Genomic DNA, 55,435 nt, shown 5'->3' on the forward strand with positions numbered 1-55,435 from the left:
GGAGCTGCACGTGTCGATGGTCCGGGGAGCGCACGCCCTGGGCCACCGGGAGCTGGTCTTCAAACCGCACCCCGGCGCCCCGGCCGCGTACTGCCGCCGGGCCGAGGAGGAGGCCGAAAGGCTGGGCGCCCGGCTGACGGTGATCGCCGCCCCGGTCCTGGCGGAGACCCTCTACCAGCGGCTGCGCCCCGCGCTGGTGGTCGGCTGTTTCTCCACCGGGCTGCTGACCGCCGCCACGTTGTACGGGCTCCCGGTGGCCCGGACCGGCACCGACGCGGTGCTGGCCGCGCTGACCCCGTACCCGAACAGCAACCGGGTCCCGCTGGCGCTGGTGGACGCCCTGCTCCCGGACCTCGCCGACGCCGAGGCGGTCCGTACCTGGACGCCTCCGACCCCCGAGCAGGTCCGGGCGGAGCCGGCGGCACTGCTCACCGCCGTCGGGTTCACCATGCAGCCGCAGATCCTGGCCGCGCACCGGCCGGCGGCCGAGGCCTACCTGGCCAAGCGGCTGACCCCGCGCACCTGGCGGTACTTCACCCGCCGCCGGCTGACCACGCTCGGCCTGCCGGGCGGCATCCCGGCGCAGCTGTCGTTCCTGCCGCGCAGCCCGGCGGTGCGCCGGGCCGTGCGGCGGATGGGGTGGCTGCGCCGGGCGCTCAGCTGACGGCGAGCTTGGCCGCGAAGCCGAGGAAGAGCACGCCCGCCGCCGAGGTGGCTCCGGCCGACAGCCGCTTGCGGCGTCGGAAGGCCGCCGAGAGGCGGGTGCCGCCGAAGATCAGCATCGTCAGGTACAGGAAGCTGCCGGTCTGCAGCAGGCCGCCCAGGAGCAGGAAGGACAGCGCCGGGTAGGCGTAGGACGGGTCCACGAACTGCACGAAGAAGGACATCAGGAAGAGGATGGCCTTCGGGTTCAGGAGGCTGATCAGCAGCGCCCGCCGGTAGGGCCGCTCGTTCTCGGCCGGGTCGGCGGGGACGGCCGACTGCGCCTCGGCCCGCTCCGCGCGCGTACGCCACAGCGCCCAGGCGCCGCGCATCATCCCCACCGCGAGCCACGCCAGGTAGCCGGCCCCGAGGAACTTGACCACGGTGAACACCAGGGGGCTCGCCCGCAGCAGCGCCCCGGCTCCCACGGCGGTCAGCAGCATGAGCACGGCGTCGCCGGTGAACACCCCGGCGGCGGCCTTGTACCCGGTGCGCACCCCGCGGCGGGCGGCCACGGAGAGCACGTAGAGGGAGTTCGGACCCGGCAGCAGAATGATCAGCACCAGGCCGGCGAGATAGGTCGGAAGATCTGTCACACCCAGCATGGGCAGGAGTGTCCCACAAGGTTGCACCTGTCGCGCCAGTGTGTTTCACCAGGTGGAACCGGTGGGCTCGTAGGTCCCCCAGACCTCCCGCAGCGCCCCGCACACCTCCCCCACCGTGGCCCGGGCGCGCAGTGCCTCCTTCATCGGGTACAGCACGTTCGCCGTCCCCGCCGCCGCCTCCTTCAGGGCCGCGAGCGCCGCCGTCACCGCCGTCCCGCGCTCCGCCCGCAGCCGGGCCAGCGCCGCGCACTGGCGCGCCTCGATCGCCGGGTCCACGCGCAGCGGTTCGTACGGTTCCTCGCGCTCCAGCGTGAAGCGGTTGACGCCGACGACCACCCGCTCCCCGCTCTCGGTCTCCTGCGCGATGCGGTAGGCGTTGCGCTCGATCTCGGCCTTCTGGAAGCCGGCCTCGATCGCGGCCACCGCCCCGCCCTGGTCCTCGATCCGGCGCATCAGCGCGAGCGCCGCCGCCTCCAGGTCGTCCGTCATGCGCTCGACCGCGTACGACCCGGCGAAGGGGTCCACGGTGTACGGCACGTCCGTCTCGTACGCGAGGACCTGCTGGGTGCGCAGGGCGAGGCGGGCGGACTTCTCGGTCGGGAGGGCGATCGCCTCGTCGAAGGAGTTGGTGTGCAGCGACTGGGTGCCGCCGAGCACGGCGGCCAGGGCCTGGACGGCCACCCGTACGAGATTCAGTTCGGGCTGCTGGGCGGTGAGCTGGACCCCGGCGGTCTGGGTGTGGAAGCGGAGCATCAGCGACTTCGGGTCGCGGGCGCCGAACTCCTCCCGCATGACGCGGGCCCAGATGCGTCGGGCCGCGCGGAACTTCGCGACCTCCTCCAGCAGGGTGGTGCGGGCGACGAAGAAGAAGGAGAGCCGGGGCGCGAACTCGTCCACCGCCATCCCGGCCGCCAGCGCCGTCCGGACGTAGGCGATGCCGTCGGCGAGGGTGAAGGCCACCTCCTGCGCGGGCGAGGCGCCGGCTTCGGCCATGTGGTAGCCGGAGATGGAGATGGTGTTCCACCGGGGCATCTCGGCCCGGCAGTAGCGGAAGGTGTCGGCCGTCAGGCGCAGGGAGGGGCCGGGCGGGAAGATGTACGTCCCGCGCGCGATGTACTCCTTCAGGACGTCGTTCTGGACCGTCCCCGTCAGTTCCGTGCCCGAGATGCCCTGTTCCTCCGCCACCAGTTGGTAGAGCAGCAGGAGCAGCGCGGCGGGCGCGTTGATCGTCATCGAGGTGGAGACCCGGTCGAGGGGGATCCCGTCGAACAGCGTCCGCATGTCGTCGAGCGAGTCGACGGCGACGCCGACCTTGCCCACCTCGCCCTGCGCGAGGGGGGCGTCGGAGTCGTGTCCCATCTGGGTCGGCAGGTCGAAGGCGACGGACAGCCCGGTGCCGCCGCCCTCGATGAGCTGCCGGTAGCGGGCGTTGGACTCGGCGGCCGTGCCGAAGCCGGCGTACTGCCGCATCGTCCACGGCCGACCGGTGTACATGTTTGGATAAATCCCCCTTGTGTAGGGGAAGTCACCCGGTTGCCCGAGTTCCACCGCGGGGTCCCATCCCGTCAGGTCGGCGGGCCCGTAGACGGGTTCGACGGGAATTCCGCTCTCGGTCTGTGCCATGTGACGTAGTCCTCCGTGGAGCAAGCGGGCCCGGGACCGGTAGAACCTCCCCCGAGCCACCGCTGGGGTTCGCCGGCCGCGTATCGCTTCGTAAGGCTGCGGACGACTGCCGGTCACAATGGCGCAACATCCCGGAGCCGAGTGCAACTGTCCACGCACGCGGAGCATCACCTAGATACACGACGTAGAAACCGGGGGGACTGCAATGCAGCGCCAGAGAGTCATAATCCGCACGATCGGGGTGGCAACCGCCGTCGCACTCGCCGCGACCGCCTGCGGACCGCAGAAGACGGAGCCTGTCGCCTCCGCCTCCTCGGCTTCGTCCTCGCCCACGGCGGGCACCTCCCCCGAAGCCTCTCCCTCCACCGACAACAAGCCCGGCGAGGCCTCGACGTCGCCGTCCGCCTCGGCCTCCGCGCCGCCCTCCGCCTCGGCCTCCTCCTCCCCCGCCGTGAAGGCGATCATGGCCAACGGCGACGAGACCGAGCAGGTGCGCGAGCTCCAGGCCCGGCTGCGCCAGCTCAAGCTGATGTCGGTCGCCCCGACCGGCTTCTACGGCTCCAAGACCACCGCCGCGGTCAAGTCCTTCCAGTCGAAGCACGGCCTGAACGCCACCGGCTCGGTCGACGAGGCCACCTGGAAGAAGATCGAGGGCGCCAGCAAGAAGCCCACCGCCGACGAGCTGCGCCCCTCGACCGTCAACGAGGTCGACGCCCCGGACCCGCGCTGCATGCAGGGCCGCGTCATGTGCATCAGCAAGGAGAGCCGCACCCTCGCCTGGATGATCGACGGCAAGGTCGTCTCCACGATGGACGTGCGCTTCGGCTCCGAGAACACCCCGACCCGCGAGGGCGTGTTCGACGTGGGCTGGAAGGCCAAGGAGTGGACGTCGACGATCTACCACACGCCGATGCCGTACGCGATGTTCTTCAGCGGCGGCCAGGCGGTCCACTACTCGGCCGACTTCGCGGCCCGCGGCTACAACGGGGCCTCGCACGGCTGCGTGAACGTCCGGGACAAGGGCAAGCTGTCGGCGCTGTTCGACCAGGTGAAGGTCGGCGACAAGGTCGTCGTCTACTGGTGATGCCACCGGGGCCGCGGACAGGATCGTGATCCGGTCCCGCGAGCCCGTGAGGCCCGCGCCCGCGGCGGGCGCGAGCGAGCGAGAACCAAGAAGCCCGAGGCACTCGCCTCGGGCTTCTTCCGGTTCGAACGTCATGGGCGCGGGCAGGGCCGGGGGAACGTGCCCCGCCCGCGCCGGTTGCGCAGAGCCCAGGGGTACGGGGGGAACCCCGGCTCATGCGCGGCCGATGACCAGTCGGCTCGATATGTACTGCGCCGCCGGTTCGAAAAGTGTTACAGGCAGGTCAGCACATGTGTCAGCGGCCGGTGCGCAGGTCGACCGAACCCCGCGGGAGCGTCGGTGTCAGGGTCGGCGCGCGGAGCGTTCCGCCCCCCAGCTGGGTGTCGCTGCGCTTGCCGCCGGCGCCCCCGTCGTCGAGCACCGACTTGCAGTAGTCCGGGATCCGGGTGAGTCCGTTGGCCAGGCGCGAGAGCCGCTCGCGGCGCGCCTCGTCGAGCCGGCCGGCCTTGAACTCCGTGCAGAGGTCGGCGACCTTGAGGAGGGTATCGCCGTCGCGGTCGCGGTCCTTGCCGCCCGTGGTGCCGCCGCCGAAGGTGTCCCGGTCGATGTCCTTGCCGCCTATGCCGCCCGTGGCGCCGCTGCCGCCCTGGACGTCCTTGCCCGCGCCGGCCGTCGCCGAGGAACCCGAGGAGGTGCCGGCGCCCGCGCCGGTCCCCGGTGTCGCGGTACGCCCGTCCGGACCGGGCGGCTGCGTCGCGCCCGTGGCGGGCGTCGAATTCGAGCCATACGGCTGCGGGGTGGGGGTCGGCTTCGAACTGGCGCTCGGCGCTCCGCTGCCGATGCCCGGGGCCGGGTCCTCGCCGGCGCTCACGGACATCGCCGGCCCGGGTCCCGCGCTGTCGTGCCGGGACCCGTCCAGCAGCCCGGCGCCCGCCGCGGCGGCCAGTCCGCCCACGGCGACACTGGCCAGGGCCGCGGCCAGGCCGAAGCTCACGGCGCGGCGGCGGCGAGGGGCGGGCACGGCAACGACGCGGCCGAGGTCGATCAGGGGTTCCTCGGACAGGGCCGTCACATCGGGCGCCGCGACGGGGCGCGCGCCACCGCGGGCCGCGCGGAAGGCGGCCACCGCCGCGGCCTCGCCGGGCAGTTCCCCACCCGCGGGCAGCGGCGCGTTCACGCCACCCAAGGCGTCCAGGGCGGCACGCAGTCGGGCCGCCTCGTTCCGGGCACGCTGATCGGCGGCCGGCCCCACAGGTTCCACCGGTTCGCCGCGTAGCAGTTCTTCCGCCGCGGCTTCGTCCAGCCACCTGTTGCGCTCGTCGGCCATCACATGTCCTTCTGCGTCCGCCAACGTGAATCCGTCACACCGGTTTGTTCTACGAAGCCCCCGCCCCGGCCGCGCTGGGCGGGTACGGCGTCGAGATCCCTCCCGCCCCCGCCGCCCCACGCCTGGCCACGGGCATTATGGCCGACCGCCGGGCCCGGACCGGAGCCGGCGTCCGGGTCGGGCTCGGGGCCGCCCTCCGGGCCGAGCAGCTCGGCCAGCTTCTTCAGGCCCCGGTGGGCCGCGGTCCGTACGGCGCCGGGCCGCTTGCCGAGGGTCTCGGCCGCGCTCTTGGCGTCCAGGCCGACCACGACCCGTAGGACGACGGCCTCGGCCTGGTCCTGCGGAAGCTGCGCGATGAGGGCCATGGTCCGGCCGGTGGAGAGGGACTCCATGGCCGCGCCCGCGGTGTCGCACTCGGCGGCCCAGCTCGTCAGCTCGGTGTCGTCGCCCCCGATGGCGGGGCGGCGGCCGCGCATGCGGATGTGGTCCAGGGCGCGGTTGCGGGCGATGCGGGCCGCCCAGCCGCGGAAGCGGTCGGCGTCGCCGGTGAAGGAGTCGAGGTCGCGGGCGATCTGCAGCCAGGCCTCGGAGGTCACGTCCTCCGCGTCGCCGTCCCCGACGAGCGTGCGTACGTACCCGAGCAGCCGTGGGTGCACGGCGCGGTACACAGCACGGAACGCGTTCTCGTCGCCGTCCTGTGCCGCGAGCACCGCGGCGGTCAGCTCCGCGTCGTCCCCCAGCAAAGTCCCCAACCCGTTCACTGTCCTGTACGTGTGGCGCAAATCAGCACGTTACGGCTTTCAAGTACCTCTCGTCCACGAGTGATACAACGTGCAACCAATCCTGTGCGGAGCGAGGTGTGACACAAAACGCACCCGAGGCGCTGACAGGGGTACGGGCTTGTCGCACGAGCCCGTGACGGATGGCGACCGGGGCCTCTCCTGTGGGGGGTGGCGGCCTCGGTCGCCCTCCCCTTCGCGAGGCTCCCACCATGCCTGCCCGTGGCGCCCACGTCATCCTTTCGGCTCACTTCCGGGTGAAATCCCCGAATCGGTACGACACACCCTGCCCTGCGTCGATAGCGTGGCGGTACACCCCCGCCGCGCCCCGAGGAGCCCCCTGCTGTCCAGCCACCTTCCGGCACAGACCCCAGGGCGCACCTCCCGGACCGGATCCGGGGGAGGTTCCGATCCTTCTCACGGATTCGGGCTGGCTCGGTTCAACGCCCTGTCCCCCGAGGTCGCCCATGCCGTCCTGCTGCACTGCTGCGGAAGCCGGCGCTGGGCGCACCGGATGGCGACGCACCGCCCCTACCCGGATCCCGGGGCCCTGCTCGCCGCCGCCGACGAGGCCTCGTACGACCTCTCGCAGGGCGATCTGACCGAGGCCCTGGCCGCGGAGCGCTCGGCGGAACTGGCCCACGGGGCTCCGTACGCCGCCCTGCTGGCCCTCGACGCGGCCCACGCGGAGTACGAACGGAAGTTCGGCCACGCCTTCGTGATCTGCCTCGACGGGCACCCGCCGGAGGAGCGGGCCGACCAGCTGCTGGGGGCGATCCGGCGGCGGATGGGCCACGAGGTCGACGAGGAGCGCTCGATCTCCGCGGACGAGCTGCGCCGCCTCGCGCAGGCCCGGCTCCGGGATCTGACACGCCGGCTGACCTCGCGGGATGGGCCGACTGCCACGGAAATCGGGCTATTCGCCCCTGTGGGATAGCCCGTACGTGCCTGTTTGATCACACCGATGGCCCCCGCGCAAGGGAACCGACAAAGCGTCGCTACGATGTCCGGGGCCGGAGGACCGTACCCGGCCGGGCCCGACCGACAAAGAAGCCGGCTGGCCCCCGCCCCGCTTCCGGAGGGTTTTCCGTGCCGGCTGGAACGTTGTACCGCGGCCGGGAAGGAATGTGGTCCTGGGTGGCTCATCGAGTCACCGGCGTCCTCATCTTCTTCTTCCTGTTCGTACACGTCCTCGACACCGCTCTCGTCCGCGTCTCCCCCGAGGCGTACGACGATGTCGTGGCTACCTACAAGACACCGATCGTCGCGCTGCTGGAATACGGCCTCGTCGCCGCCATCCTCTTCCACGCGCTCAACGGTCTCCGTGTCATCGCCGTGGACTTCTGGTCCAAGGGTCCGCGCTACCAGAAGCAGATGCTCTGGACCGTCGTGATCACCTGGATCGTGCTGATGATCGGGGCCCTGTACCCCGTCCTGGGCCACGCCTACCTTGAACTGTTCGGGAAGTGACACGTATGTCTTCTGACACTTCTTTCGAAAAGGGAGTCGGCGACGTGGAGGGCGTGTCCCTCTACGACGTGGACAACCCGGCGCCCTACATCGAGGCCCCGCGCAAGCGGACCGGCAAGACCCCGCGCTCGACCCGCGGGAACTTCGAGATGGTCGCGTGGCTCTTCATGCGCCTCTCGGGCATCGTGCTCGTCGTCCTGGTCATCGGCCACCTGCTGATCCAGCTGGTGCTCGACGGCGGCGTGTCCAAGATCGGTTTCGCCTTCGTGGCCGGCCGCTGGGCTTCCCCGTTCTGGCAGGTCTGGGACCTGCTGATGCTGTGGCTGGCCATGCTGCACGGCGCCAACGGTCTGCGTACCGTCATCAACGACTACGCGGAGCGTGCCAACACGCGGCTGTGGCTGAAGGGCCTGCTCTACACCGCCACGGTGTTCACCATCCTTCTGGGCACGCTGGTGATCTTCACCTTCGACCCGAACATCCGCTAGGCAACGGGGCTGAGGCGAAACCAATGAAGATCCACAAGTACGACACCGTCATCGTCGGCGCGGGTGGCGCGGGTATGCGCGCCGCCATCGAGTCGACGAAGCGCAGCCGCACCGCAGTGCTGACGAAGCTCTACCCGACCCGCTCCCACACGGGCGCCGCGCAGGGCGGCATGGCCGCCGCGCTCGCCAACGTGGAAGAGGACAACTGGGAGTGGCACACCTTCGACACGGTCAAGGGTGGTGACTACCTGGTCGACCAGGACGCCGCCGAGATCCTGGCGAAGGAGGCCATCGACGCGGTCCTCGACCTGGAGAAGATGGGCCTGCCGTTCAACCGCACCCCGGACGGCACCATCGACCAGCGCCGCTTCGGCGGGCACTCCCGCAACCACGGCGAGGCGCCGGTCCGCCGGTCCTGCTACGCCGCGGACCGCACGGGCCACATGATCCTCCAGACGCTCTACCAGAACTGCGTCAAGGAGGGCGTGGAGTTCTTCAACGAGTTCTACGTCCTGGACCAGCTCCTGGTCGAGGAGGACGGCGTCAAGAAGTCGGCCGGTGTGGTCGCGTACGAGCTCGCCACCGGCGAGATCCACGTGTTCCAGGCCAAGGCCGTCATCTACGCCTCCGGCGGCACCGGCAAGTTCTTCAAGGTGACCTCCAACGCGCACACCCTCACGGGTGACGGCCAGGCGGCCTGCTACCGCCGCGGCCTGCCGCTGGAGGACATGGAGTTCTTCCAGTTCCACCCGACGGGCATCTGGCGCATGGGCATCCTGCTGACGGAGGGCGCCCGCGGTGAGGGCGGCATCCTCCGCAACAAGGACGGCGAGCGCTTCATGGAGAAGTACGCGCCGGTCATGAAGGACCTCGCGTCCCGTGACGTCGTCTCGCGCTCCATCTACACCGAGATCCGTGAGGGCCGCGGCTGCGGTCCGGCCGGTGACCACGTGTACCTGGACCTGACGCACCTCCCGCCGGAGCAGCTCGACGCGAAGCTCCCGGACATCACCGAGTTCGCGCGCACCTACCTGGGCATCGAGCCGTACACGGACCCGATCCCGATCCAGCCCACCGCGCACTACGCCATGGGCGGCATCCCGACCAACGTCGAGGGTGAGGTCCTCAGCGACAACACCACCGTCGTCCCGGGTCTGTACGCGGCCGGCGAGGTCGCGTGCGTGTCGGTGCACGGCGCGAACCGTCTGGGCACCAACTCGCTGCTGGACATCAACGTCTTCGGCAAGCGCTCCGGCATCGCCGCCGCCAAGTACTCGCAGGAGAACGACTTCGTCGAGCTCCCGGAGAACCCGGCGCAGCAGGTCGCCGACCTCGTCGAGCACCTGCGCAACTCCACGGGCAACGAGCGGGTCGCCGACCTGCGTCTGGAGCTCCAGGAGACGATGGACGCGTGCGTGATGGTGTTCCGTACGGAGCAGACCATCAAGACCGCGGTCGAGAAGATCGCGGAGCTGCGCGAGCGCTACAAGAACGTGTCCGTCCAGGACAAGGGCAAGCGCTTCAACACGGACCTGCTGGAGGCCATCGAGCTGGGCAACCTGCTCGACCTGGCCGAGGTCATGGCCGTGTCCGCGCTGGCGCGCAAGGAGTCCCGCGGCGGTCACTACCGCGAGGACTACCCGAACCGCGACGACGTCAACTTCATGCGCCACACCATGGCGTACCGCGAGGTCGGCGCCGACGGCAAGGATTCGGTCCGGCTGGACTACAAGCCCGTCGTCGTCACCCGCTACCAGCCGATGGAGCGTAAGTACTGATGGCCACCCCGACCCTGGACAAGATGGAGGCCGCGGCCGCGGCCTCGCCCTTCATCACGGTCACCTTCCGGATCCGCCGCTTCAACCCCGAGATCTCCGACGAGTCTCAGTGGCAGGACTTCCAGGTCGAGATCGACCCGAAGGAGCGCGTGCTCGACGGTCTCCACAAGATCAAGTGGGACCTCGACGGTACGCTGACGTTCCGCCGCTCGTGCGCGCACGGCATCTGCGGCTCCGACGCGATGCGGATCAACGGCAAGAACAGGCTCGCCTGCAAGACGCTGATCAAGGACATCAACCCGGAGAAGCCGATCACCGTCGAGGCCATCAAGGGCCTCACGGTGATGAAGGACCTTGTCGTCGACATGGAGCCCTTCTTCCAGGCGTACCGCGACGTCATGCCGTTCCTGGTCACCAAGGGCAACGAGCCGACGCGCGAGCGTCTGCAGTCCGCCGAGGACCGCGAGCGCTTCGACGACACCACCAAGTGCATCCTGTGCGCCGCGTGCACGTCCTCGTGCCCGGTGTTCTGGAACGACGGCCAGTACTTCGGCCCGGCGGCGATCGTCAACGCGCACCGCTTCATCTTCGACTCGCGTGACGAGGCCGGCGAGCAGCGGCTGGAGATCCTGAACGACAAGGACGGCGTGTGGCGCTGCCGCACGACCTTCAACTGCACCGACGCGTGCCCGCGTGGCATCGAGGTCACGAAGGCGATCCAGGAAGTCAAGCGCGCGCTGATCACGCGCCGCTTCTGACCTTCCGGTCCGCGTGTGCGAGGGCCCCGTCCCCGGTTCGTCCGGGGGCGGGGCCCTCGCCGTTCCCTCGGGCTCGTCAGCGGCGGATCTGGCCGGTGATCGTCGGGTCGGTGATCTCGGTGTCCTTCGCGAGCAGCAGGGCCTTGGAGAGGATGACCGCGAGGGTGCGGTCCCCTTCGAAGGGCAGATAGCCCGTCTCGAAGGTGCCCGAGCCCGCGGGGCCGCCCGGCACGATGCACAGGTACTGGTCGTTCGGCGTCATCAGGATGTTCCCCGAGCCGAGGTGGATCTTGTACGTGCGCAGATCGCCCCGCACGTGCAGGAACCGGCCCTCGACCCTGCAGCGGTCGGCGACGGCCAGCCGCGGTACCAGCCGCTCCAACAGCACCCGCCGGGTCTCGGCGCTCTGGTTCAGCTCGCCGAAGGCGTACGAGGTCCAGTACGCGCCGAAGCGTCCCTCGGGCCCGCCGTCGGCCCAGGTCGGGTCGTTGGCGATGCCGGCCACACCGACGAAGAGGTCGACGTCCCGCAGCACCTCGCTCAGCACCAGCGCCGGTATCTCCGTGAGCGGCAGCGGGTCCACGGGGTCGTGCTCGTGGTCGTCCCACCGCCGCATCGTGTACTCGCCGCCGTACGTGCTCGCCTCGTTCTGCGGGGCGTCGATCGGGTAGAAGCGCACCTGGTCGGTCCGCAGCCGCAGATAGCTGCCGGACCCGGTGGTGTCGACCCCGTACTCCTCCCCGTCGCCCTCGATCCAGTACTCGGCGCGCAGCCCCCATCGCGGCAGCTCGCGGGTGGCGGGCGGGGCGCTGTCGTCCACGCACAGCCGTAGCCTGTTGCGCCAGCCGCGGGCCGCGGCCAGCGAGTGGAACTGGTGCTGGCGCAGGACGTGTGCGGCGAAGCGGTTGGAGTAGGTGCCCGTGTTCCGCTCGGCGTCGGTCAGCAGGTACACCTCGCGGTGGGCCTGTTTGAAGGGCTGGGTCACGGCGTACCGCTCCAGCAGGTCGCGCCAGGCGACCACCTCGGCGGGCTCCCTGCCCACGGGGTGCCAGAGCTCCACGGTGGCCTGCCCCGTGTCCTGGTCCAAGGGGGCGCCGGTGAGGGTGCGCAGCTGCCCGTCCGCGTGGACGACGGCAGTGCCGTCCACCGTCCAGATGAGCCGCCGCGCCAGGGTCCCGACCAGCGGGTGGTCGAGGTACCGGGCGCGCCACTGCCCGTACGCCCAGCGGCGCCGGGCCAGGAACTGTCCGTCCAGCCGTTCCGCCTGCGCGGTCAGCGAGGTGGTGATGTCCTTGACGGTGGCCTTGAGTTCCTTCAGCTCCTCGGCGTGGTCCCGGCGTACGCCGGCGGGCACGCTCCTGAGTTCCTTGCCCGCGGCGTTGCGCCAGCGGACCACGGCCCTGGTCCCGTGGACCTCCAGCAGTGCGGTGGCCTCACCGATGCGGAACTCGGCCTGACCCACCTCGCTCAGCCCGTGCGCGGGAACGGCCAGTTCCTCGATCTCCTCGCGGCTCAGACCGAGTACGGCGGCGCGCGCCTCCAGCGCCGCGTCGACGAGCTTGGCGGTGCCCTTGTACGTCACCCGGGTTGCCAGGCGCGCGAGTTCGGCGAGGGCCGCGTCACCTTCCATCCGGGCCAGGGAGTTGACGGCGGCGTTGGCCACCTTCGGGTTGCGCGGTCCGATCCCGGCGACCTTGCGCAGCGCGCTCTCCGCCAGCGCGCCGAGCGCGCGGACCGCACCGGGGTGCGGTGGCAGGAAGGACAGCAGCCAGGCCAGGCCGCGCAGGGCGTCGGCGTTGAAGGGATCGAAGGCGTTGTCGACGTCCTGCTCGTACGGGCCGCGCTCCAGCCGCACGGTCCGGGGCCGCCCGACGAGGGCCAGCCACTCCACGACGGCCTCGCGCACGGCGTCGCCGTCGAGCCGGCCGAGGAGCGCCCGGCCGCGCTTCTCCCAGGCGCGGGAGGGCTTGGCGGATCCGGCGGTCCGCGCGTGGGCGAGCAGCTCGTGCCACCGCTCGTCCGCCATCGCCCGCTCCGCCCACTCCTCGCCGACGTTGAGCACGGGTGCGGTGAGGGTGGCGGCCAGGTCGACGAGGGCGGCCGGGCAGTACGTGCCGACGGCGGCGCTGCGTCGGACGGTCGCGATGACGCCCGGGGTGAGCGGGCGCCCGGCGGCGACCTCGGCGTGGACCAGCGGCTCGTGGTGGGCGACGTACGAGAAGGTGGGGGCGTGGGCGACGGTCTCCAGCTGCGCCGTCCGTTCCTCGGCCAGGGGCAGGTCGTCGAGGCCCTCGCCGACGAGCGCGATCATCTTCAGCAGCTTCACCTCCACCTCCCGCGTGTGGGGCGCGCGCCGGTGGTGGTCGGCGAACCGCTCCAGCGCCAGGCGGCGGTCCGCCTCCGGGAGCAGCCGCATCCCTTCGACGTGTCGGCGGACGTCGTCGACGCGGTACTCGGCGGCGTACACGGTCGCGTGCAGGAACTCCTCCGCCGCCGCCTCGATGTCCCAGGCCATCAGCCACCCACCAGCGCGACGAGCTCGAGGAAGGTGACCTCGACGCCGAACGGCAGGTCCATCTCCTCGTCCAGGTCGAGGATCTGGCGGTCCCCCACCAGGACCAGGAAGCCGTTGCGCTCGAACGCCTTGAGCGCCAGCTCGGTCTGCTTCCGCGGGTCGATGCGGCGCGGCGTCCGCAGCGCGTACCCGTTGAGGGCGTGCTCGGCGCCCTCCGGGCGGACCAGCCCGTGGAAGACCTCCGGCCGCTTCGCGTGGTACTCCGCGACCTCCTGGAAGATCCGGCGCCGGATCAACTCGCGCAGCGTGAGCCGCTCCTCGGCCATGTCGAGGCCCCAGCCCTCGCTGCGGCCGCCGGCGGTCGTCTCGTCGACGAAGGTCACCATTCCCATGACTCCGACAGTAGGGGCGAGCACCGACAACGGGCGGTGCGGGCCCCCAGCGGCGGTCAGGGGCCCCTCAGGGTCCGGTGGGGGTCTTCACCCATGGTCGGTGGATCTTGGCCGCAACAGACTTCCGTACATGCCGAAGACCGCGTACTCCGCTCCCGCCGCCACCCGCCGGACCCGCTGGACCGCCCTGGTCCTCGCCGGCGCGGCCCTCGCTTCCGTCACCGCCGGCGCCGTCCTGCCGGCCTCGGCCACCGAGCTGCCGGGCGCACCGGGGACCGCTGCCGCCCGGGCGTACCACCCGGTCGACACCGCCGCCCTGACCGCGTTGATGAAGCCCGACGCCGTGGCGAGCGGCACCATGGTCCGGGTGGGCGGGACGGGTCCCGGATGGACCGCGGCCACCGGCCCGCTCTCGCGGGACCCGGCCGCGAACTTCCGTATCGGCAGCATCACCAAGCTGTTCACCTCCACCCTGGTCCTCCAGCTCGTCGGCGAGGGCCGCTTCACCCTGGACACCCCCGTCCAGGAGCTCCTCCCGGGCACCCTTCCGGCGCACTGGAAGCCGATCACCGTCGGCCAGTTGCTGAGCCACACCAGTGGCATCCAGGAGCCCTGCGTGGAGTTCGTGGCCGGCGAGGCGCCGACCCCGGAGCAGGTCGTCGCCCACTGGACCGACCCGAAGTGCGCCGCGCCCCAGTACCCCGTGCGCGTGCAGCGGTACAACGGCGCCAACTACTTCCTCCTCGGCATGGTCGTCGAGAAGGTCACCGGCCGCTCCTACGCCGACGAGATCAGGCGCCGCATCGCCCGGCCGTTGGGGCTGCGCCACACGTACTCCCCGAAACCCGGTGACCGCACCGTCCCCGGCCCGGTGCTCGCCGACGGCGGCGAGATCGAGCCGTGGGCCTGGGCCGAGGGCGGCATGCTCTCCAACGCCCCCGACCTGGAGCGCTTCATGACCGGCCTGCTGCGCGGCCGGCTGCTGAAGCCGGCCCAGCAGCGGCAGTTGTTCGCCATGCCGGCGCTGTCCGAGGGCGCGGTGGACCGCTTCAGCACGGGCGGGCTGATGCGCGCCGAGATCGGCGGCACCGTCGTCTGGGGCAAGACCGGCTCCATGGGCCGCTCCACGAGCGGGGTGTTCGCCACCGAGGGCGGTCGTCGCACACTGGTCTACTCCTTCCTTCCGGCAGGCGAGGACCGCGAGTTGGTGCGGGGGCGGATCGTGGCTCTGGTCGGCGCGGCGCTCTGACCTGGGTTGCGGGACCGGGGGTACAGGGCGCGAGTCCCTGTGGAAGGATCGGCGGCATGAGCGAGCAGCAGCCGAATCCGTACACGAGCGACCCCGCCGGCCAGGGCGGTCAGCCCGGCACGCCCGCCACGCCCGGCCAGGGCGACTACAAGTGGGGCCCCGGCGAGGCCAGTTACGGCTACCCGCAGCCCTACCCGGCGCCTCCGGCACCCCCGGCCTACCAGCCGACCATCGGCGGCGCCGGCATCCCGGCCCCCGCCTACAACGCCCCCGCTCCTGTCGGCGGAGCCGGTCTGTCCCTCGGTGACATCACCATCGCGGGGGACCAGATCATCACCCCTTCGGGCAACATGCCGCTGCGGGGCGCGATGTGGAACGCGACGGACTTCTCGCGCACCGAGGAGAAGATCCCGCCGCACGCGATCGTGCTGGCGATCGTCTTCTTCCTCTTCTGCCTGCTCGGCCTGCTCTTCCTGTTGATGAAGGAGAAGACCACCACCGGCTACATCCAGGTGACGGTCACCAGCGGCGGCCGCCACCACTCCACGATGATCCCGGCGGTGGACGCGTACACCTACCAGTGGGTGATGGGCCAGCTGAACTACGCGCGTTCGCTGAGCATGTAAGGCGCACGCTCCGCAGGGCAGGCCCTGGGCCGGCCGTCGGGCCAAGGCCCGGGCGGCCCTTGCGGTGCCCCGTGTGTGATGGGGTGCGGAGCGGGCCGGCGGGTCAGGCACGCTCCTCCGTACCATCCACAGGTGATCAATCCGTTCTTCCACACACCCGGACGCCGCTTCATCACCGTGGCCGTGCTGGCCGCCGTTGTCGCCTTCGGCTGGTACGCCGTTCAGCCGGTCCATCCGCGATGCGCGATCGGCTCGGGGGCCCTCATGTCCGCCGGCACCTCGGCGGAAGAGATGGAAGCCGCAGCCAGGCAGGCTTACGAGGATGCCGTGGCCGACGGCGCGTGCGGACCGTCACACGCCCGATTCCGAGACTGGATCGGCTGACCTGAGCCCGCAGCCCAGACGTTCTGCGGACCTGGGCACCGTCGTGGGACCCGCGACGAGCCAGAGGCCGCCGCTGCCCTCGCCAGGGCCCTAGCCGAGGAGCCGACCGCCATCCTCGGTCCCTCGTCACCTACTCCTCAGGCGGTGACGAGGCTCGGGTTCCCCTGAGTACCGCTCTTCCGGCTCGGGTCCTCAGGCCGGGCCAACGGTTCGGCTTCTTGATCGCGCGCGGGCACTCCCGGCCGCGCCGGGCCGGCAGAAGGCGTGCACGTCCCTCCCGCCCGGCCTCGACGTGCGCCCCGGCCTCCTGCGCGGCGAGTTCCGCCGGCCGTCGGCCCGGCCCACCCCCTCCCCCGCGACGCCCGCGCTCGCGCTGCTCGCGAACCGGTTCCGCGGCACCCCCGGAACATCGCTTGAACTTGTTCAAAAAGAGGCCTACAGTCATCCCTGTCAGCAGTTTGAACACGTTCAAAGGAGCTGGGGACAATGGACCTCACCGTCGTCACGTACGTCATCTACCTGCTCATCAGCATCGCCCTCACCGTCTGGGTGGCGCGCACGCTCAGCCGTAACGGTCGCGTCTTCATCGGTGACGTCCTGCACGGGAACGAGAAGCTCGCCGACGCGGTCAACCAGCTCCTGGTGGTCGGCTTCTACCTCGTGAACATCGGCTTCGTGACCCTCTACCTCCGGTCGAGCGAGGAGATCGTGACCCCCCGGGCCCTCTTCGAGGCGCTCTCGGTCAAGCTCGGCGTCGTCCTGCTCGTCCTCGGCGTCATGCACCTGGGGAACGTGTGGGCGCTGAACCGGATGCGCCGCCGGGGGATCATGGAGCGCCAGCAGACCCCGCCCGTCCCGCCGCAGGCGTGGACCGCGCCGGTCGGGGCCTGAGCCGTGCCGACCGCCACCGCCGCCGTCCGGCGCCTGACCGTCCTCTACGACGCCGACTGCCCGCTCTGCGTGCACATCCGGCACTGGCTGCTCGCGCAGCGGTGGCTGGTCCCGCTCGCGCTGGTGCCCGCCGGATCCTGGGAGGCGCGCCGCCGGTTCCCCCGGCTCGACCACGCCTCCACGCTCCGGGAGATCACCGTCGTCGGGGACTCGGGGCAGGTGTGGACCGGGACCGAGGCCTTCATCGTGTGCCTGTGGGCGCTGGCCGAGCACCGGCCGAAGGCGAACTGGCTGGCCACCCCGGCCGGCCGGCCCTTCGCCCGGGCGGCCATGTACACGGCCTCCGCCTGGCGGCAGGCCGTCCGTACCGGGGGTCACCCCGAGGGCTCCGAAGGACCGGCCTGTGACGACCATTGCGCCGTCCCCCGATAGGCTCATACACCGTGACTGATCAGAAGGCTCCCAAGAGCGAGCAGACCCGCACGCTCATCCTCGAAACCGCGCTCCGCCTCTTCCAGGAGCGCGGCTTCGACAAGACGACGATGCGGGGTATCGCGAAGGAGGCCGGCGTCTCGGTCGGCAACGCCTACTACTACTTCGAGTCGAAGGAACACCTGGTCCAGGGGTTCTACGACCGGATCGGCGCCGCCCACCAGGCGGCGGTCCGGCCCATCCTGGACAACGAGACCGACCTGCAGAAGCGGTACGCGGGCGTGTTGACGGCCTGGCTCGACATCGCCGCGCCGTACCACGAGTTCGCCTCGCAGTTCTTCAAGAACGCCGCCGACCCGGAGAGTCCGCTCAGCCCGTTCTCGCCGGAATCCGAAACGGCGCGCAAGGCCGCGATCGCCATACACCGCGAGGTGCTGGCGGGCGCGAAGACGAAGGTGCCGGCCGAGCTGGCCGACGTACTGCCGGAGCTGATGTGGCTCGCGCAGATGGGCCTGGTCCTGTACTGGGTCTTCGACCGCTCCCCGAACAGCGAGAAGACGCGGCGGCTCGCCGAGCGCGGCGCGCAGCTGACGACGCGGGGCATCGTCCTGGCCCGGTTCCGGGTGCTGCGGCCGCTGGTGCGGGAAGTGCACGAGCTGTTCGCGGACTTCCTGCCGGGCATGGCCCAGACGGCCACGGCGGGAGCCCGGCGCAGGGCCTCGGACCCGTACCCCGACGAGGAACCGAAGACACGGCGCACGTAGCCGCCGGGGGCGCGCCGGCTACAGCCAGTCGAGTTCCCACAGCCGCCAGACGCCGGTGCCGTCGGACAGGTACTGGGCTCCGGTGACGTCCTCCCGGGACATCACGTAGTCCTTCTTCTGCCAGATCGGCACCATCGGGGCCTGCTGGGCGACCAGCTTCTGCAGGTCGCGGAACTCGGCGGCGGCCTCGCTCCGCTCCGAGTGGGACTGGGTGCGGGTGATCAACTCGTCCACGTGCTTGTCGGAGAAGCCGTTGTTCATGGACGAGTCGGCGCCGACGAGCGGGGCGAGGAAGTTGTCCGCGTCCGGGAAGTCCGCGATCCAGCCGATGGTGTAGGCGTCGAACTCACCCGCCGCGTACCCCTTCTGGAAGTCGTTCCACTGCTCGACCGGCTTGATCGTCACCTGGAAGAGGCCGGTGGCCTCCAGCTGCTTCTTGAGCTCCTCGGCCTCGGGCAGGTTCGCGCCGCGGACGTTCACGCCGAGGTTGAGGTGGACGGCCGAGGTGATCCCGGCGTCCTTGAAGAGCTTCTTGGCGGTGGCCACGTTCGGCGCCGGGTAGGCGTCGAAGAACGGCGTGCTGTGGCCGGCGATGCCCGCCGGGACCAGGGAGTACAGCGGGGTGACGGTCCCCTTGTGGACCTCCACGGCCACCTTGGAACGGTCGAGCACGGCGGCGACGGCCTGGCGGACGGCGAGCGGGGCCGCAGTGGAGCCGGGGCGGACGTTGAAGACGATGGAGCGGGTCTCGCTGCCGCCGGAGGCCTGGTAGCGGGTGTCCTTCAGGCCCGGGTTGAGGCCGGCCAGCACCGTGGGCGGCATGTCCCGGTGGGCGACGTCGATCCGGTGGGCCTTCCATGCCTGGTCGAGCTGCCCGGAGTCCTTGAAGTACTTGACGGTGACGGGCGTGTGGGCGGCCTTGCCCTGGCCCTTGTACGAGCCGTTGGGCTTGAGCTCGGCGCTCGTACCGGCCTTGTACTCGCCCAGCGCGTACGGCCCGGAGCCGTCCACCTTGCCGTCCTCGCGCAGGGACTTCGCCGGGTACTTGTCCTTGTCGACGATCGCGGCGGCGCCCGTCGCGATCTTGAAGGGGAAGGTGGCGTCACCGGCGGAGAGGGTGAAGGTGACCGTGCGCCCCTCGGCCTGGACCGACTCCAGGGTGTTGAAGAGGGGAGCCGGCCCCTGGTCGGAGTTGATCGCCTTGATGCGGTCGAAGGAGTACTTGACGTCCTCGGCGGTGATGGCGCGGCCGCCCGTGAACTTCACGTCGGGGCGCAGCTCGCACCGGTAGACGGTGAGCTTCTGGCCCACGAAGCCGCAGGAGGCGGCGGCGTCCGGCACGGGGGCGTCGGAACCGGGCTTGATGGTCAGCAGCGACTGGTAGATGTTGCTGAACAGGGCCCAGGAACCGGCGTCGTACGCCCCGGCGGGGTCGAGGGAGGAGACCACGTCACTCGTCCCGACCCGGACGGCACCGCGCCCGCCGCCGTCCTCGGGCAACAACTGCCAGACACCCACACCGACCACGCCGAGGACCAGCCCGGCCGCGATCACCTTCGAGCGGACAGACCGCATCCCCTGAACCCCACCCCATGACCCGATGACAGCGACGCGCTGTCCGATTAACGGTCATCCCATCACGGAATATCAGCCACCGGAAGGCGAGTTGGCGAAGGCTCTGACGAGGTTTGGGACGGATCAGGCCTGAAATGAGGCGAGTTCGACGACGGTGATGTCGGACGGCGCCCCCACCCGGACCGGCGGCCCCCAGGCTCCGGCCCCGCGGGACACGTAGAGCTGGGTGTCGCCGTAGCGCTCCAGACCGGCGACGGTGGGGTTGGCGAGCTCCGCGAGGTAGTTGCCGGGCCAGAGCTGGCCGCCGTGCGTGTGGCCGGAGAGCTGGAGGTCGACGCCGTGACGGACGGCGTCGTGGATGACGACGGGCTGGTGCGCGAGGAGCACGGAGGCCCGCGTCCGGTCCCGGTCGCCGAGGGCCGCGCCGAAGTCGGGTCCCTTGCCCTCCCGCTCGCCCTGGATGTCGTTGACCCCGGCGAGATCGAAGTGGGGCAGCTCCTTGCGGGCGTTCTCCAGCGGGTTCAGCCCCAGATCGCGGACATGGTCGATCCACTGCTGGGCGCCGGAGAAGTACTCGTGGTTGCCGGTGACGAAGAACGATCCGTGACGGGCGTCGAGCAGGCGCAGCGGCTCCGCCGCGTGCCCGAGGTCGGGGACGCTGCCGTCGACGAGGTCGCCGACGATGGCGATGAGGTCGGGCTGGGTGCGGTTGACCGTGTCGACGATGCGCTGCGTGTGGGCGCGGCCGAGCACGGGGCCGAGGTGGACGTCGCTGACGACGGCGATCCGGAAGCCGTGCGCCGCACGCGGCAGTTTGGCGAGGGGAACCCGCACCCGCTTCACGCTGGGCCCGCGCAGGACCCCGTAGGTCCCGGCCCCGACGGTGCCGAGGGCCACGGCGGCGGCCGTCCCGCCGACCGTACGGGCGACGAACCGGCGCCGGCTCAGCCCGTCGGCCACGGCGGGGCGCTCGGTGGCGACCGGGGCGGCCGCGGGCGCCGCCGCGGCGGGCACCTCCACGGGCTCGGGCCGCTCGGCCGCCGGTCCGGTGGCGTCCCGGTGGGCCGGACGGCGCAACGACAGCGCGCGGATCGGCTCCGCTACCAGCATCGTCAGGGTCAGGTACAGGAGTACCGCGAGCCAGAGGTACCCGGGCCAGGCCACCGTCTGCTGGAGCCAGAAGGGGGCGCCCGCGCGTCCCGTGGTGAGCGCGGCCACGGAGAGGAGGGGCAGGACGATGGCCAAGGCCGTGCCGATGCGCCGGGTCCGGCCGCCGGGGGTGGTGGTGTCGCGGACCAGGCGGACCCAGAGCCAGCGGTGGACCAGGACCAGCAGGGCGCAGACCGCCAGTGCGACGAGGGCGAAGATCAGGATCGTCATGCCGAGGTGTCCGAATCCGGACGGCCCGGACGGCCCGCGCGGTCGGCACGGCCCGCGCGGCCGGCCCCGTCCACCCCGTCTGCCCCGTCGACCCCGTCGGCCAGGTCCGTACGTGATTCACGCCGCAGGGCGAGGACGCTGCGCAACCCGAGCACACCGACCGCCGTCCCCAGAAGGAAGGAGGTCACCGCGAGCGTCAGGTGCACCCAGAAGTAGGAAGTGGGGTCGCCCGCCGCATCGAAGGCCAGGCCACTGCCGTTCTTCCACAGGTTCCGGACGAAAGACACCCAGATGAACCAGCTCCACACCCCGAAGGCGAGCAGGAACCAGGAGGCGGTACGGCTGAGTCTCATGCCTTCAGTATCCGATTCGTCCCCAGGACGGACGCGCCGGGGTGGGCTGTCCCGGGGGTGGTTGCCTCGAATTGGCCGGTCCGCAGCGTCCTCCAGCTCATCGGGATGTACTTTCACCTGCGTGTCTGCCAAGACGACCGCGCTGACGGTCCTTTCCGCCGCGTTGCTGGTCCCCACGATGCTGGTGGCCCCCGCGCACGCCGCGCCGACCCCGCCGGCCGACGCGAAGGGCCAACCGGACAAGGCGCCGGCCCCCGCCCCACCCGTCTCGATGTCCACGGTCGGCGGATCCCTGCTCGGCCAACCGGGGACCCAGGTGAACCTGCTGCCGGGCGCTCCCGCGCTGCCGACGAACCTCACCGGGCGGTCCTGGATCGTCGCGGACGCGGAGTCCGGCGAGGTGCTGGCCGCGCACAACGCGCACTGGCGGCTGCCCCCGGCCTCGACCATGAAGATGCTCTTCGCCGACACGGTGCTGCCGACCCTGCCCAAGGACCGGATCCACAAGGTCACCGACAAGGACATGGAGGGCGTCGGCCCGGGCAGCAGCCTGGTCGGGGTCAAGGAGGACCTCGAGTACTCCGTCCACGACCTGTGGCTCGGGGTGTTCCTGCGGTCGGGGAACGACGCCGTGCATGTACTTTCGGCCATGAACGGCGGCGTCGAGAAGACCGTCAGGGACATGCAGGCCCACGCCGAGGAGCTGCAGGCCCTGGACACCCACGTGGTGTCCCCCGACGGGTACGACGCCCCCGAGCAGGTGTCGAGCGCGTACGACCTGACGCTCGTGGCCCGCTCCGGACTGCAGAAGCAGGACTTCAGGGAGTACTGCGGCACGGTGAGCGCGAAGTTCCCCGGGCTGCAGGAGCCCGGGAAGCCGCGGGACCACTTCGAGATCCAGAACACCAACCGGCTGATGACGGGCGCCGGCGGCATCGCCCCCTACAAGGGCATCGCCGGGGTGAAGAACGGCAACACCACCATGGCGGGCTCGACCTTCACCGGAGCCGCGCAGCAGGGCGACCGGAAGCTGCTGGTCACGGTGATGAACCCGGGAACGGCCGGCGCGAACTCGGTCTACCAGGAGACCGCCGCGCTCTTCGACTGGGGCTTCGCGGCGGCGGGCAAGGTCAAGCCGGTGGGTGAGCTGGTGCCGCCGAAGAGCGCGGACACCTCCTCGCACGGCTCCCCGGCCCAGTCGCACGAGAACGACCCGTCGGCGGCCGGCAAGAACGCGGGCGGCGGCGCGGGCACCGCGCTGGGTGTCGCGGGCGGTGCGCTGGCCGTACTGGCGGGCGGTGCCTTCGTGATCAACCGCCGCTGGCCCCGCGGCCGCCGCGGCCGGGGCGAAGAGCTGATCTGAGCCCTGCCGGAACCGGACCCGGACCGACCTAGCCCGGTTCCGGGAGCGGCACCACCTATCAACTCACAGGTACACCAGAGGACTTCGGCAGGGTTTGCTCACTCCCGTCGGCATGAGGCCGGCGGGAAGGGGGTCCTGCCATGCGCAGGAGATGGTCGGCCGCCGTCACGGTGGCCTGTGGCGCGCTGCTCGCCGTGGCGGCCTGGACCGCGCTCCCGGCGGGCGGCGCCGGGCGGCCGGCCCCGGCGCGCGCCCTGGAGACCGCCGAACTGGACCTGCTCCACACCGCGGGGGAACTGCTCGTCCAGGACTGCATGCGGGCGCAGGGATTCTCGTACTGGCCGGTCCCGCGCGTGCCGCACCCGGACCTCCGGGACTTCCCGTACGGCGTCGACGACGTGGACTGGGCCCGCGGCCACGGCTTCGGGCGCCGGATCGAGCAACAGCTGGACGAGGAGGCGGCGGCGGGCCCGCGCGCCCGGTACCAGAGCGGGCTCCCCCCGGAGCGGCTGGAGGCTCTGGGGGTGGCGCTCATGGGGCCCGACGCGAAGGGGTTGGCCGTCGAGAACCCGGGCGGCGGCACGCTGAGCCACAGCGACCAGGGCTGCGTCACCGCGTCCTGGCGGCAGCTGTACGGGGACGTACGCCTGTGGTTCGGTGCGAGCGAGACCGTGAAACAGCTCGGCGCGGTGCGTACCGGCCGGGTCGACCAGGACCCCGCGTTCCGGACGGCGCTGGCCGGCTGGAGCGCATGCGTGGGCCGGCGCGGCTTCCCGGCCGAACACCCGGTCCGGCAGCGCGACGGACAACTGGCACGCAAGGGCCCGGCCGCCGAGGCCGAGGACGTACCGATGGCCACCGCCCAGGCCGAGTGCGCCCGCTCGACCGGCCTCGCCGACACCGCACAGGACCTGCACCGGCGCTATTCGGACATGATCCGCGCCGAACACGGGGCCGCCTTCGACGCCATGCGGCGGATGCAGGTGGCGGCCCTGCCCACAGCTCGCGATGTGGTCGCCCGGCACGCCGGGAGCTGACATCGCGTACCGCCGACCGGCGGTGAACCATGCACGGCACTCATTGGGAGGGACCCCACATGAACAAGCTCAGGACGCTCCTCGCGGGGCTCGCGATCGCCGGCGCGGCGGTGGTGGCCGTTCCGACCGCGGCGCAGGCCGACGGTGGCTGCGGCTACACGAACTTCTGTGCCTACTCCGACGATTACAACTACCTCTACCAGAACGCCGGCAACTCCAACGACTGGCCGTACCAGGTCAAGAACAAGGTCGACTGGGTGCGCAACAGCGGCAGCGCCGGCGGTCGCGACCACGTCAACATCTACTACAACGAGAGCAACACCGGCGCGTACGCCTGCATCGGCTACGGCACCGAATGGAACCTGCGGAGCAACGCGCACACCTTCAACTGGACCCGCAACGGGGACGCGAGCGGTCAGGGGAGGGCGGTCCACGACAACGCCGCCTCGCACCGGTGGGTGTACGGCTGCGGGAACGGCACCTGGTAGAGCCTCCCGCCGGCGGTCCTCCGGTGGCGCGTCGGGCCCCACACCGATGCGCCACCGGTGCGTTCAGGCCGGGCGCGCGGCGGCCGGAGGCCCCGGGGGAGGGTCTTCCGCGCCGTCGCCGCCCGCGCCACCCGCGCCGTCCGCGCCCTCGCCGTCGCGGGTGGCCGTCCAGGAGGAGACGAACAGCAGCAGCTTCGCCGTGAAGTTGATCCACAGCAGCAGGGCGATCGGCACACCGAAGGCCCCGTACATGCTCTTCGCCGCTACCTCCCTCATATAGCCGCTGAGCAGCAGCTTCAGCAGTTCGAAGCCGGCCGCGCCGATCAGGGCCGCCTGGATCAGCCGGCTGCGCGGCGGGTGGACGCCGGGGAGCAGGGTCAGGACGTAGAGCAGCAGCAGGAAGGCGGCCACGACGCCGACGAGGAAGGCGAGGGCGCGCAGCAGCGCCCCGCCCGCGCCCTCGCGGGGAATGTCCAGCCATTCGGCGGTCTTCCCGACCGCGCTGGATCCGAGGATGGAGGCGGCCGCCGAGGCCAGGCCCACACCGCCGAGGCCGAGGAGGACGAGCGCGTCCTTGCCCTTGCGGGCGAACGGGTTCCCGTCGTCCTCGTCGTCCTTCTCCCAGACCGCCCGCAGGCAGTCCCGCATGGAGCCGACCCAGCTGACACCGGTCACCAGCAGCAGGGCTCCCGCGACGAGGCCGACCGTGCCGGCGTTGTCGACGAGCCCCTCGATGTTGAGCTGGTCCGAGATGCCCGGGACCTGTTCGGAGAGGTTCTTCTCCAGCCGGTCCAGCTGTTCGGGGCTGAGCAGCGCCGCGCCGACGGCGGCGGCCACGGTGATCAGCGGGAAGAGGGCGAGGAAGCTGATGAAGGTGATGGCGGCGGCGAGGCGGGTCCAGTGGACGCGGTCGAGGCGTTCGTACGAATGCCACGCGTGCGTCCGCATCAGACGGGACGCGAGCGGCCCGATCACCGGGAGTTTCGTCAGCCAGTCCATGGGGTCACCGTAATTCAGCCGACGGAAATAGCCGGGATTGTCGGTTCCGGCGGCTACGGTCGTCGATTGTGACTTTTCCCGATACGCGCCCTACGGGTCGCCCGTTCCACACCCTGGTCCTGCGAAGGCTGAGATTCCGTGCCCGGCGCATCGCCCGGCTCCCCCTGACCCTGCGGCCCCTGGCCGCGCGCCCGCTCCGTCAGGACGGCGGTACGGTCGCCCCGGCGCCGCCGGCCGTCCCGGCGGCGTGGTCGGCGGGTGAGCCCGCCTGCGCCGGGACGCAGTTCGGCCCGCTCCCGAACGGGTACTCGCGCAGCTTGCGCCAGACCCCGTCCGAGCCCTGCTCGTAGAGCGCGAAGCCCGAGCACACCCACTCGGCGGCGTAGCCGGCGAGGGTCGTGAACGCCAGGTCCATCGCCTCCTCGGAGATCCCGTGGGCGACCGTGACGTGCGGGTGGTACGGGAAGGCCAGCTCGCGGTCGAGCGGCCCCTGGGGGTCGCGGACCTCGCTCTGGAGGCGGGTGCAGGCCGAGGCCCCTTCGGCGATCTTGACGAAGACGACCGGCGAGAGGGGGCGGAAGGTTCCCGTGCCGGCCAGCCGCATCCGGAAGGCTCGGGAGGCGGCGGCGACCTCGACCAGGTGGGCCCTGATCGCGGGGAGCCGGTCCGCCTCCACCTCGGTGGGCGGGACGAGGGTGACATGCGTGGGGATGCCGTGCGCGGCTGCGTCCCCGAAGCCCGCGCGCAGCTCCTGGAGCTTGCTGCCGTACGGCTCCGGGACCGCGATCGAAACGCCGAGCGTTACGGTCCCCACGTATCTCTCCTCCGCTTGTCGCTGTGGACTGCTGCCGCCCCAGTGTGGCGGCAGCACCCCCGTTCGTGCCAGGGCTCTCTGTCCGTAGTTGCGTTCGTCAGTGCTTGGCGGGCAGCAGACCCAGGCGGTCGTAGGCCTGCGCGAGCGTCTCGGCGGCGACGGCGCGGGCCTTCTCCGCGCCCTTGGCCAGGATCGAGTCCAGCGTCTCCGGGTCGTCCAGGTATTCCTGGGTCCGCTTCTTGAACGGTGTGACGAAATCGACCATCACGCCGGCCAGGTCGGTCTTCAGCGCGCCGTAGCCCTTGCCCTCGTACCTGGCCTCCAGCTCGGCGATCGTCTCGCCCGAGAGGGTGGAGTAGATCGTGAGCAGGTTGCTGACACCGGGCTTCTTCTCGGCGTCGAAGCGGATCTCGGCCTCGGTGTCGGTGACCGCGCTCTTGATCTTCTTCTCGGTGACCTTGGGCTCGTCGAGGAGGTTGATCAGGCCCTTGGGGGACGAGGCGGACTTCGACATCTTGATCGCCGGGTCCTGGAGGTCGTAGATCTTCGCGACCTCCTTGACGATGTGCGCGGCGGGGAGGGTGAAGGTGGAGCCGTAGCGCTGGTTGAAGCGCTCCGCCAGGTCGCGGGTCAGCTCGATGTGCTGGCGCTGGTCCTCGCCGACCGGGACGGCGTTCGCCTGGTACAGCAGGATGTCGGCGACCTGCAGGATCGGGTACGTGAAGAGGCCGACGCTGGCGCTGTTGACGCCGCCCTTGGCGGACTTGTCCTTGAACTGGGTCATCCGGCTGGCCTCGCCGAAGCCGGTGATGCAGTTCATGACCCAGCCGAGCTGCGCGTGCTCGGGCACGTGGCTCTGGACGAAGAGGGTGCAGCGCTCGGGGTCCAGGCCGGCGGCCAGCAGCTGCGCCGCGGAGAGCCGGGTGTTCGCGCGCAGGTCCTTCGGATCCTGCGGCATGGTGATCGCGTGCAGGTCGACCACCATGTAGAAGGCGTCGTGCGTCTCCTGCAGGGCGACGTACTGGCGGATGGCTCCGAGGTAGTTCCCGAGGTGGAACGAGCCGGAGGTGGGCTGGATGCCGGAGAGCGCGCGAGGACGATCAGAAGCCATGGCTTCATTCTCTCAGGTGCGGGGGCGGGCTCGGGCCCGCATCCGGCCGGATCCGACCCGCACCTCGTGCCTCCGGCCGAGGAACGCCCTCAAACGCCGGGCGGGCTGGAAAATCCAGCCTCGCCGGCGTTTGAGGCGCGGGGTCCGGGGCGGAGCCCCGGCAACGGCGCCGCGGGTCAGGCGAGCGGCAGGCCCGGGGCCGGGAAGGCGGCCATCAGGTCCGTGACCTCCGCGCGGATCGCGGCGAGGGCCTGCTCGTCCCCCTTCGCGGCGGCGTCCACGGACCGGGCGATCCAGTCGGCGACCAGCGGCATGTGCTCCGTGGACAGCCCCCGCGACGTCAGCGACGGCGTACCGATCCGCACCCCCGAGGGATCGAACGGCTTGCGCGGGTCGAACGGCACCGTGTTGTAGTTCACGACGATCCCCGCCCGGTCCAGCGCCTTCGCCGCGATCTTGCCCGGCACGTCCTTGCCGGTCAGGTCGATCAGGATCAGGTGGTTGTCCGTACCGCCCGAGACCAGGTCGAAGCCCTTCTGCAGCAGCGCCGCGGCCAGCGCCTTGGCATTGGCGACGACCTGGTGCGCGTACGCCGTGAAGGACGGCTGGGCCGCCTCGTGCAGTGCCACCGCGATACCGGCCGTCGTCTGGTTGTGCGGGCCGCCCTGCAGGCCCGGGAAGACCGCCTTGTCGATGGCCTTCGCGTGCTCCTCGCGGCACATCAGCATCGCGCCCCGCGGACCGCGCAGGGTCTTGTGCGTCGTGGTGGAGACGACGTCGACGTGGTCCACCGGGGACGGGTGCGCGCCGCCCGCGATCAGGCCCGCGATGTGGGCCACGTCGGCGACCAGGATCGAGCCGGCCTCCCGCGCGATCTCCGCGAAGGCGGCGAAGTCGATGGTCCGCGGCAGCGCGGTACCGCCGCAGAAGATCAGCTTGGGTCGCTCGGCGAGGGCGAGGTCACGCACCGCGTCGTAGTCGATGAGCCCGGTGTCGGCCCGGACGCCGTACTGCACGCCCCGGAACCAGGAGCCGGTCGCCGAGACGCCCCAGCCGTGGGTGAGGTGCCCGCCCATCGGCAGGGCCATGCCCATCACGGTGTCGCCCGGCTTCGCGAAGGCCAGGTAGACGGCGAGGTTGGCGGGCGAGCCGGAGTACGGCTGCACGTTGGCGTGGTCGACCCCGAACAGGCCCTTGGCCCGCTCGATCGCCAGCGCCTCGACGCGGTCGATGTTCTGCTGGCCCTCGTAGTAGCGGCGGCCGGGGTAGCCCTCGCTGTACTTGTTCTGCAGCACGGTGCCGGAGGCTTCGAGGACGGCCGCGGACACGTAGTTCTCACTGGGGATCAGACGCAGGGTCTGCGCCTGCAGCACTTCCTCCGCCGCGACGAAGGACGCCAGCTCGGGGTCGGTGGAGAGAAGGGCGGGATGGCGGCTCGCGGACATGGCGGGCTCCTCCGGGGTCGATGTGATCGGTACCCCGCGAGGCCCAGGCGAGCGGCCCTGTATGCGGTCGAGCGCGCACGACTCCCCCGGAGTTGGTTCCCCGTACGCCAGTCGCCGTGCGTATCGGACACCTTAGCGGGCGCGCCGGGAGAGAGGTTTCTGCGTCCGGGATACGAGCGACGATAAGAAGGTGACGCCACCCTCGTCACCGCTGCACCGGCGCTCACCCCGCCGGACGGACGATCGGAGACCCCGTGTCGACAACTGCTGATGCCATCCGCGCCGCGGACGCCCACAGTGCGCACAACTACCATCCGCTGCCCCTGGTCGTCGCGTCCGCCGAAGGCGCCTGGATGACCGACGTCGAGGGTCGCAGATACCTCGACATGCTCGCCGGGTACTCGGCCCTCAACTTCGGGCACGGCAACCGCCGTCTGATCGACGCCGCCCGCGCCCAGCTGGAACGGGTCACGCTCACCTCGCGCGCCTTCCACCACGACCGCTTCGCCGACTTCTGTACCGAGCTTGCCGCACTGTGCGGCAAGGAGATGGTGCTCCCCATGAACACGGGGGCGGAGGCCGTGGAGACGGCGGTGAAGACCGCCCGCAAGTGGGGCTACGAGGTCAAGGGCGTCCCGGACGGGCACGCCAAGATCGTGGTCGCCGCGGACAACTTCCACGGGCGGACCACGACCATCGTCTCCTTCTCCACGGACCACGAGGCCCGTGACCACTTCGGCCCGTACACACCGGGCTTCGAGATCGTCCCGTACGGGGACCTCACCGCGCTGGCCCACGCCGTCACCGAGAACACCGTGGCCGTGCTGCTGGAGCCGATCCAGGGCGAGGCGGGGGTGCTGGTGCCGCCCGCCGGGTACCTGAGCGGCGTACGGGAGCTGACCCGCGAGCGGAACGTCCTCTTCATGGCGGACGAGATCCAGTCGGGGCTGGGGCGCACCGGCCGGACCTTCGCGTGCGAGCACGAGGGGGTCGTCCCGGACGTCTACATCCTCGGCAAGGCGCTCGGCGGCGGCGTGGTGCCGGTCTCCGCCGTCGTCGCCGACCGGGACGTGCTCGGGGTGTTCCGGCCCGGGGAGCACGGGTCCACCTTCGGCGGGAACCCGCTCGCGTGCGCGGTCGCCCTGGAGGTGATCGCGATGCTGCGGACCGGCGAGTTCCAGGGCCGCGCCACCGAGCTGGGCGAGCACCTGCACCGGGAGCTGAACCTGCTGGTCGGCGGCGGTGCGGTGACCGCCGTACGCGGTCGCGGGCTGTGGGCGGGCGTCGACATCGACCCCTCGCGGGGCACCGGCCGGGAGATCTCCGAGAAGCTGATGGAGCTCGGGGTGCTGGTGAAGGACACCCACGGGTCGACGATCCGGATCGCCCCGCCGCTGGTGATCGGCAAGGAGGACCTGGACTGGGGCCTGGCCCAGCTCCGGTCGGTGCTCGGCGCGTAGTCCCGTCCCGGGCGGTCAGAGGATGACGTGGGGCAGGAAGCGGGCGTACTCGTCCGTGACCGGCCCCGCCGATTCCCGGATGCCGAGCCCCGCCGCCTCGTCCTCGACGACCCACGCGCCGAGCACCACCCGGTTGCCGTCGAAGTCGGGCAGCGGGGCCAGGCCCTGGAAGCAGTACCGCTCCCCCTCCTCCGGTACGAACGGCTCCGCGCCCTCGCCCGCCTCGTGCAGGGTGACGCCCGCGCCCTCCCGGCCGAGGAGGGGCTTGGCCACGTAGCCGCTGGACCCGGGTTCGGCGAGCTCGCGCGGGCCGTCGAGATAGGCGGGCAGCAGGTTGGGGTGCTCCGGGAAGAGCTCCCACAGGATCGCCAGCAGCGCCTTGTTGGACAGCAGCATCTTCCACAGCGGCTCGATCCAGCAGGTGGAACCGGAGCCGCCGCCGTGGTCGTAGGTGCCGAGGACCTGCGGGCCGAACTCGTCCGTGGCCAGCCACTCCCACGGATAGAGCTTGAAGCAGGAGCGGATGAAGCGGAGCTTCTCGTCCACGAACCGGCCGGACAGGCTGTCCCAGCCGATCTGCTCGACGGAGAGCGCCTGGGTGTCCAGGCCGGCCTGCTCGGCGGTCTCCTGGAGGTAGGCGACCGTCATCAGGTCCTCACCGAGCTCGTCGGTCTCGGAGTGCGCGAAGTGCAGCGGGCCGGGCGGGAGCAGCTCGGCCTGGCGCCGCCAGGCGTCGACGAGGCGCTCGTGGAGGGAGTTCCACTGGTCGGCGCCGGGGAAGCGTTCCTCCATCCAGAACCACTGCGGACTGGCCGCCTCCACGAGGGAGGTGGGCGTGTCGGCGTTGTACTCCAGCATCTTGGCCGGGCTGCCGCTGCCGTCGTAGCGCAGGTCGAACCGACCGTAGAGGGAGGGCTGTTCGGCGCGCCGTCGCCAGGACTCGGCGATCAGCGCGGCGAGCTTCGGGTCGGTGATGCCGAGGTCGGCGAAGCGGTCGTGCTCGACGATGTGCGCGGCCGCGGCCAGGCACATGGCGTGCAGCTCCTCGACGACGTTCTCCAGGGCCTCCACCTCGGGGAGCGTGAAGGAGTAGTAGGCGCTCTCGTCCCAGTAGGGGCGCAGGGAGTCGTCGGGGTAGCGGGTGAGGGGGTAGATCACCCCCTGCTCCTCGACGGTCTTCTGCCAGTCGGGACGGGGCTCGATGGTGTGCCGCTGCATGGTGGCGGTCAGCCGCCGCTGGAGCCGGAGCTGGAGTGGCCGCCGATGCCGCCGCGGGTGACGGCGGACTTGTCGAAGCTGCCGCCGGAAACCTTGCCGGCGGCCACGTAGCCGCCGTAGTAGTACGAGCCGGTGCCGCCGCTCTTGCACTCCTTGTTGTTCAGGTGCTGGAGCGTCGAACGGGAGGCGCAGCGCTTGTCCGGTTCGTCGCTGCTGCCGCAGGCCACGAGCGTGGCGGCGAGCAGGCCCATGCCTCCGAGGGCGACGGCTCCGGAGCGCATGCGGCGCTGATTGGTGCTGCTGCTGTCCATGTCTGCTGTTCCCCCTGGGGCATCGCGTACTGCCGACAGAGTAGAGCGGGGTCACCGGCCGATGGAATCCGGCCGCCGTGAGATCCGTGACCTAGAGTCGCTTCGTGCTCATTGGGATGATTTGCGCGCTCGGTGCGGCGGTCTGCTTCGGTACTGCGTCGGTTCTGCAGGCGGTCGCGGCGCGGGCGGCGGAGCCGGGTACCGGGTCCGGGGTGGACACGGCGCTGTTCCTGCGGGCCGTCCGGCAGTGGCGGTATCTGGCGGGTCTGGCCCTCGACGGAGCCGGTTTCGTGCTCCAGATCATCGCCCTGCGGCACGTCCCGATCTACGCGGTGGGGGCGGCGTTGGCGGCCAGCCTGGCGGTGACGGCGGTGGTCGCGGCGCGGCTGCTGCGGGTGCGGCTGTCCCGGACCGAGTGGGCCGCGGTGGCGGTGGTGTGCGCGGGGCTGCTGATGCTCGGGCTGTCCGCCGGGGAGGAGGGCACGGGGACCGGATCGCTCGCGCTGAAGCTGGGGCTGCTGGCGGTGGCGGGGCTGGTGCTGCTGGTCGGCGTGGTCGCCGGCCGGCTCCCGGACGGGCCGCGGGCCCTGGTCCTCGGCCTCGCGGCGGGCACGGGCTTCGGGGTGGTGGAGGTGTCGGTACGGCTCATCGACTCCCCCTGGGACCTGCGCAACCCCGCCCTGTACGCCCTCCTGCTGGGCGGCGGCGCGGCCTTCCTGCTCCTCACCTCGGCCCTGGCGCGCGGCTCGGTGACGGTGGCGACGGCGGGCATGGTCCTCGGCGAGACGATCGGCCCGGCGGTGGTGGGCGTGGCCTGGCTCGGCGACAGCACCCGCGAGGGCCTGGCCTGGCTGGCGGTGACGGGCTTCGTGGTGGCGGTGGCCGGCTCCCTGGCCCTGGCCCGCTTCGGCGAACCGCCGGCTCCCGCGGAGCATTGACCGGGGGCCGCTCTTCCAGCCCCGCCGGCGTTTGAGGCGACCCTCCAGCCCCGCCGGCGTTCGAGGCGATCCCTCAGCCCCGCCGGCGTTCGAGGCGATCCCCCAGCCTCGCCGGTGCTTGAGGCGCGGGGGTTCAGGGGCTGCCGCCCCGCACAGGCGCCGCACGTCACGGCAGCGCCGCGGCCAGGGCGGCCAGCGTCGGCGACCACGCGCTGTCCGACGGCGTCCCGTAGCCCACGACCACCGCGTCCCGCGCGGGCAGCGCAACCGCCTCCGGGTGCCGGAACCGCCCCAGCCCGTGCAGGGCCAGGTCCTGCCAGGCCGCCGACTGCAGGACCGACCGCTCCGTCCCCCCGGGCAGGTCCAGCACGGCGTGCAGCCCCGCCGCGATGCCCGACACCTCCACCCGGTCCCCCACCGCCGCCACCAGCTCGTCCCGGCGCCGCCGGTACCGCAGCCGCATCCCGCGCACGTGCCGGTCGTAGGCCCCGGAGGTGATGAACTCCGCCAGGGTCAGCTGATCCAGCGCGCCGCACGCCCAGCCCGCGGGCCCGCCCGCGGCGGCCACCTCTTCCGACAGCCCCGGCGGGAGAACCATCCAGCCCATCCGCAGCCCGGGCGCCAGGGACTTGCTGGCCGTACCGAGGTACACCACCCGGTCCGGGTCCAGGCCCTGGAGCGCGCCGACCGGCTGGCGGTCGTAGCGGAACTCCCCGTCGTAGTCGTCCTCCAGGATCAGCCCGCCCGTGGTCCGGGCCCAGTCGACCGCGGCCGCCCGCCGCACCGGGGTCAGGGCCACGCCCGTCGGGAACTGGTGCGCCGGGGTCAGCAGCACCGCGCCCGTCGTCGCGGTCAGCTCCCCCGTCCGGGCTCCCTCCGCGTCCACGCCCAGCGGGCGCGTCCGCAGCCCCGCCCGGACCAGGAGGTCCCGGTGGAAGTCGAGCCCGTACCCCTCCACGGCCACCTCCCGTACCCGCCGCGCCCGCAGCACGCCCGCCAGGAGCGTGAGCCCGTGCAGGAATCCCGCGCACAGCACGATCCGTTCGGGGTCCGCGTACACCCCGCGCGCCCGCGCCAGGTATCCGGCCAGTGCCTGCCGCAGCTCGATGCGCCCGCGCGGGTCGACCGCGTACCCGAAGGCCTCGTTCGGCGCGTCGGTCAGCGCGCGCCGAGCCGCCGACAGCCAGCCGGCGCGCGGGAATCCGCCCAGGTCCGGGGAGCCGGGGATCAGGCTGTACGCGGGCCCCTTGCGCGCGGGGCGCCGCAGCGGGACGGCGGCCGCGGGGCGGCGCGGTCGGGCCCGTTCGGCGACGCGGGTGCCGGAGCCCTGGCGGGCCGTCAGCCAGCCCTCGGCGACGAGCTCGGCGTACGCCTCGGCGACGGTGTTCCGGGCGATGCCCAGGTCGGCGGCGAGGGAGCGGGACGACGGCAGCCGGGTCCCGGCCGCCAGCCGGCCCCCGCGCGCGGCCTCGCGCAGGGCCTCGATGAGTCCGGCCCGAAGGCCGCGTCCGGCGGTGAGGTCCAGCTGCAGGTGCAGGTCGGCGCCGAAAGTGGCCCACGATTCCGTCATGGAAATGGACCATATCGGTGGGCCGCCCGTCTCCTAGGGTCGATCACATGACGACCACGCACGCACACGCCCCCGAGCACACCCCGCGCATGCACATGGCGAAGCTCGCCCCCGAGGTCTACAAGGCGGTCCTGGCCCTGGAGCTCGCCTCCAAGAAGGGTCTGGACCCCGCCCTGGTCGAGCTCGTCAAGATCCGGGCCTCCCAGCTCAACCACTGCGCCTTCTGTCTCGACATGCACAGCAAGGACGCGATCGCCGCCGGTGAGAGCGTCGAGCGCATCGTCCAGCTGGGCGCCTGGGAGGAGTCCCGGCACTTCTACACCGAGAAGGAACTCGCCGCGATCGAGTTCACCGAGGCCGTCACCGTCCTGACGGACGGCTTCGTGCCCGACGAGGTCTACGAGAAGGCCGCCGCGCAGTTCGAGGAGCGCGAGCTCGCCCAGCTGATCGCCGTCATCGCGACGATCAACGTCTGGAACCGCATCGGCGTCACCACCCGCATGGTGCCGGGCCACTACACGCCGGGCATGTACAAGTAGGCCCCGTCGGCGCGGCCGTCGCGCCGTCGCGGTCACCGCGGCCGGAACGACTCCACGGCCGCCGTCAGGTGCGCGCGCACCGCGGTGCCGTCGGTGGCCGGGCCGGCCGCCAGCAGCGCCCACCGCCCGCCGTCCGGGGCGACGGTGATCCGCTCGATCGCGCGGCGGCGTCCGTGCGACTCCTGGTTGTCGTACTCGTAGACCAGCTCGCAGGACTCGCCGGGCGTCGGATCCAGGGAGACCTCCTGGTAGCCGGGCCGCCGCTGCCCGAGGTCCTGCGAGGAGATCCGCAGCAGCTCGCACGTTCCGACGCTGTCCGGCTCGGAGACGCGGAAGATCTGGATCAGCGCGCTGCGGTCCCCGGGCCGGCGGTAGAAGGAGCCGCTGCCGTCCTCGTCGAGGCTGCGCTCCCAGCCCGCGGGGACGGCGACCGAGAAGCCGGCGTCGTCGCGGACCACCGTGTACGGCGGCGGGACCGAGGGCGACGCGGAGGGCGGGGAGGACGACGTGGCGCCCGGGGCCGTGTTCGGCCCCGCACCGGACGGCGCGGCCGGGCTTCCCGAGGCCGAGGGGGCCGCGGCGGGTGCCTTCGGCTCCTCGTCGCGCAGGACGAGCCAGCCCGCCACGGCGCAGCCGCCCACCACCGCGGCCCCGAGGGCCACCAGCAGCGGGACCTTCCACGGCCGGTGCGGACCCGGAACGCCCGGCCCGTCCCGACCGGCCGGCCCGCCCGGGCCGCCCGCCGGCGGGCGCGGCGGCGGGTACGAGGGCGGGGGCGGGGGCGGTTGCTCCGCCCACTCCCAGCGCTGCGACTGCGGATTCCAGTGGGCGCCGCCTCCGGTGGCCACCGGTCAGCTCCCCAGCGAGGCGAGCAGCCCGCCGAGGGCGGCGGCCGCGTTCACCGATTCCACGAGCGGGGCCCACCGCTGGAGCGCGGCCCGCAGCCGGGCGGGCAGGCCCGGCCGGATCTCCCCGGCCTCCTCCAGCTCGCCGGCGGCCTCGTCCAGTTCGGCGTCGAGCGCCGAACGGTCGGCGCTGCGGGGCAGGTGGACGAGGGCGACGCGCAGCTCCCGTACGGCCTCCAGCAGTTCCGCGGCGCCCGGGACGTCCGCCCCCGTACCGCCGTGGTTGACGGTGGTGTTGGTGATGTCGCTACCGCCGATGCTGAAGGTGCTGCCTTCGATGCGGTTGATCCGCACCTCGCCGGTTCCCCCGTCGTGCGTCACTGCCGATCTCCCCTGTCCGTGTGATGGCTCGTCCGATTGTGGTGTCCGCTGCCGCCCACGCTGAACGCGCTGTGGCTGACCGACTGGATGTACACCCCGCCCTCCGCGACGGTGACCGCCCGCTGCGCGAACTCCTCCGTGTGCCAGCCCGCTTCGTGCAGGGCCAGGGTCACGCCGGCGACGATGCGGTCCTGGATGGTCTTCAGGTACCGGTCCAGGTCCATCAGCTGGAACAGCGAGGCGTCCTCCTGCGCCGCCAGCTCGCGCACGGAGACGGCCGGGCCGGCCGGCAGCGCGCCGGCGTGGCCCTCCGTGGCGATCTGCCACGGCCCGCGGCTGCCGCCCGACAGGGTGGCGAGCGCCTTGGAGAGCGAGCGCGGGGCGTGCCGCAGCGCCCAGACCGTCTTGGCGAAGAAGTTGTTCCGCAGATGGCGGCGGGCCACGTCGTCGGCTTCCTGGAACGCGGACCGGACGGGCAGCAGCACGTGCGGCGCCACCTCCAGCATCAGCATCCCGCCCTGGGTGTGGACGCGTACGAAGACGGTGATGACGAGGTTCTCGTCCCAGCCGCCGACCCGTACCCGCAGGAAGTGGCGGCGGCGCTCCCCGCCCTCCTCCACGGCTCCGGCCCGGTGGGCGTCGAACGCCCGGTCCGAGAGGTCCGGCTCGTACGCCGCGGGCAGCCCGGAGGCCGGGAGGAACACGCACTCGTCGACGACCAGTTCCCGCAGCCGGTCCAGTACGGCCTGCTCGGCCTCCGGGGAGCCGTGCGGCGACGGGACGCGCAGGGCCTCCAGCCGCGGCCGGATCCGGGCCACGATGCGCGCGTTGTCCAGCGGTTCGGGCGCGACCCCGTCCGTGCGGGGGCGCAGTTCGACCGACAGGTGCCAGGGGCGGTAGGCCGCGCCGGCGCCGCAGAACGGGTCGTCGACGTCGTAGATGACCAGGCGGCTGTGCTGGGTGCGCAGGATCCGGTCGCGGGTCCGGGCGAACCGGCTGCCGGAGGCGGGGTCGGCGCTCGGGTCGGCGTAGCGCGTCCGGCTGAGCGAGGTGCTGATGACGCGGGCGAAGTGGCCCCGCTGGAGGCCGACGACCAGGGTCAGCAGGGCGAAGACGATCAGGGCGGTCCAGGCGTGGGCCATCGCGATCACGTAGCCGAGTCGGGGCAGCGCGAAGAGGAGGGCGAAGGGCTCCTGCTCGACCCCCCGCAGGACGTACTCGTAGAGCCTGAGCGAGTCGTCGGCGCCGCCCACGTTCGTCTCGCCCTCCAGCGCGCCCTGCAGCACGCCCACGCCGACGCCGATGAGCAGCACGTAGCCGCAGCCGCGCAGGAGGAGTTCGAGGAAGCGGCTGCCGCGCCCTGTCTTCTCCCGGCGGCGCACGATCCGGCCGGCGCCGCTGAGGAAGGCGGCCGGGAGGAGCAGGAACAGCAGCAGGGGTTGGGCCAGCAGCAGGCCCAGGCCCCACACCGCCAGGACGGCCGAGGCCCAGGCGGCTTCGGCGCGGCGGGCCTGGAGCGCGTGGGCGAGGACGCGGGCGGCGTCGAAGCCGTAGGAGGGCGCCACGTAGCGCTCCTCGTGCACGTAGAGCTCCTGGATCACGCGGTCGCGGTACGCGGCGTCGAGATAGCTGCCGGCGCACAGCAGTCGGCCCGCTTCGCTGAGCGAAGGGTGCACGGGAGTTCTGTCGTCCGCGGTGCCTGTCACCGAATCCCCCTTTCGGTGTGCGGAGGGAAACGATAAGGCGATCATCGGGAGCACGACAGGCGCGTTCACGCCAAAAGGCCCCGGCGCGGTGCGCCGGGGCCTTTCGGAAGAGCGGATCGGGTCGGGCGACCGGATCAGATCAGGCCGAGCTCGCGAACCGCGTCGCGCTCCTCCGCCAGCTCCTGGACGGAGGCGTCGATGCGGGTGCGGGAGAACTCGTTGATGTCCAGGCCCTGGACGATCTCGTACTTGCCGTCCTTGCAGGTGACGGGGAAGGAGGAGATCAGACCGGCCGGGACGCCGTAGGAGCCGTCCGACGGGATGCCCATCGAGGTCCAGTCGCCCTCGGCGGTGCCGTTGACCCACGTGTGCACGTGGTCGATGGCGGCGTTGGCGGCCGAGGCGGCCGAGGACGCGCCACGGGCCTCGATGATCGCGGCGCCGCGCTTGGCGACGGTCGGGATGAAGGTGTCGGCCAGCCACTGCTCGTCGCCCACGACCTCGGCGGCGTTCTTGCCGGCGATCTCCGCGTGGAAGATGTCCGGGTACTGGGTCGCCGAGTGGTTGCCCCAGATGGTCAGGCGCTTGATGTCGGAGACGGCGCTGCCGGTCTTGGCGGCCAGCTGCGAGATCGCGCGGTTGTGGTCCAGGCGGGTCATCGCGGTGAAACGCTCGGCCGGTACGTCCGGGGCGGCGGCCTGCGCGATGAGCGCGTTGGTGTTGGCCGGGTTGCCCACGACCAGGACCTTGATGTCGTCCGCGGCGTGCGCGTTGATGGCCTGGCCCTGCGGCTTGAAGATGCCGCCGTTGGCGGCGAGCAGGTCGCCGCGCTCCATGCCCTTGGTGCGCGGGCGGGCGCCCACGAGCAGCGCGACGTTCGCACCGTCGAAGCCCTGGTTCGGGTCGTCGAAGATGTCGATGCCGGCGAGCAGCGGGAAGGCGCAGTCGTCGAGCTCCATGGCGGTGCCCTCAGCGGCCTTCATGCCCTGGGGGATCTCCAGAAGACGGAGCTTGACCGGCACGTCCGCGCCGAGCAGGTGACCGGATGCGATGCGGAAGAGCAGCGCGTAGCCGATCTGGCCGGCGGCGCCGGTGACGGTGACATTCACGGGAGTGCGGGTCATGGCCTTCTCCGTTAGACAGCTGGCGGTGGGGCGTCCCTGCCCCATGTGCTGGAGGACGCCGCTCCCCAGTAAATCTTGACGTGAAGAGACATCCGCGGTCAGGCTATCCGACCCGGGACCGGGCTAATCCCCGGGTCCCTGTGGTGCACGGCACACGGACCCCGATGTTCGAAGGCGCGAGCGGGTCGCGGATCACTATTCGACGAGGAAGATCCGGCCCGTCCGGTGCCCTTCGATCGACTTGACGTAGGCGTTCGCGGCGCGGGCCACGGGTACGGCGTCGAATCCCGCGAAGGTGTCCCCGTACGCGTCGAGGGACTCCTCGAAGACGGTGGGGCTGACGGCGTTGATCCGCTGGCGGCCGGGCAGTTCGACGGCGGCGGCCCGTACGAAGGCCTCGACGGCGCCGTTGACCAGGGAGGCCACCGATCCGGTGAGCAGGGGCTCGCGGGCCAGGATCCCGGTGACCAGCGTGTACGAGGCGTGCGGGGGCAGGTGCCGGGCGCCCTGGCGGACCAGCTCGATCTGGCTGACGGCCTTGCCTTCGAGGCCGGCGCGGACGTCGTCCGTGGTCAGCTCGCCGAGCGGGCGCCACGGCACGCTGCCGGCCGCGCTCGCCACCGCGTCGATGTCACCCACCCGCTGCGCCACCTGGTCGTACATGGCGCGGATGGACTCCGGGTCGGTGATGTCGACGTGGACGTCGGCGCCCGTGCGGGAGGCGGTGACCACGTGGTGGCCGCGCTCGCGCAGGGCCTCGTGGACCGCGCGGCCGAGGGTGCCGTGCGCGCCGATCAGGACGACCTTCTTCGTCTTCGCGTTCATGGCACGAGCATCACCGGGACTCGACCGTTAAGTCCAGCTACCTCAGCTACACCTATCGTTAAGATGAACTCATGCTTGATGTGAAGCGCATGGTCATCCTGCGGGACCTGGCGGAGCACACCCGGGTGACCGCCGTCGCCGATCTGCACGGAGTGACCCCCTCCGCCGTCTCCCAGCAGCTGCGCGCGCTGGAGGCCGAGGCCGGCGCCGCCCTCGTCGAACGGGACGGCCGCGGGCTGCGCCTCACCCCCGCCGGCGCGGCGCTGGCCGCGGCCTGCGAACCGGTGCTCGCGGCCCTGGAACGGGCCGAGGGAGCGGTACGCGCCCTCGACGCCGAGCCGAGCGGGGAACTGACCATCGGCTGCGCCCCGAGCGCCCTGGCCACGGTGGCCGCCCCGCTCGTCGCGGAGCTCGCCGTACGCCACCCCCGGTTGCGCCCGCGCATCGTGCAGGCCGACCCGGAGGAGGCGCTGCCGCGGCTGCGGCAGCGCCGGCTGGACCTGGCGGTCACCTACGCCTATCCGCTGCTCGGGGTCCCGCCCGCGGCCGGGACCACCGCGGTGCCGCTCTTCGACGACCCGCTGTGCCTGGCGCTCCCGCGGGACCTGCTCCCCGCCTACGAGCGGGACGGGCTCGCCGCGCTGCGGGAGAGTGCCTGGGTCTCGGCCCCGGAGCCGAGCAGCTGCCGCGAGATGCTGCTGCACGCCTGCCGGAACGTCGGCTTCACCCCGCGCATCGCCCACGAGTGCGCGGACCTGCGGTCCGGGCTGTGGCTCGTCGCCACCGGGCAGGCCGTGTCGATCCTGCCGAAGCTGCTGTGCGACGCCCCGCCGCCCGGCGCGGCCGTACGGGAGCTGCCGGGCCCGGGGCGGACGCTGGACGTCGTGGTGCGGGCGGGCACGGAGACCCAGCCGGCCGTGGCGGCGACCCTGGCCGCGCTCACGTCACTCATTCCGTCCGTCCCGCTCACCGCACGGTGAAGCGGACCGCACTCTCCATGAACGGGAGCACCAGCCACGGCTTGGGCGCCGCCATCACCAGCGCGAGCAGCGTGATCGCCACGCCCAGCAGCCCGTAGGTGATCATGTCCGTGAAGCGGGAGCGGACCGCGAGCATCCCCACCGAGGGCAGCACGCGCCGCATCACCGAGGCCGCGATCAGCGCCACGCCGATGGCCAGGCAGCCGACCCGCGGGTGCCCGAAGGCCGTGGCCAGCAGCCCGAACGCGGTCGCGGTGAGCACGCTGAGCATCGGCCACTGACGGGCCGGCGTGGACACGGCGCCGGGGACGGCGCGACCGCTGCCCTCGGGGCGGGCGGTGTCCCGGGTGATGGAGGGGAAGCGGCGGGACCTGGCCGCCGGCTCGGCCCCGGCGGCCGCGCCCGGAGCGGCCGGCGCGCCGGGGGCCACGGGCGTGGCGGGCACGACCGGGGCGACGGGGGTGCCGTTCGCCTTGGTCGCTCCGGCGCCCGCCGCGTTCTCCGCGTCCGATTCAGCCCGCACTGGTGTTCCGTTCCGCCGCCTCGACGACATTGACGAGCAGCTGGGCCCGGGTCATCGGGCCGACCCCGCCCGGGTTCGGCGAGATCCACGCGGCGACCTCGGCCACGCCGGGGTGCACATCGCCGACGATCTTCCCTTCCCCGTCCCGGCTGACGCCCACGTCGAGCACGGCCGCGCCCGGCTTCACGTCCTCCGGCTTGACCAGGTGCGGGACGCCGGCCGCGGCGACGACGATGTCCGCCTGGCGCAGCTGCGCGGAGAGGTCGCGCGTACCGGTGTGGCAGAGCGTCACGGTGGCGTTCTCGGACTTGCGGGTCAGCAGCAGGCCGATGGAGCGCCCGACGGTGATCCCGCGGCCGAGGACGACGACGTGCGCGCCGTTGATGGCGACGTCGTGGTGGCGCAGCAGTTCGACGATCCCGTACGGGGTGCAGGGCAGCGGTCCCGGCTCGTTCAGCACCAGCCGGCCGAGCGACATGGGGTGCAGGCCGTCGGCGTCCTTCAGGGGGTCCATCAGCTCCAGGACCCGGTTGGTGTCGATGCCCTTGGGGAGCGGGAGTTGGACGATGTACCCGGTGCACTCCGGGTTGTCGTTGAGCTCGCGGACGACCGCCTCGATGTCCTCCTGGGAGGCCGTCCCGGGCAGTTCGCGCTGGATGGAGGCGATGCCGACCTCGGCGCAGTCCTTGTGCTTGCCGTTCACGTACCAGCGGCTGCCCGGATCGTCACCGACCAGGAGGGTGCCGAGGCCGGGGGTGATACCCCGGGCCTTCAGGGCCGCCACGCGGGCGGTCAGTTCGGACTTGATCGCTGCGGCGGTGGCCTTGCCATCGAGAATCTGGGCGGTCATGCCCCCATCCTCCCGGATGAGGTGGCCCCGGTTCCAGTCAAGGCACTCGCAGGGGCTCAGGGTTCATTGCACTTGCACAACAAGTCACGGCCCGTAGCTCAACCGGCTGGACAAGTAACGGCCGCGCGGACCACGATGAATCGACTGAGTGCCGCGGGCAGTGCCGGGGGGCGGACCGCACCGTGCAGGATTCCTCCGCGCTCGTGCCGTGCGTCCCTGCACCACACGGAGGAACACCCCACATGAGCTTCGGCGACCCGCACAACCCGTACGGACAGCAGCCCCAGGCCCCGCAGGGCCAGCCCGGCTACGGCTATCCCCAGCAGGCCCCCCAGGGCGTCCCGCCGCAGGGCGGCTACGCCTACCCGCAGCAGTCCCCGCAGGCCTACCCGGGTGGCTATCCGGGCGGTCCGGGCGGATACCCCGGGGCCCAGATGGAGATGCCGGGCGGGGCGAAGGCCGCGCGCGTCATCCTCTTCATCGTGGGTGCCCTGCAGGCGCTCGGCGGCCTGTTCTTCATCATCGGCGGTGCCGTGTTCGCCGCGGCGCTCTCGGACTCCTCCAGCTCCTCCGCCGAGGACGCGGGCGCCGTCGCGGGCACCGCGGGCGTCGTCGTGGGCGTCCTGTTCATCGGCTTCGCCCTGTGGCCCATCCTGACCGCGGCCAAGCTGGGCAAGGGCCGTGGCGGCGTCCGCGTCTCCGGCATCATCTACGGCTCGCTCCAGACCCTCTTCGCCGTGCTCGGCATCCTGGTGAACCTGGTCGCGCTCGGCGCGAGCGAGCACACCACGGGGTCCGGCGGCCTCACCGCCGTCTCCGTGCTGCCGTCGCTGATCTCCCTCGCCCTCGGCCTCACGATCATCATCGGCCTCGCCAAGGCCGGGGACTACTTCCGCCGTCCCCAGTACTGAGCCGCCTCCTCCGTACACGGCGAAGGCCGCGACCCGCAGTGCGGGTCGCGGCCTTCGCCGTGTCGGGGTGGGCCGGACTCAGTGGAAGAAGTGCCGGGTCCCGGTGAAGTACATGGTCACGCCAGCCTTCTGCGCGGCCTCGACGACCAGCTCGTCACGGACCGAACCGCCCGGCTGGACCACGGCCTTGATACCCGCGGCCGTCAGGATCTCCAGCCCGTCCGGGAACGGGAAGAAGGCGTCGGACGCGGCGTACGAGCCCTGCGCGCGCTCGGCACCCGCCCGCTCCACGGCGAGCTTCGCCGAGTCGACACGATTGACCTGACCCATGCCGACGCCGACCGAGGCGCCGTCCTTGGCGAGCAGGATCGCGTTCGACTTGACGGCCCGGCAGGCCTTCCACGCGAAGGCCAGCTCGGCGAGCTCGGCCGGGGACAGGGCGTCGCCGGTGGCCAGGGTCCAGTTGGCCGGGTCGTCGCCCTCGGCCTGGAAGACGTCCGACTGCTGGAGCAGCACGCCGCCGGAGACGGGCTTGAGGTCGCCCGGCTGGTGCGGGTGCCCGTCCACCTTCAGGACGCGGATGTTCTTCTTCTTGGCCAGGATCTCGACCGCGCCGTCCTCGTAGGCGGGGGCGGCGATGACCTCGGTGAAGATCTCCGCGACCTGCTCGGCGAGCTCGACGGTCACCGGGCGGTTGACGGCGATGACGCCGCCGAAGGCCGACAGCGGGTCGCAGGCGTGCGCCTTGCGGTGGGCCGAGGCGACGTCCGCGTCGACCGCGATGCCGCACGGGTTGGCGTGCTTGATGATCGCGACACAGGGCTCTTCGTGGTCGTAGGCGGCGCGGCGCGCGGCCTCGGTGTCCACGTAGTTGTTGAAGGACATCTCCTTGCCGTGCAGCTGCTCGGCATTGGCGAGCCCGCCCGGCTGTCCGTCCGTGTAGAGGGCGGCGGCCTGGTGCGGGTTCTCGCCGTAGCGCAGGGTCGACTTGCGCTCCCAGGCGCCGGCCAGGAACTCGGGCAGGACCGCCTCGGGCTCCGGGGCGTACGCGTTCGTGAACCAGGAGGCCACGGCGACGTCGTAGGCGGCGGTGTGCTGGAAGGCCTCGGCCGCGAGCCGCTTGCGGGCGGTGAGGTCGAAGCCGCCGCCCTGGGCCGCCGCGATGACGTCGGCGTAGCGGGCCGGGCTGGTGACGACCGCGACCGAGGGGTGGTTCTTGGCGGCGGCGCGGACCATCGACGGACCGCCGATGTCGATCTGCTCCACGCACTCGTCGGGGGTGGCGCCCGACTGCACGGTCGCCAGGAAGGGGTAGAGGTTGACGATCACCAGATCGAAGGGCTCGACGCCCAGCTCGGCGAGCTGGTTGCGGTGGTCCTCCAGGCGCAGGTCGGCGAGGATGCCGGCGTGCACGCGCGGGTGCAGGGTCTTGACCCGGCCGTCCAGGCACTCGGGGAAGCCGGTCAGCTCCTCCACCTTGGTGACGGGCACCCCGGTGGCGGCGATCTTCGAGGCGGTGGAACCGGTGGAGACGAGCGCGACGCCCGCCTCGTGCAGCCCGCGGGCCAGCTCTTCCAGTCCCGTCTTGTCGTAGACGCTGATGAGCGCACGCCGGATCGGCCGCTGGTTCGTGGTCGGGTCGTTGCTCGCTGCGGTGTCTGCGGCGGTCACTGGATTGTTACCTTTCGTCCCTCAATGCGGTAGCCGTGCCGGGCCAGGCGCCCCACGACATCGACGAGCAGCTGGCGCTCGACTTCCTTGATGCGCTCATGCAGAGCGGCTTCGTCCTCCCCGTCCCGGATCTCGACCACACCCTGGGCGATGATCGGACCGGTGTCCACGCCGCTGTCCACGAAGTGGACCGTGCAGCCGGTGACCTTCGCCCCGTAGGCGAGGGCGTCCCGTACCCCGTGCGCGCCGGGGAAGGCCGGGAGGAGGGCGGGGTGGGTGTTGATGAACCGGCCGCCGAAGCGGTCGATGAACACCTTGCCCACGATCTTCATGAATCCGGCGGACACGACGAGGTCCGGCGCGTAGGCGTCGACGGCCTCCGTGAGGGCGACATCCCACTCCGCGCGGCTGCCGTAGCCCTTGACCGGGCAGACGAAGGTGGGGATCCCCGCCTTCTCCGCCCGTTCCAGGCCGGCGATGTTCTCGCGGTCGGCCCCCACGGCGACGACTTCGGCGCCGAAGCCCTCGGATCCGCCGGGGTGGGCGTCGATGGCGTCGAGCAGGGCCTGGAGGTTGGTGCCGGAACCGGAGACCAGCACGACCAGGCGGGAGGCGGCCATGGGAGGCCCTTTCTCGCGGGATTGCGGTGTTCGTCTTGTGTGGTCATACGAAACTTCGGGGTACCGGTATATGGGGAACCATACGAAGCCACCGACCGCCTGCAACGATACCGGTACACCGGACAGCCCCCGAGGGACGGGGGGACGGCCGGGCGGTAGCGTCTGGCGTACAAGCCACGAACTGGCCTCACCTCGCCACGACGTCCCGCGACGTCCATGACACAGGGGAAGAAACACACCCGATGCCGGACCGCCGTCAGCCCGACTCCCCCACCGACGACAACCCCTTCGCGGCTCCGCCGGAAGGCCGGCCCGACCAGCCGTGGCAGCCGCGCAGCGGTGGTGGCGACAACGGCGACGGCGACGACCGCAAGGACTCGGACGGCGGGCGGGGTCCGGCGCGCTGGGATCCGACGGACCCGATCCAGCGCCGCGCCCGCTACGCGCTGCTGGCCGGCATGTGGGGCTTCTTCTTCGGGATCTTCGGGATCCCCTCGGTCGGGCTGCTGCTCGGGGCACTCGCCCTGTACTGGGGCATCAGCGCACTGCGCGGCAAGCCCGCACCGGCGACCGCCGAGGGCGCCCCCGCGGCCCCGACCGGCCTGGACGCCCTGGGCCCCGCGGCCCGCCCGCAGCGCACCGCCGCGGTGAGCGGCCTGGTCACGGCCTCGCTGGCGATCCTGCTGGCGTTCAGCTCGTACGCCCTGCAGCTCGCGTACAAGGACTTCTACGTCTGCCGCGACGACGCCCTCACCAAGTCGGCGGAACTCCAGTGCAACAGCCTCCTCCCGGACAACCTGGTGGGCGACGTCCTGAAGGTCCGCCAGTAGACCACCCCGACTCGGCAGCCACGCCGATTCAGCCTCGCCGGCGTTCGAGGCGCGGGGTCCGGGGCGGAGCCCCGGCAGCGGCCCCGCACCCCGTCCCCACCCGAACGGCCTACTCCGCCGGCGGCTTTCGCCGGGCCAGCACCCGTGCCCCGACCACCGGCGGAGCCAAGGGCGCTGACACCGGCTCAGCCGGCTTCGGCGCCAGCAGGCCCGGATCCAGATCCAGCCCGGACACCACGGTCACGGCCCGCCGCCCCGGCACAGCGGGCACAGCCACCGGCTCCGGCGCAGGCACGGCCACCGGCACGGGCGCCACCGGAACCACGGGAACCGCCGGAGGCGCCGGTGCAGCCATCTCCGGAACCAGCGCCCCCGCGGCCTTCCGCAGCGCCGCCCACCGGATCTCCCGCACCCCGCTGTCGTGCCACCGGTCGTCCACGGCCTCCGCCTCATCGGCGTCCAAGCCCTCCGGCCCGATGGCCGGGCGGGTCCGCCACGCGTGCACCGCCACCGCGACCGGCACGGCCAGGACCGCCGTCCAGGCGAAGGCCGCCACCCCCGTGGTCCACCACACCGGACCGAATTCCGAGAGCCGCCGCGAGCCCAGCGGCCCCGCCGAGGCCGCCGCGAGCCCGGCCATCGTCAGGCCGCACACCACCGCTCCGAGGGCCGCCGTGAGCGCCGTCTCCCCGTACGACACCTCGCGCGCCCGGCGTACCGCGAACCATCCCACCGCGAGCCCGGCAACCACCGGCACTCCGGCGGCCGCCCAGGTCAGCGGGGTTCCGGGCCCCTCGGCCGGGAGCGCCGCCAACAGCGGGAAGCGGGGCAACCCGGGCGCGCCCGGGAAGCCGAGCGGGGTGGCCGTGACGTCGGAGCCCAGGGCGAAGCCGGGTCCGAGGGCGTAGGCCGCTCCCCAGACCATGGCGTTGGGGATCAGCGTGAGCGCGAGCAGCAGGACGGCGAAGCGGCCCGACCACACCCCGGTCAGCGACAGGAAGGACGCCTGGACCTCGGCGCCGTGCCACGCGAGCGAGGCTCCGACGACGAGCGCGCCGCCGCCCAGGAGCACCAGGGATCCGCCCGCGCCCGCCCGGAGCGCGAGGGCGTACCGGGGGCGCACAAAGGCTTTTCGCACGCCCCCTGGGAGCCAGGACGGCAGCGGCCCGAGCGGCCGCCCCCGGGCTCCCCACACCCCGCCGGCGGCGGCGAGCACGGCCACGAGAGGGATGTGCCAGGCCGCGCTGATGGGGTCGGCCGGCATGGGGCCGCCGGCGGCGTACACCGTGGCGAGGGTCCCGACGGCGAGATATCCGCAGAGCACGGCCGAGAACACGGCCGCGGCGGGCAGCACTTCCTCGTCGTCCTCCTCGGCGGCGCTCCCCAGCCGGGCGGCCCGCCGCATGAGCAGCACGGGCAGCGCGACGAGGAGCAGGGGCGTCATGCCGACGGGTGCGGGGATGCCGGACAGGGTGTCGTAGCGCACCAGCTCCGCCCCGTGGGCGAGCAGCCACAGCCCGGCGGCCAGGTGCAGGGCCCCGCCGGGTCCGCTGTCGGGGTAGGGGGAGCTGATCCACAGCACGATGACGAGCACGGCGAGGAAGCCGAGCCCGAGTCCGGCCGCCACGGCGCCGCCCACGACGCATGCGGCGGCGGCCGGTGAACGGCGTCGCACGCCGGCGCGCGGGGCCACCGGCAACGGGGTCCCGCGTTCGGTCACTTGGGTCACCCCGCCATGGTGCCAACGACACGCGCTATGGACGGGTAACAGGCGAATGTCCGTGGTGTCGCTCAATATACGTTTATGTACTTTTTCGCCCAGAGCTGTCGGTGTGCGGGGAGTGTGGCATGACACGAAGCGTCGAGACGACCTCCTCAGAGGACTCGGAGCTGAGCCTGCCGGCCCCCAAGGAGCGCCGCCGACTGCGCGAGGCGGCGGAACTGACGCACGATGAGGTCGCCGCGGCCGTGGGCGTCACCGCGTCGACCGTCCGTTCGTGGGAATCGGGCCGCACGGCCCCGCGCGGGCGCAAGCGAGAGCTGTACACGCAGTTCCTGGCGCGCCTGGCCGCCCGGCCGCAGGACGGAGGTCCGGCCGGGGCGCCCGGGGAAGCGAAGACGGCCAGGGCGGCGGAGGAACCCGCCGCGGACCCACCTGTCCCGCACCGGCCGACCTCGGACGGGCAGGCCCCGGACCGGCCTGCCCCGGACGCGCCGACTTCCGACGCGCCGACCTCCGACGCGCGGCCCGAGCCGGAGCGGCTCCCCGCCGAGCCTCCCGCGCGGGTCCCGCTGTCGGGCCCGGCCGAGGCCTTCGACACCCTCTACGCCCTCGCCGCCCGCGACCTCGCCCGGCAGGCCTACCTGCTCACCGGCCGCCGGGCGCTCGCCCTGGAGGCCGTGGAGAAGGCCTTCGTCCAGGCCTGGGACCGGTGGCCCGAGGTGGCCACCGACCCGGACCCGGTGGGTTGGGTCCGCGCGATCGTCCACGAGTACGCGCTCTCCCCCTGGCACCGCTTCCGGCGCGCCCACCGGCATCTCGACAAGCCGCCCGCCGAGCCCGCCGACCGGATCCTGCTCGACGCCCTGCTCGCCCTGCCGCCCGCGAACCGCCGTACCGTCCTGCTCTACGACGGCGTCGGCCTCGACCTCCCCGACACCGCCGCCGAGACCGAGGCGACCACGCCCACCGCGGGCCACCGGCTCGTGCACGCGCACGCCGACCTCGCCGACCGGATCCCCGAACTGGCCGACGTACCGCTCGAAAAGCAGTCCGCGCTGCTGCGCGACCTGTTCACCGCGCTGCGCCCGCCCGTCGACCTCGAACCGCGCACGGCGGCCGCCGTCCGCGGCGGCGGCGAACGGCGCACCCGGCTGTGGACCCGCGCGACCCTCAGCCTGACGGCGATGATCGCCGTCTCGACGTCCTACACGCTCATGACCGCCCCCACCCGGTACGAGCCCCCGCTGGCCCCCGGCGAGAGCGTCTCCGGGGTGCCCCCGCTCGCCGGTCCCCAACAGCTCACCGAACGCGGCAAGCAGCTCCACGACAAGCTGCGCGCCGACCCCGAGGCCGGACCGGCGCGGATCGCCCCACGGATCGAATGAGAAACGGGCGTGGCCCGCACCCCCGAGGGGTGCGGGCCACGCCCGTGCTCACGTGCGCCCGTACGAGGATCCGTACGGCGACCGCTTACTTACCGGCCAGGATCTCGCGCGCCAGCTTGGCGGTCTCGGTCGGCGTCTTGCCGACCTTGACGCCGGCGGCCTCAAGGGCCTCCTTCTTGGCCTGCGCGGTACCGGAGGAGCCGGAGACGATGGCGCCCGCGTGGCCCATGGTCTTGCCCTCGGGGGCGGTGAAGCCCGCGACGTAGCCGACGACCGGCTTGGTGACGTTCTTCGCGATGAAGTCCGCCGCACGCTCCTCGGCGTCGCCACCGATCTCACCGATCATGACGATCAGCTCGGTCTCCGGGTCGGCCTCGAAGGCCTCCAGGGCGTCGATGTGCGTGGTGCCGATGACCGGGTCGCCACCGATGCCGACGGCGGAGGTGAAGCCGATGTCACGGAGCTCGTACATCATCTGGTAGGTCAGCGTGCCCGACTTGGACACGAGACCGATCTTGCCGGGCTTGGTGATGTCGCCCGGGATGATGCCGGCGTTGGACTGGCCGGGGGTGATCAGCCCCGGGCAGTTCGGGCCGATGATCCGGGTCTTGTTGCCCTTGGCGGTCGCGTACGCCCAGAAGGCGGCGGAGTCGTGCACCGCGATGCCCTCGGTGATGACGACGGCCAGCGGGATCTCGGCGTCGATCGCCTCGACCACGGCGGCCTTGGCGAAGGCCGGCGGGACGAAGAGGACGGAGACGTTGGCGCCCGTCTTCTCCATCGCCTCGGCGACGGAGCCGAAGACCGGGACCTCGGTGCCGTCGAAGTCGACGGTGGTGCCGGCCTTGCGCGGGTTCACGCCGCCGACGATGTTGGTGCCGTCAGCCAGCATCAGCTTGGTGTGCTTCATGCCCGTGGCACCGGTCATGCCCTGGACGATGACCTTGCTGTCCTTGTTGAGGAAGATAGCCATGTGAGTCTTTGACCTCTGCCCTTACTTCGCAGCCGCGAGCTCGGCGGCCTTGTCGGCCGCGCCGTCCATGGTGTCCACGCGCTGCACCAGCGGGTGGTTGGCGTCCGAGAGGATCTTGCGACCCAGCTCGGCGTTGTTGCCGTCGAGACGGACGACCAGCGGCTTGGTGACCGCCTCGCCCTTGTCCGCGAGCAGCTGCAGCGCCTGGACGATGCCGTTGGCGACCTCGTCGCAGGCGGTGATGCCACCGAAGACGTTGACGAAGACGGACTTGACGTCCGGGTCGCCGAGGATGATCTCGAGACCGTTGGCCATGACGGCGGCGGAGGCGCCACCGCCGATGTCCAGGAAGTTGGCGGGCTTGACGCCACCGTGGTTCTCACCGGCGTAGGCGACGACGTCGAGGGTGCTCATGACGAGACCCGCGCCGTTGCCGATGATGCCGACCTCACCGTCGAGCTTGACGTAGTTGAGGTTCTTCGCCTTGGCGGCGGCCTCCAGCGGGTTCGCGGCAGCGTGGTCCACGAACTCCTCGTGACCCGGCTGACGGAACTCGGCGTTCTCGTCGAGCGAGACCTTGCCGTCGAGCGCGATGACGTCGCCGGAGGCGACCTTCGCGAGCGGGTTGACCTCGACGAGGAGCGCGTCCTCGGCGATGAAGGTCGCCCACAGGGTCACGAGGACCTCGGCGACCTTCTCGGCGACCTCGGCCGGGAACTGCGCCAGCGCGACGATCTCGCGGGCCTTCTCGATGGTCACGCCCTCGTTGGCGTTCACCGGGACCTTGGCGAGCTTATCCGGGGTCTCCTCGGCGACCTGCTCGATGTCCATGCCGCCCGCGACGGACGCCATGGCGAGGAAGGTGCGGTTGGTCCGGTCGAGGAGGTACGAGACGTAGTACTCCTCCAGGATCTCCGGAGCCGTCTCGGCGATCATCACCTTGTGGACCGTGTGGCCCTTGATGTCCATGCCGAGGATGTCCGTCGCCCGGGCGACGGCCTCGTCCGGGGTGGCGGCCAGCTTCACGCCGCCGGCCTTGCCGCGGCCGCCGACCTTCACCTGCGCCTTGACGACCGACTTGCCGCCCAGCCGCTCGGTGGCCTCGCGAGCCGCCTCAGGCGTGTCGATGACTTCACCGGCCAGCACCGGTACACCGTGCTTGGCGAAGAGGTCCCTCGCCTGGTACTCGAACAGGTCCACGCGCGTCCGTCCCTTGTCTTTTTAAAGATTCGCAGTGATTCGCGGTTGTCTGCTATCTGCGTGGGCGTGCCGCGGAGGGCAACGTGACGGCGCTGTCACAAGGAAGGCGCACACGGTGACCGTGGACGCGGCATGTCCGTCCCGCAGGTTATCCCCGAGGGACCTGGGACCCTAAATCGCAGATCACACCTGAGCGGTGATACCTGTCACAGAAAGCCTCACGGTTGAACTGGAAGTTCGTGTGATTCACCGATTCACAGCAGCGGACGGGACGGGCCGGCGGGCAGGCCGTCAGGGGATCGGCAGAGGGCGCTTCTCCAGCGCCGCGGCCATCACCTCCGGGAACAGGTCGGGAGTGCAGGCGAAGGCCGGCGCCCCAAGTGCCGCAAGGGCCGCGGCATGCTCGCGGTCGTAGGCCGGGGCGCCCTCGTCGGACAGGGCCAACAGGGTCACGAACTCGACGCCCGCCCCCTTCATCGCGGCGACCCGCTTCAGCATTTCGTTGCGGATACCGCCCTCGTAGAGATCACTGATCAGGACCACGACGGTGTCGGCGGGCCGGGTGATCTTCGATTGGCAGTAGGCGAGGGCACGGTTGATGTCGGTGCCACCGCCCAATTGGGTGCCGAAGAGCACGTCGACCGGGTCGTCGAGCTGGTCGGTCAGGTCGACGATCGCGGTGTCGAAGACGACCAGACGGGTGGCGATCGAGCGCATGGAGGCGAGGACCGCGCCGAAGACGGAGGCGTAGACGACGGAGGCCGCCATCGAACCCGACTGGTCGATGCAGAGGATCACCTCCTTCTTCACCGATCGGGCCGCCCGGCCGTACCCGATCAGCCGTTCGGGGACGACGGTGCGGTACTCGGGCAGGTAGTTCTTCAGATTGGCCTGGATCGTGCGGTTCCAGTCGATGTCGTGGTGGCGCGGGCGACTGATCCGCGCGGACCGGTCGAGGGCGCCGGTGAGGGTGGCCCGGGTGCGGTTCGCGAGCCGCTTCTCCAGCTGCTCGACCACCTTGCGGACCACGGCCCGCGCCGTCTCCTTCGTGGTCTCGGGCATCGCCTTGTTCAAGGAGAGCAGGGTGCCGACCAGGTGCACGTCCGGTTCGACGGCCTCCAGCATCTCCGGTTCCAGCAGCAGGGCGGCCAGGCCCAGCCGCTCGATGGCGTCGCGCTGCATGACCTGGACCACGGAACTCGGGAAGTACGTACGGATGTCCCCGAGCCAGCGGGCCACGTTCGGCGCGGACCCGCCGAGCCCGGCCGACCGCGTCCCCGACGTCCTGCGGGACCCCGCCTCGCCGCCCCCGCCGTACAGCGCGCCGAGCGCGGCGTCCATCGCCGCGTCCCGCCCGGTCAGCGCGCACCCGGTGCCGTCGGCCTCGCCCCCGCCGAGCACCATCCGCCACCGCCGCAGCCGCTCGCCTCCGGCCGTGCCCATGTCCGTACCCGTACCGCTCATCCGTCCGTCCCCCTCCACTCGTCGTGTCTCTTCCCTCCACCCGGCGCGTTCGGCCAGGCCGCACTCGGCTCCCCCGGAATCGGCGCCGCACCTCACCCGGCGAGCAGCATCCGCACCAGCCCCACCACCGCGTCGGCCCGCTCCCGGTCCAGCTCCGGGGCGAAGCCCTCGGGGGCCGCGGACGCCGAGGCGGCGGCGGCCGCACCGCCCGGCCCGCGTCGCACCAGCTCGCCCAAGGTCCGCTTCACGCCCGGCTCGTACGCACCGAACGTCCGCCGCAGCAGCGGCAGTACGTCGGTGAACGCCCGCTCCGGCACCCCCACCAGCCAGGTGTCGATCAGGCCCAGCAGCCGGTCGTCGTGGACCAGCAACGTGCCCCCGCCCGAGCCGCCGCCCGCGAAGCCCTCGATCCAGCCCGCCGCGTCGGTCGGGGAGGAGGCCGGGGACAGGGCGAGCCCCATCAGCCGGGCCGTCTCCTCGGCCGGCAGCCGCCCGTCGTCGAGGAGCAGCCGGGCCGCCCGGCCACGGATCACGCCGGGCACGGTGTCCCGGTCGGCCAGTACGGCGAGCACCGCGGACCAGCGGTCCCGCAGCCCTTCGTCGGCGTCCGCCAGCAGCCCGATCGCCCCGTGCACCCCGTCCACGTGGCCGCGCAGCTCCGCGGCCGCGTCGGCGTCCAGGCCGGCCGTGCAGGCCGAGGGGAGCGCCACGCATATCCGCTCGGCGAGCCCGGCCGCCACGGCGCCGAGCGCCGTCGCGTCGGTGCCGCGGACGTCCCCGTACCGCAGTGAACGGGCCAGGGCCGGCAGGGCCTTGGCGAGTCGCGCCACGTCGGTGTCCAGCGCGGCCCGGTCCGCGAGGGCCCGTAGTACGGCGGGCAGTGCCTGCGCGAGCCCGGCCAGCAGGCACTGCTCGGCCAGGGCCGTCACCTCGCCCAGTTCCTCGGCCGCGGCGGCGTCCGCCTCGGCCTTGGCGGTGGCCGCGCCGAGGACGGTGGTCCCCCATATGCCCGCCTCGGCGATCCGCACCGACAGTTCCGGCTCCCACCGCAGCCGCCAGGTCTCCCGGAAGGTTCCGGTGCCGGCCCGGGACGCGACGGGGGTGCCCCAGCCGATGCCGAGCAGCCGCAGCCGGTGCAGCAGCAGGGACTTCGCCGTGTCGGTGTCCTTGCGCAGGTCCAGTTCCAGCTCGCGGTCCTGCGCCTCGGCCTTGAGCCGCAGTGTGCGCTGCTGTCGTGTCAGGTCGCGCTGGAGGGGTACGACGGGTGCTCCGTCCGGGACCTCGCCGAGCACGTCGCCGACGACGAGCCGGTCCTCGATCAGTGCGAGCGGTATGTCGGAGCCGTCGCACATCACGGCCCGGACCGCTTCCAGGGTCTCCGTCAGGCCCGGCAGCGGTCGGCCCCGCATCGCGGCGAGGGTCTCGGCCAGTCGGACCGCCTCGATGACGTGTGCCGAGGAGACCTGCCGGTCCTCCTCGCGCAGCAGTCCGGCGACCTTGGTCAGCCACCGCTCGACGGGCCGGTCCGAGGCGGTGAAGAGGTGGGCGTACCAGCCGGGGGAGGTGATCCCCGCGCCGTACCCGCCGGCCCGGGCGAGCCTGCGGTGGGTCCAGGGCACCCAGGTGGTCTCCACCTTGACCTTCGGCAGGCCGCTCAGCAGGGCCTTGTCGGCGGCCACGGTGGCCTTGGCCCGTAGCGCGGGGACGTGCCAGGCCCCGCACACCACGGCGTAGGCGTCGCCGAACTCCCGGCGGGTGGCCCGCATCCGCTGCCGCATGTACGCCTCGCGCACCAGGTCGCGCCGGTGGCCCCCGTCGCCGTACGCCTCGCGCAGGGCTCCCATGGCCTCCCCGAGCGCCTCGAAGGCGCCGAGCACGTCCTCCCCCGTACCCCGGGCGCCGCGGTGCTCGACCACGTCCTCCCACCAGCGCTCGGGGTCGTCGTACCCGGCGGTCTCGGCCAGCACGGCCAGGGGGTCCAGCCGGACGGCGTCGGGCTCGGCCCCGGCTCCGTCCGGCCCGTCCGCCGCGGTGGCGAGCGAGTGCGCCGCCGGGAGGTCGATGAAGCGGACCGGGACCTCGTGCTCCTGGGCCCAGCGGATGGCCACCCACTCCGGTGAGAACCCGGCCAGCGGCCAGAACGCGGCCCGGCCCGGATCGTCCGCCGCGTGCGCGAGGAGCGCGACGGGCGGCCGCATCCCCTTCTCGGCGGCGAGCGGCAGCAGCGCGTCCCCCTCGGGCGGGCCCTCGATGAGCACCGCCTCGGGCCGGGCCGCCTCCAGGGCCGCGCGGACGGCGCGGGCCGAGCCGGGCCCGTGGTGGCGCACGCCCAGCAGCAGCGGACCCCGCGTCGGGTTCGGGCTCATCCGGTCACCTCGCGGCAGGCCCGGTAGAAGTCCTTCCAGCCGTCGCGCTCGCGGACCACTGCCTCCAGATACTCCTGCCAGACCACCTTGTCGGCCGCCGGGTCGCGGACGACGGCGCCGAGGATCCCGGCGGCCACGTCGGAGGGGCGCAGCACGCCGTCCCCGAAGTGGGCGGCGAGGGCCAGGCCGCCGGTGACGACGGAGATGGCCTCGGCGGTGGACAGGGTGCCGCTGGGCGACTTCACCTTCGTGCGGCCGTCGTCGGTGACCCCGTCGCGCAGCTCGCGGAAGACGGTGACGACGCGGCGGATCTCCTCCAGGCCCTCGGGCGCGGCCGGCAGGTCGAGGGCGCGGCCCATCTGGTCGACGCGGCGGGCGACGATGTCGACCTCGGCGTCGGCGGTGGCGGGCAGGGGCAGCACCACGGTGTTGAAGCGGCGGCGCAGGGCGCTGGAGAGCTCGTTCACGCCGCGGTCGCGGTCGTTGGCGGTGGCGATGAGGTTGAAGCCGCGTACGGCCTGCACCTCTTCGCCCAGTTCCGGTATCGGGAGGGTCTTCTCGGACAGGACGGTGATGAGGGTGTCCTGGAC

General features: G+C 72.1%; 53 protein-coding genes, 1 pseudogene and 1 riboswitch (2 of these 55 running past the window's edge). Of the genes and pseudogenes, 23 read left to right on the plus strand and 31 right to left on the minus strand.

What is annotated here, in order from left to right:
• On the plus strand, positions 1-664 hold the 3' end of the coding sequence (locus ACWG52_RS14810) for a polysialyltransferase family glycosyltransferase (protein WP_389807622.1). Its footprint begins 752 nt before the window's first position; only the last 664 of its 1,416 coding nucleotides appear in the window; its start codon lies off the left edge, out of view; it ends in the stop codon at positions 662-664.
• Here the strand turns inward: ACWG52_RS14810 and leuE are convergent.
• Both leuE and ACWG52_RS14820 read right to left on the minus strand, forming a co-directional pair.
• Positions 657-1,307, minus strand: coding sequence for a leucine efflux protein LeuE (leuE, locus tag ACWG52_RS14815; protein ID WP_033219587.1), 651 nt, complete (start codon positions 1,305-1,307; stop codon positions 657-659). The two genes, ACWG52_RS14810 and leuE, sit on opposite strands and share 8 nt — an antisense overlap.
• 45 nt (positions 1,308-1,352) lie before the next feature.
• The gene (locus ACWG52_RS14820; RefSeq protein ID WP_389807624.1) at positions 1,353-2,930 is read right to left on the minus strand and encodes an acyl-CoA mutase large subunit family protein; all 1,578 of its coding nucleotides are present in this window, start codon (positions 2,928-2,930) and stop codon (positions 1,353-1,355) included.
• A 205-nt stretch (positions 2,931-3,135) separates the two neighbouring features.
• Here ACWG52_RS14820 and ACWG52_RS14825 point away from each other — a divergent pair, with 205 nt between their 5' ends.
• On the plus strand, positions 3,136-4,014 hold the full coding sequence (locus ACWG52_RS14825) for a L,D-transpeptidase family protein (RefSeq protein ID WP_453128901.1): 879 nt from the start codon (positions 3,136-3,138) through the stop codon (positions 4,012-4,014).
• 295 nt (positions 4,015-4,309) lie between these two features.
• Here ACWG52_RS14825 and ACWG52_RS14830 read toward each other — a convergent pair whose 3' ends face one another.
• Both ACWG52_RS14830 and ACWG52_RS14835 read right to left on the minus strand, forming a co-directional pair.
• Entirely contained in the window at positions 4,310-5,341 is a 1,032-nt protein-coding gene (locus tag ACWG52_RS14830; protein ID WP_389807628.1) for a hypothetical protein, read from the minus strand.
• Complete coding sequence (locus tag ACWG52_RS14835) at positions 5,341-6,084, minus strand: RNA polymerase sigma factor (RefSeq protein ID WP_389808235.1); 744 nt, start codon at positions 6,082-6,084, stop codon at positions 5,341-5,343. Before ACWG52_RS14835 ends, ACWG52_RS14830 begins: the two co-directional genes overlap by 1 nt.
• Before the next feature lie 511 nt (positions 6,085-6,595).
• Between ACWG52_RS14835 and ACWG52_RS14840 the strand changes: the two genes are divergently transcribed.
• The 5 genes from ACWG52_RS14840 to ACWG52_RS14860 all read left to right on the plus strand — a co-directional run bounded on the left by ACWG52_RS14840 (position 6,596) and on the right by ACWG52_RS14860 (position 10,614).
• A complete protein-coding gene (locus tag ACWG52_RS14840; RefSeq protein ID WP_389808238.1) occupies positions 6,596-7,057 on the plus strand; it encodes a 2-oxo-4-hydroxy-4-carboxy-5-ureidoimidazoline decarboxylase in 462 nt (153 codons plus the stop codon).
• A gap of 152 nt (positions 7,058-7,209) precedes the next feature.
• Complete coding sequence (gene sdhC, locus ACWG52_RS14845) at positions 7,210-7,590, plus strand: succinate dehydrogenase, cytochrome b556 subunit (RefSeq protein WP_389807630.1); 381 nt, start codon at positions 7,210-7,212, stop codon at positions 7,588-7,590.
• A 5-nt stretch (positions 7,591-7,595) separates the two neighbouring features.
• Positions 7,596-8,078: a succinate dehydrogenase hydrophobic membrane anchor subunit gene (locus ACWG52_RS14850; protein ID WP_030712574.1), complete on the plus strand. Its 483-nt coding sequence runs from the start codon at positions 7,596-7,598 to the stop codon at positions 8,076-8,078.
• Between the two features lie 23 nt (positions 8,079-8,101).
• On the plus strand, positions 8,102-9,856 hold the full coding sequence (gene sdhA / locus ACWG52_RS14855; protein ID WP_389807632.1) for a succinate dehydrogenase flavoprotein subunit: 1,755 nt from the start codon (positions 8,102-8,104) through the stop codon (positions 9,854-9,856).
• Positions 9,856-10,614: a succinate dehydrogenase iron-sulfur subunit gene (locus ACWG52_RS14860; RefSeq protein ID WP_052873174.1), complete on the plus strand. Its 759-nt coding sequence runs from the start codon at positions 9,856-9,858 to the stop codon at positions 10,612-10,614. Before sdhA ends, ACWG52_RS14860 begins: the two co-directional genes overlap by 1 nt.
• Before the next feature lie 76 nt (positions 10,615-10,690).
• Here ACWG52_RS14860 and ACWG52_RS14865 read toward each other — a convergent pair whose 3' ends face one another.
• Both ACWG52_RS14865 and ACWG52_RS14870 read right to left on the minus strand, forming a co-directional pair.
• Positions 10,691-13,129 (minus strand): DUF4132 domain-containing protein, encoded by a 2,439-nt coding sequence (locus tag ACWG52_RS14865; protein ID WP_389807634.1) that lies wholly within the window; start codon positions 13,127-13,129, stop codon positions 10,691-10,693.
• Positions 13,129-13,521: a hypothetical protein gene (locus tag ACWG52_RS14870; protein WP_390138841.1), complete on the minus strand. Its 393-nt coding sequence runs from the start codon at positions 13,519-13,521 to the stop codon at positions 13,129-13,131. The genes ACWG52_RS14865 and ACWG52_RS14870 overlap by 1 nt, the downstream gene beginning before the upstream one ends.
• A gap of 130 nt (positions 13,522-13,651) precedes the next feature.
• Between ACWG52_RS14870 and ACWG52_RS14875 the strand changes: the two genes are divergently transcribed.
• The 6 genes from ACWG52_RS14875 (at position 13,652) to ACWG52_RS14900 (ending at position 17,867) form a co-directional block, all read left to right on the plus strand.
• On the plus strand, positions 13,652-14,770 hold the full coding sequence (locus tag ACWG52_RS14875) for a serine hydrolase domain-containing protein (RefSeq protein WP_389807638.1): 1,119 nt from the start codon (positions 13,652-13,654) through the stop codon (positions 14,768-14,770).
• A gap of 56 nt (positions 14,771-14,826) precedes the next feature.
• The gene (locus tag ACWG52_RS14880) at positions 14,827-15,396 is read left to right on the plus strand and encodes a hypothetical protein (RefSeq protein WP_389807640.1); all 570 of its coding nucleotides are present in this window, start codon (positions 14,827-14,829) and stop codon (positions 15,394-15,396) included.
• A gap of 132 nt (positions 15,397-15,528) precedes the next feature.
• Positions 15,529-15,780: a hypothetical protein gene (locus ACWG52_RS14885; protein ID WP_390138837.1), complete on the plus strand. Its 252-nt coding sequence runs from the start codon at positions 15,529-15,531 to the stop codon at positions 15,778-15,780.
• 486 nt (positions 15,781-16,266) lie between these two features.
• Positions 16,267-16,671, plus strand: a complete 405-nt coding sequence (locus ACWG52_RS14890; protein WP_389807642.1) for a hypothetical protein — start codon at positions 16,267-16,269, stop codon at positions 16,669-16,671.
• Positions 16,672-16,674: 3 nt separating this feature from the next.
• Positions 16,675-17,103 (plus strand): thiol-disulfide oxidoreductase DCC family protein, encoded by a 429-nt coding sequence (locus tag ACWG52_RS14895; RefSeq protein ID WP_390138836.1) that lies wholly within the window; start codon positions 16,675-16,677, stop codon positions 17,101-17,103.
• Between the two features lie 11 nt (positions 17,104-17,114).
• Positions 17,115-17,867, plus strand: coding sequence for a TetR/AcrR family transcriptional regulator (locus ACWG52_RS14900; protein WP_389807646.1), 753 nt, complete (start codon positions 17,115-17,117; stop codon positions 17,865-17,867).
• An 18-nt stretch (positions 17,868-17,885) separates the two neighbouring features.
• Here the strand turns inward: ACWG52_RS14900 and ACWG52_RS14905 are convergent, their stop codons facing one another.
• The 3 genes and pseudogenes from ACWG52_RS14905 to ACWG52_RS14915 all read right to left on the minus strand — a co-directional run.
• Positions 17,886-19,442, minus strand: coding sequence for an ABC transporter substrate-binding protein (locus ACWG52_RS14905; protein WP_389807648.1), 1,557 nt, complete (start codon positions 19,440-19,442; stop codon positions 17,886-17,888).
• A 123-nt stretch (positions 19,443-19,565) separates the two neighbouring features.
• Complete coding sequence (locus ACWG52_RS14910; protein WP_453128902.1) at positions 19,566-20,822, minus strand: metallophosphoesterase; 1,257 nt, start codon at positions 20,820-20,822, stop codon at positions 19,566-19,568.
• A gap of 116 nt (positions 20,823-20,938) precedes the next feature.
• Positions 20,939-21,175, minus strand: a pseudogene (locus tag ACWG52_RS14915) (SCO4848 family membrane protein); the annotation flags it as partial.
• A 121-nt stretch (positions 21,176-21,296) separates the two neighbouring features.
• Here ACWG52_RS14915 and ACWG52_RS14920 point away from each other — a divergent pair.
• From ACWG52_RS14920 to ACWG52_RS14930, 3 genes are all read left to right on the plus strand, one after another.
• Positions 21,297-22,538 (plus strand): D-alanyl-D-alanine carboxypeptidase family protein, encoded by a 1,242-nt coding sequence (locus ACWG52_RS14920; RefSeq protein WP_389807652.1) that lies wholly within the window; start codon positions 21,297-21,299, stop codon positions 22,536-22,538.
• A gap of 140 nt (positions 22,539-22,678) precedes the next feature.
• The gene (locus ACWG52_RS14925; protein ID WP_390138830.1) at positions 22,679-23,575 is read left to right on the plus strand and encodes a hypothetical protein; all 897 of its coding nucleotides are present in this window, start codon (positions 22,679-22,681) and stop codon (positions 23,573-23,575) included.
• Between the two features lie 59 nt (positions 23,576-23,634).
• Positions 23,635-24,063 (plus strand): hypothetical protein, encoded by a 429-nt coding sequence (locus ACWG52_RS14930; protein WP_389807655.1) that lies wholly within the window; start codon positions 23,635-23,637, stop codon positions 24,061-24,063.
• A gap of 63 nt (positions 24,064-24,126) precedes the next feature.
• Here the strand turns inward: ACWG52_RS14930 and ACWG52_RS14935 are convergent, their stop codons facing one another.
• The 4 genes from ACWG52_RS14935 to ACWG52_RS14950 all read right to left on the minus strand — a co-directional run bounded on the left by ACWG52_RS14935 (position 24,127) and on the right by ACWG52_RS14950 (position 28,432).
• Complete coding sequence (locus tag ACWG52_RS14935) at positions 24,127-25,062, minus strand: YihY/virulence factor BrkB family protein (RefSeq protein ID WP_453128903.1); 936 nt, start codon at positions 25,060-25,062, stop codon at positions 24,127-24,129.
• 199 nt (positions 25,063-25,261) lie between these two features.
• Positions 25,262-25,876 carry a 2'-5' RNA ligase family protein gene (locus tag ACWG52_RS14940; RefSeq protein ID WP_389807658.1) on the minus strand — a complete coding sequence of 205 codons (615 nt, stop codon included), beginning with the start codon at positions 25,874-25,876 and terminating at the stop codon, positions 25,262-25,264.
• A gap of 97 nt (positions 25,877-25,973) precedes the next feature.
• A complete protein-coding gene (gene trpS / locus ACWG52_RS14945; protein WP_389807660.1) occupies positions 25,974-26,987 on the minus strand; it encodes a tryptophan--tRNA ligase in 1,014 nt (337 codons plus the stop codon).
• 176 nt (positions 26,988-27,163) lie between these two features.
• Positions 27,164-28,432, minus strand: a complete 1,269-nt coding sequence (locus ACWG52_RS14950; protein WP_389807661.1) for a serine hydroxymethyltransferase — start codon at positions 28,430-28,432, stop codon at positions 27,164-27,166.
• Between the two features lie 34 nt (positions 28,433-28,466).
• A riboswitch (ZMP/ZTP riboswitch) is annotated at positions 28,467-28,557 on the minus strand.
• Positions 28,558-28,686: 129 nt separating this feature from the next.
• Here ACWG52_RS14950 and rocD point away from each other — a divergent pair.
• Positions 28,687-29,892, plus strand: a complete 1,206-nt coding sequence (gene rocD / locus ACWG52_RS14955; RefSeq protein ID WP_365267319.1) for an ornithine--oxo-acid transaminase — start codon at positions 28,687-28,689, stop codon at positions 29,890-29,892.
• 15 nt (positions 29,893-29,907) lie between these two features.
• On the opposite strand, the gene ACWG52_RS14960 is transcribed toward rocD, so the two are convergent.
• Positions 29,908-31,110 (minus strand): glutathionylspermidine synthase family protein, encoded by a 1,203-nt coding sequence (locus ACWG52_RS14960; RefSeq protein ID WP_389807663.1) that lies wholly within the window; start codon positions 31,108-31,110, stop codon positions 29,908-29,910.
• An 8-nt stretch (positions 31,111-31,118) separates the two neighbouring features.
• Positions 31,119-31,421, minus strand: a complete 303-nt coding sequence (locus ACWG52_RS14965) for a hypothetical protein (protein ID WP_030712669.1) — start codon at positions 31,419-31,421, stop codon at positions 31,119-31,121.
• Positions 31,422-31,537: 116 nt separating this feature from the next.
• Here ACWG52_RS14965 and ACWG52_RS14970 point away from each other — a divergent pair, with 116 nt between their 5' ends.
• A complete protein-coding gene (locus ACWG52_RS14970; RefSeq protein WP_375944274.1) occupies positions 31,538-32,359 on the plus strand; it encodes a DMT family protein in 822 nt (273 codons plus the stop codon).
• Positions 32,360-32,525: 166 nt separating this feature from the next.
• On the opposite strand, the gene pdxR is transcribed toward ACWG52_RS14970, so the two are convergent.
• Positions 32,526-33,929: a MocR-like pyridoxine biosynthesis transcription factor PdxR gene (gene pdxR / locus ACWG52_RS14975; RefSeq protein WP_390138826.1), complete on the minus strand. Its 1,404-nt coding sequence runs from the start codon at positions 33,927-33,929 to the stop codon at positions 32,526-32,528.
• A gap of 47 nt (positions 33,930-33,976) precedes the next feature.
• Here pdxR and ACWG52_RS14980 point away from each other — a divergent pair, with 47 nt between their 5' ends.
• Positions 33,977-34,468: a carboxymuconolactone decarboxylase family protein gene (locus ACWG52_RS14980; RefSeq protein ID WP_389807667.1), complete on the plus strand. Its 492-nt coding sequence runs from the start codon at positions 33,977-33,979 to the stop codon at positions 34,466-34,468.
• Positions 34,469-34,500: 32 nt separating this feature from the next.
• Here ACWG52_RS14980 and ACWG52_RS14985 read toward each other — a convergent pair whose 3' ends face one another.
• The 5 genes from ACWG52_RS14985 to ACWG52_RS15005 all read right to left on the minus strand — a co-directional run bounded on the left by ACWG52_RS14985 (position 34,501) and on the right by ACWG52_RS15005 (position 39,349).
• Entirely contained in the window at positions 34,501-35,316 is an 816-nt protein-coding gene (locus ACWG52_RS14985) for a hypothetical protein (RefSeq protein WP_390169046.1), read from the minus strand.
• A gap of 3 nt (positions 35,317-35,319) precedes the next feature.
• The gene (locus ACWG52_RS14990; protein ID WP_389807670.1) at positions 35,320-35,694 is read right to left on the minus strand and encodes a hypothetical protein; all 375 of its coding nucleotides are present in this window, start codon (positions 35,692-35,694) and stop codon (positions 35,320-35,322) included.
• The gene (locus tag ACWG52_RS14995) at positions 35,691-37,400 is read right to left on the minus strand and encodes a hypothetical protein (RefSeq protein WP_389807672.1); all 1,710 of its coding nucleotides are present in this window, start codon (positions 37,398-37,400) and stop codon (positions 35,691-35,693) included. Before ACWG52_RS14995 ends, ACWG52_RS14990 begins: the two co-directional genes overlap by 4 nt.
• Positions 37,401-37,534: 134 nt before the next feature.
• Positions 37,535-38,524 carry a malate dehydrogenase gene (locus ACWG52_RS15000; RefSeq protein WP_375944256.1) on the minus strand — a complete coding sequence of 330 codons (990 nt, stop codon included), beginning with the start codon at positions 38,522-38,524 and terminating at the stop codon, positions 37,535-37,537.
• Positions 38,525-38,719: 195 nt separating this feature from the next.
• Positions 38,720-39,349 carry a short chain dehydrogenase gene (locus ACWG52_RS15005; protein WP_389807674.1) on the minus strand — a complete coding sequence of 210 codons (630 nt, stop codon included), beginning with the start codon at positions 39,347-39,349 and terminating at the stop codon, positions 38,720-38,722.
• Between the two features lie 71 nt (positions 39,350-39,420).
• On the opposite strand from ACWG52_RS15005, the gene ACWG52_RS15010 reads away from it, so the two are divergent.
• A complete protein-coding gene (locus ACWG52_RS15010; protein ID WP_453128904.1) occupies positions 39,421-40,329 on the plus strand; it encodes a LysR family transcriptional regulator in 909 nt (302 codons plus the stop codon).
• On the opposite strand, the gene ACWG52_RS15015 is transcribed toward ACWG52_RS15010, so the two are convergent.
• Positions 40,316-40,852: a DUF3017 domain-containing protein gene (locus tag ACWG52_RS15015; protein WP_389807677.1), complete on the minus strand. Its 537-nt coding sequence runs from the start codon at positions 40,850-40,852 to the stop codon at positions 40,316-40,318. The genes ACWG52_RS15010 and ACWG52_RS15015 overlap by 14 nt on opposite strands.
• Complete coding sequence (locus ACWG52_RS15020; RefSeq protein ID WP_389807678.1) at positions 40,842-41,702, minus strand: bifunctional methylenetetrahydrofolate dehydrogenase/methenyltetrahydrofolate cyclohydrolase; 861 nt, start codon at positions 41,700-41,702, stop codon at positions 40,842-40,844. The genes ACWG52_RS15015 and ACWG52_RS15020 overlap by 11 nt, the downstream gene beginning before the upstream one ends.
• Positions 41,703-41,944: 242 nt before the next feature.
• Between ACWG52_RS15020 and ACWG52_RS15025 the strand changes: the two genes are divergently transcribed.
• On the plus strand, positions 41,945-42,613 hold the full coding sequence (locus tag ACWG52_RS15025; protein ID WP_389807679.1) for a hypothetical protein: 669 nt from the start codon (positions 41,945-41,947) through the stop codon (positions 42,611-42,613).
• Positions 42,614-42,691: 78 nt separating this feature from the next.
• Here ACWG52_RS15025 and purH read toward each other — a convergent pair whose 3' ends face one another.
• Both purH and purN read right to left on the minus strand, forming a co-directional pair.
• Entirely contained in the window at positions 42,692-44,284 is a 1,593-nt protein-coding gene (purH, locus tag ACWG52_RS15030) for a bifunctional phosphoribosylaminoimidazolecarboxamide formyltransferase/IMP cyclohydrolase (RefSeq protein WP_453128905.1), read from the minus strand.
• A complete protein-coding gene (gene purN, locus ACWG52_RS15035; RefSeq protein ID WP_390138813.1) occupies positions 44,281-44,904 on the minus strand; it encodes a phosphoribosylglycinamide formyltransferase in 624 nt (207 codons plus the stop codon). Before purN ends, purH begins: the two co-directional genes overlap by 4 nt.
• 242 nt (positions 44,905-45,146) lie before the next feature.
• Between purN and ACWG52_RS15040 the strand changes: the two genes are divergently transcribed.
• Positions 45,147-45,734, plus strand: a complete 588-nt coding sequence (locus ACWG52_RS15040; RefSeq protein ID WP_389807684.1) for a hypothetical protein — start codon at positions 45,147-45,149, stop codon at positions 45,732-45,734.
• Between the two features lie 109 nt (positions 45,735-45,843).
• Here the strand turns inward: ACWG52_RS15040 and ACWG52_RS15045 are convergent, their stop codons facing one another.
• The gene (locus ACWG52_RS15045; RefSeq protein WP_389807686.1) at positions 45,844-47,463 is read right to left on the minus strand and encodes a cell division protein PerM; all 1,620 of its coding nucleotides are present in this window, start codon (positions 47,461-47,463) and stop codon (positions 45,844-45,846) included.
• A 119-nt stretch (positions 47,464-47,582) separates the two neighbouring features.
• Here ACWG52_RS15045 and ACWG52_RS15050 point away from each other — a divergent pair, with 119 nt between their 5' ends.
• Positions 47,583-48,842 carry a helix-turn-helix domain-containing protein gene (locus tag ACWG52_RS15050; protein WP_390138811.1) on the plus strand — a complete coding sequence of 420 codons (1,260 nt, stop codon included), beginning with the start codon at positions 47,583-47,585 and terminating at the stop codon, positions 48,840-48,842.
• Between the two features lie 85 nt (positions 48,843-48,927).
• Here the strand turns inward: ACWG52_RS15050 and sucD are convergent, their stop codons facing one another.
• The 5 genes from sucD to ACWG52_RS15075 form a co-directional block, all read right to left on the minus strand.
• Positions 48,928-49,815, minus strand: coding sequence for a succinate--CoA ligase subunit alpha (gene sucD, locus ACWG52_RS15055; protein WP_030712716.1), 888 nt, complete (start codon positions 49,813-49,815; stop codon positions 48,928-48,930).
• A 21-nt stretch (positions 49,816-49,836) separates the two neighbouring features.
• On the minus strand, positions 49,837-51,015 hold the full coding sequence (sucC, locus tag ACWG52_RS15060; RefSeq protein WP_453128906.1) for an ADP-forming succinate--CoA ligase subunit beta: 1,179 nt from the start codon (positions 51,013-51,015) through the stop codon (positions 49,837-49,839).
• 291 nt (positions 51,016-51,306) lie between these two features.
• Positions 51,307-52,479: a VWA domain-containing protein gene (locus ACWG52_RS15065; protein WP_389807690.1), complete on the minus strand. Its 1,173-nt coding sequence runs from the start codon at positions 52,477-52,479 to the stop codon at positions 51,307-51,309.
• Positions 52,480-52,571: 92 nt separating this feature from the next.
• Positions 52,572-54,845, minus strand: a complete 2,274-nt coding sequence (locus ACWG52_RS15070; protein ID WP_390138809.1) for a DUF5682 family protein — start codon at positions 54,843-54,845, stop codon at positions 52,572-52,574.
• Positions 54,842-55,435, minus strand: the 3' portion of a protein-coding gene (locus ACWG52_RS15075; RefSeq protein ID WP_389807693.1) for an ATP-binding protein. Its footprint extends 513 nt past the window's final position; only the last 594 of its 1,107 coding nucleotides appear in the window; its start codon lies beyond the right edge, outside the window; it ends in the stop codon at positions 54,842-54,844. Before ACWG52_RS15075 ends, ACWG52_RS15070 begins: the two co-directional genes overlap by 4 nt.

The organism is Streptomyces sp. CLCI03 (assembly GCF_053615355.1).

Excerpts from the sequence above, each read along its gene's own strand:
- leuE (WP_033219587.1), bottom strand. The coding sequence starts at position 1,307 with ATGCTGGGTGTGACAGATCTTCCGACCTATCTCGCCGGCCTGGTGCTG.
- ACWG52_RS14820 (WP_389807624.1), bottom strand. The coding sequence starts at position 2,930 with ATGGCACAGACCGAGAGCGGAATTCCCGTCGAACCCGTCTACGGGCCC.
- ACWG52_RS14825 (WP_453128901.1), top strand. The coding sequence starts at position 3,136 with ATGCAGCGCCAGAGAGTCATAATCCGCACGATCGGGGTGGCAACCGCC.
- ACWG52_RS14830 (WP_389807628.1), bottom strand. The coding sequence starts at position 5,341 with ATGGCCGACGAGCGCAACAGGTGGCTGGACGAAGCCGCGGCGGAAGAA.
- ACWG52_RS14850 (WP_030712574.1), top strand. The coding sequence starts at position 7,596 with ATGTCTTCTGACACTTCTTTCGAAAAGGGAGTCGGCGACGTGGAGGGC.
- sdhA (WP_389807632.1), top strand. The coding sequence starts at position 8,102 with ATGAAGATCCACAAGTACGACACCGTCATCGTCGGCGCGGGTGGCGCG.
- ACWG52_RS14860 (WP_052873174.1), top strand. The coding sequence starts at position 9,856 with ATGGCCACCCCGACCCTGGACAAGATGGAGGCCGCGGCCGCGGCCTCG.
- ACWG52_RS14865 (WP_389807634.1), bottom strand. The coding sequence starts at position 13,129 with ATGGCCTGGGACATCGAGGCGGCGGCGGAGGAGTTCCTGCACGCGACC.
- ACWG52_RS14870 (WP_390138841.1), bottom strand. The coding sequence starts at position 13,521 with ATGGGAATGGTGACCTTCGTCGACGAGACGACCGCCGGCGGCCGCAGC.
- ACWG52_RS14875 (WP_389807638.1), top strand. The coding sequence starts at position 13,652 with ATGCCGAAGACCGCGTACTCCGCTCCCGCCGCCACCCGCCGGACCCGC.
- ACWG52_RS14880 (WP_389807640.1), top strand. The coding sequence starts at position 14,827 with ATGAGCGAGCAGCAGCCGAATCCGTACACGAGCGACCCCGCCGGCCAG.
- ACWG52_RS14890 (WP_389807642.1), top strand. The coding sequence starts at position 16,267 with ATGGACCTCACCGTCGTCACGTACGTCATCTACCTGCTCATCAGCATC.
- ACWG52_RS14905 (WP_389807648.1), bottom strand. The coding sequence starts at position 19,442 with ATGCGGTCTGTCCGCTCGAAGGTGATCGCGGCCGGGCTGGTCCTCGGC.
- ACWG52_RS14910 (WP_453128902.1), bottom strand. The coding sequence starts at position 20,822 with ATGACGATCCTGATCTTCGCCCTCGTCGCACTGGCGGTCTGCGCCCTG.
- ACWG52_RS14925 (WP_390138830.1), top strand. The coding sequence starts at position 22,679 with ATGCGCAGGAGATGGTCGGCCGCCGTCACGGTGGCCTGTGGCGCGCTG.
- ACWG52_RS14930 (WP_389807655.1), top strand. The coding sequence starts at position 23,635 with ATGAACAAGCTCAGGACGCTCCTCGCGGGGCTCGCGATCGCCGGCGCG.
- ACWG52_RS14935 (WP_453128903.1), bottom strand. The coding sequence starts at position 25,062 with ATGGACTGGCTGACGAAACTCCCGGTGATCGGGCCGCTCGCGTCCCGT.
- trpS (WP_389807660.1), bottom strand. The coding sequence starts at position 26,987 with ATGGCTTCTGATCGTCCTCGCGCGCTCTCCGGCATCCAGCCCACCTCC.
- ACWG52_RS14950 (WP_389807661.1), bottom strand. The coding sequence starts at position 28,432 with ATGTCCGCGAGCCGCCATCCCGCCCTTCTCTCCACCGACCCCGAGCTG.
- ACWG52_RS14960 (WP_389807663.1), bottom strand. The coding sequence starts at position 31,110 with ATGCAGCGGCACACCATCGAGCCCCGTCCCGACTGGCAGAAGACCGTC.
- ACWG52_RS14965 (WP_030712669.1), bottom strand. The coding sequence starts at position 31,421 with ATGGACAGCAGCAGCACCAATCAGCGCCGCATGCGCTCCGGAGCCGTC.
- ACWG52_RS14970 (WP_375944274.1), top strand. The coding sequence starts at position 31,538 with ATGATTTGCGCGCTCGGTGCGGCGGTCTGCTTCGGTACTGCGTCGGTT.
- pdxR (WP_390138826.1), bottom strand. The coding sequence starts at position 33,929 with ATGACGGAATCGTGGGCCACTTTCGGCGCCGACCTGCACCTGCAGCTG.
- ACWG52_RS14980 (WP_389807667.1), top strand. The coding sequence starts at position 33,977 with ATGACGACCACGCACGCACACGCCCCCGAGCACACCCCGCGCATGCAC.
- ACWG52_RS15000 (WP_375944256.1), bottom strand. The coding sequence starts at position 38,524 with ATGACCCGCACTCCCGTGAATGTCACCGTCACCGGCGCCGCCGGCCAG.
- ACWG52_RS15005 (WP_389807674.1), bottom strand. The coding sequence starts at position 39,349 with ATGAACGCGAAGACGAAGAAGGTCGTCCTGATCGGCGCGCACGGCACC.
- ACWG52_RS15010 (WP_453128904.1), top strand. The coding sequence starts at position 39,421 with ATGCTTGATGTGAAGCGCATGGTCATCCTGCGGGACCTGGCGGAGCAC.
- ACWG52_RS15020 (WP_389807678.1), bottom strand. The coding sequence starts at position 41,702 with ATGACCGCCCAGATTCTCGATGGCAAGGCCACCGCCGCAGCGATCAAG.
- ACWG52_RS15025 (WP_389807679.1), top strand. The coding sequence starts at position 41,945 with ATGAGCTTCGGCGACCCGCACAACCCGTACGGACAGCAGCCCCAGGCC.
- purN (WP_390138813.1), bottom strand. The coding sequence starts at position 44,904 with ATGGCCGCCTCCCGCCTGGTCGTGCTGGTCTCCGGTTCCGGCACCAAC.
- ACWG52_RS15040 (WP_389807684.1), top strand. The coding sequence starts at position 45,147 with ATGCCGGACCGCCGTCAGCCCGACTCCCCCACCGACGACAACCCCTTC.
- ACWG52_RS15050 (WP_390138811.1), top strand. The coding sequence starts at position 47,583 with ATGACACGAAGCGTCGAGACGACCTCCTCAGAGGACTCGGAGCTGAGC.
- sucD (WP_030712716.1), bottom strand. The coding sequence starts at position 49,815 with ATGGCTATCTTCCTCAACAAGGACAGCAAGGTCATCGTCCAGGGCATG.
- ACWG52_RS15065 (WP_389807690.1), bottom strand. The coding sequence starts at position 52,479 with ATGAGCGGTACGGGTACGGACATGGGCACGGCCGGAGGCGAGCGGCTG.
- ACWG52_RS15070 (WP_390138809.1), bottom strand. The coding sequence starts at position 54,845 with ATGAGCCCGAACCCGACGCGGGGTCCGCTGCTGCTGGGCGTGCGCCAC.